41 protein-coding genes are annotated in these 56,341 nt (G+C 74.2%); 16 read left to right on the plus strand and 25 right to left on the minus strand.

The window, feature by feature from the left end; translation table 11 throughout:
* Positions 1-664: 664 nt before the first annotated feature.
* The gene (locus E1258_RS01030) at positions 665-1,210 is read right to left on the minus strand and encodes a hypothetical protein (protein ID WP_243715100.1); all 546 of its coding nucleotides are present in this window, start codon (positions 1,208-1,210) and stop codon (positions 665-667) included.
* Positions 1,211-1,292: 82 nt separating this feature from the next.
* On the opposite strand from E1258_RS01030, the gene E1258_RS01035 reads away from it, so the two are divergent.
* Entirely contained in the window at positions 1,293-1,925 is a 633-nt protein-coding gene (locus E1258_RS01035) for a hypothetical protein (RefSeq protein WP_132395930.1), read from the plus strand.
* Positions 1,926-1,987: 62 nt separating this feature from the next.
* Here the strand turns inward: E1258_RS01035 and E1258_RS01040 are convergent, their stop codons facing one another.
* Positions 1,988-3,448: an MFS transporter gene (locus E1258_RS01040; RefSeq protein ID WP_132395932.1), complete on the minus strand. Its 1,461-nt coding sequence runs from the start codon at positions 3,446-3,448 to the stop codon at positions 1,988-1,990.
* Between the two features lie 248 nt (positions 3,449-3,696).
* On the opposite strand from E1258_RS01040, the gene E1258_RS01045 reads away from it, so the two are divergent.
* The gene (locus tag E1258_RS01045) at positions 3,697-4,224 is read left to right on the plus strand and encodes a TetR/AcrR family transcriptional regulator (RefSeq protein WP_243715102.1); all 528 of its coding nucleotides are present in this window, start codon (positions 3,697-3,699) and stop codon (positions 4,222-4,224) included.
* A gap of 215 nt (positions 4,225-4,439) precedes the next feature.
* On the opposite strand, the gene E1258_RS35345 is transcribed toward E1258_RS01045, so the two are convergent.
* Positions 4,440-4,562, minus strand: a complete 123-nt coding sequence (locus tag E1258_RS35345; protein WP_256370948.1) for a hypothetical protein — start codon at positions 4,560-4,562, stop codon at positions 4,440-4,442.
* A 234-nt stretch (positions 4,563-4,796) separates the two neighbouring features.
* On the opposite strand from E1258_RS35345, the gene E1258_RS01050 reads away from it, so the two are divergent.
* From E1258_RS01050 to E1258_RS01065, 4 genes are all read left to right on the plus strand, one after another.
* Positions 4,797-6,905, plus strand: coding sequence for a cellulose binding domain-containing protein (locus E1258_RS01050; protein ID WP_132395936.1), 2,109 nt, complete (start codon positions 4,797-4,799; stop codon positions 6,903-6,905).
* A 286-nt stretch (positions 6,906-7,191) separates the two neighbouring features.
* Complete coding sequence (locus E1258_RS01055; RefSeq protein ID WP_207919357.1) at positions 7,192-8,901, plus strand: ABC transporter ATP-binding protein; 1,710 nt, start codon at positions 7,192-7,194, stop codon at positions 8,899-8,901.
* Positions 8,898-10,631 (plus strand): ABC transporter ATP-binding protein, encoded by a 1,734-nt coding sequence (locus E1258_RS01060; protein ID WP_132395940.1) that lies wholly within the window; start codon positions 8,898-8,900, stop codon positions 10,629-10,631. Before E1258_RS01055 ends, E1258_RS01060 begins: the two co-directional genes overlap by 4 nt.
* A gap of 214 nt (positions 10,632-10,845) precedes the next feature.
* The gene (locus E1258_RS01065; protein WP_132395942.1) at positions 10,846-11,811 is read left to right on the plus strand and encodes a hypothetical protein; all 966 of its coding nucleotides are present in this window, start codon (positions 10,846-10,848) and stop codon (positions 11,809-11,811) included.
* A 69-nt stretch (positions 11,812-11,880) separates the two neighbouring features.
* Here E1258_RS01065 and urtE read toward each other — a convergent pair whose 3' ends face one another.
* The 6 genes from urtE to E1258_RS01095 all read right to left on the minus strand — a co-directional run bounded on the left by urtE (position 11,881) and on the right by E1258_RS01095 (position 18,278).
* Positions 11,881-12,573 carry an urea ABC transporter ATP-binding subunit UrtE gene (gene urtE, locus E1258_RS01070; protein WP_132395944.1) on the minus strand — a complete coding sequence of 231 codons (693 nt, stop codon included), beginning with the start codon at positions 12,571-12,573 and terminating at the stop codon, positions 11,881-11,883.
* Positions 12,573-13,334 carry an urea ABC transporter ATP-binding protein UrtD gene (gene urtD / locus E1258_RS01075; RefSeq protein ID WP_132395946.1) on the minus strand — a complete coding sequence of 254 codons (762 nt, stop codon included), beginning with the start codon at positions 13,332-13,334 and terminating at the stop codon, positions 12,573-12,575. The genes urtE and urtD overlap by 1 nt, the downstream gene beginning before the upstream one ends.
* Positions 13,331-14,515: an urea ABC transporter permease subunit UrtC gene (gene urtC, locus E1258_RS01080; protein WP_132395948.1), complete on the minus strand. Its 1,185-nt coding sequence runs from the start codon at positions 14,513-14,515 to the stop codon at positions 13,331-13,333. Before urtC ends, urtD begins: the two co-directional genes overlap by 4 nt.
* A complete protein-coding gene (gene urtB / locus E1258_RS01085; RefSeq protein ID WP_132395950.1) occupies positions 14,512-15,399 on the minus strand; it encodes an urea ABC transporter permease subunit UrtB in 888 nt (295 codons plus the stop codon). Before urtB ends, urtC begins: the two co-directional genes overlap by 4 nt.
* Before the next feature lie 56 nt (positions 15,400-15,455).
* Positions 15,456-16,700 carry an urea ABC transporter substrate-binding protein gene (gene urtA / locus E1258_RS01090; RefSeq protein WP_132395952.1) on the minus strand — a complete coding sequence of 415 codons (1,245 nt, stop codon included), beginning with the start codon at positions 16,698-16,700 and terminating at the stop codon, positions 15,456-15,458.
* 441 nt (positions 16,701-17,141) lie between these two features.
* Complete coding sequence (locus E1258_RS01095; RefSeq protein WP_132395954.1) at positions 17,142-18,278, minus strand: substrate-binding domain-containing protein; 1,137 nt, start codon at positions 18,276-18,278, stop codon at positions 17,142-17,144.
* Positions 18,279-18,375: 97 nt separating this feature from the next.
* Between E1258_RS01095 and E1258_RS01100 the strand changes: the two genes are divergently transcribed.
* Positions 18,376-18,852 (plus strand): MarR family winged helix-turn-helix transcriptional regulator, encoded by a 477-nt coding sequence (locus tag E1258_RS01100; RefSeq protein ID WP_165949592.1) that lies wholly within the window; start codon positions 18,376-18,378, stop codon positions 18,850-18,852.
* 33 nt (positions 18,853-18,885) lie between these two features.
* Here E1258_RS01100 and E1258_RS01105 read toward each other — a convergent pair whose 3' ends face one another.
* The 7 genes from E1258_RS01105 to E1258_RS01135 form a co-directional block, all read right to left on the minus strand.
* Complete coding sequence (locus E1258_RS01105; protein ID WP_165949593.1) at positions 18,886-19,623, minus strand: urease accessory protein UreD; 738 nt, start codon at positions 19,621-19,623, stop codon at positions 18,886-18,888.
* Positions 19,623-20,348: an urease accessory protein UreG gene (gene ureG / locus E1258_RS01110; RefSeq protein ID WP_007071531.1), complete on the minus strand. Its 726-nt coding sequence runs from the start codon at positions 20,346-20,348 to the stop codon at positions 19,623-19,625. The genes E1258_RS01105 and ureG overlap by 1 nt, the downstream gene beginning before the upstream one ends.
* A complete protein-coding gene (locus E1258_RS01115) occupies positions 20,338-21,015 on the minus strand; it encodes an urease accessory protein UreF (protein WP_132395958.1) in 678 nt (225 codons plus the stop codon). The genes ureG and E1258_RS01115 overlap by 11 nt, the downstream gene beginning before the upstream one ends.
* Before the next feature lie 5 nt (positions 21,016-21,020).
* Positions 21,021-22,724 carry an urease subunit alpha gene (locus E1258_RS01120; protein ID WP_132395960.1) on the minus strand — a complete coding sequence of 568 codons (1,704 nt, stop codon included), beginning with the start codon at positions 22,722-22,724 and terminating at the stop codon, positions 21,021-21,023.
* Positions 22,721-23,074, minus strand: a complete 354-nt coding sequence (locus tag E1258_RS01125) for an urease subunit beta (protein WP_132395962.1) — start codon at positions 23,072-23,074, stop codon at positions 22,721-22,723. Before E1258_RS01125 ends, E1258_RS01120 begins: the two co-directional genes overlap by 4 nt.
* Complete coding sequence (locus E1258_RS01130) at positions 23,071-23,373, minus strand: urease subunit gamma (RefSeq protein ID WP_132396003.1); 303 nt, start codon at positions 23,371-23,373, stop codon at positions 23,071-23,073. Before E1258_RS01130 ends, E1258_RS01125 begins: the two co-directional genes overlap by 4 nt.
* A gap of 543 nt (positions 23,374-23,916) precedes the next feature.
* Positions 23,917-27,120: a glycoside hydrolase gene (locus E1258_RS01135; protein ID WP_132395964.1), complete on the minus strand. Its 3,204-nt coding sequence runs from the start codon at positions 27,118-27,120 to the stop codon at positions 23,917-23,919.
* A 336-nt stretch (positions 27,121-27,456) separates the two neighbouring features.
* Between E1258_RS01135 and E1258_RS01140 the strand changes: the two genes are divergently transcribed.
* Positions 27,457-28,530, plus strand: coding sequence for a LacI family DNA-binding transcriptional regulator (locus E1258_RS01140; RefSeq protein ID WP_007071536.1), 1,074 nt, complete (start codon positions 27,457-27,459; stop codon positions 28,528-28,530).
* A gap of 885 nt (positions 28,531-29,415) precedes the next feature.
* Positions 29,416-30,096: an SDR family oxidoreductase gene (locus E1258_RS01150; RefSeq protein WP_132395966.1), complete on the plus strand. Its 681-nt coding sequence runs from the start codon at positions 29,416-29,418 to the stop codon at positions 30,094-30,096.
* A 242-nt stretch (positions 30,097-30,338) separates the two neighbouring features.
* Here E1258_RS01150 and E1258_RS01155 read toward each other — a convergent pair whose 3' ends face one another.
* The 8 genes from E1258_RS01155 to E1258_RS01190 all read right to left on the minus strand — a co-directional run bounded on the left by E1258_RS01155 (position 30,339) and on the right by E1258_RS01190 (position 44,894).
* A complete protein-coding gene (locus E1258_RS01155; RefSeq protein ID WP_132395968.1) occupies positions 30,339-31,220 on the minus strand; it encodes a hypothetical protein in 882 nt (293 codons plus the stop codon).
* A 497-nt stretch (positions 31,221-31,717) separates the two neighbouring features.
* Positions 31,718-34,891: a tubulin-like doman-containing protein gene (locus tag E1258_RS01160; RefSeq protein WP_165949594.1), complete on the minus strand. Its 3,174-nt coding sequence runs from the start codon at positions 34,889-34,891 to the stop codon at positions 31,718-31,720.
* 30 nt (positions 34,892-34,921) lie between these two features.
* Positions 34,922-36,427 (minus strand): vWA domain-containing protein, encoded by a 1,506-nt coding sequence (locus tag E1258_RS01165; protein WP_132395973.1) that lies wholly within the window; start codon positions 36,425-36,427, stop codon positions 34,922-34,924.
* Between the two features lie 13 nt (positions 36,428-36,440).
* Entirely contained in the window at positions 36,441-37,805 is a 1,365-nt protein-coding gene (locus E1258_RS01170; protein ID WP_132395975.1) for a hypothetical protein, read from the minus strand.
* A 20-nt stretch (positions 37,806-37,825) separates the two neighbouring features.
* Positions 37,826-40,732, minus strand: a complete 2,907-nt coding sequence (locus tag E1258_RS01175) for a hypothetical protein (RefSeq protein WP_132395977.1) — start codon at positions 40,730-40,732, stop codon at positions 37,826-37,828.
* The gene (locus E1258_RS01180) at positions 40,729-42,735 is read right to left on the minus strand and encodes a hypothetical protein (protein ID WP_132395979.1); all 2,007 of its coding nucleotides are present in this window, start codon (positions 42,733-42,735) and stop codon (positions 40,729-40,731) included. Before E1258_RS01180 ends, E1258_RS01175 begins: the two co-directional genes overlap by 4 nt.
* A 342-nt stretch (positions 42,736-43,077) precedes the next feature.
* Positions 43,078-43,728, minus strand: coding sequence for a response regulator transcription factor (locus E1258_RS01185; RefSeq protein WP_007071547.1), 651 nt, complete (start codon positions 43,726-43,728; stop codon positions 43,078-43,080).
* Positions 43,716-44,894 (minus strand): sensor histidine kinase, encoded by a 1,179-nt coding sequence (locus E1258_RS01190; protein WP_132395981.1) that lies wholly within the window; start codon positions 44,892-44,894, stop codon positions 43,716-43,718. The genes E1258_RS01185 and E1258_RS01190 overlap by 13 nt, the downstream gene beginning before the upstream one ends.
* A gap of 330 nt (positions 44,895-45,224) precedes the next feature.
* Between E1258_RS01190 and E1258_RS01195 the strand changes: the two genes are divergently transcribed.
* The 7 genes from E1258_RS01195 to E1258_RS01225 are packed head-to-tail and all read left to right on the plus strand — an operon-like array spanning position 45,225 to position 54,646.
* A complete protein-coding gene (locus tag E1258_RS01195; RefSeq protein ID WP_132395983.1) occupies positions 45,225-47,024 on the plus strand; it encodes a hypothetical protein in 1,800 nt (599 codons plus the stop codon).
* Positions 47,021-49,531 carry a protein kinase gene (locus tag E1258_RS01200; RefSeq protein WP_132395985.1) on the plus strand — a complete coding sequence of 837 codons (2,511 nt, stop codon included), beginning with the start codon at positions 47,021-47,023 and terminating at the stop codon, positions 49,529-49,531. The genes E1258_RS01195 and E1258_RS01200 overlap by 4 nt, the downstream gene beginning before the upstream one ends.
* Positions 49,532-49,565: 34 nt before the next feature.
* Positions 49,566-50,819 (plus strand): hypothetical protein, encoded by a 1,254-nt coding sequence (locus E1258_RS01205; RefSeq protein ID WP_132395987.1) that lies wholly within the window; start codon positions 49,566-49,568, stop codon positions 50,817-50,819.
* Complete coding sequence (locus E1258_RS01210) at positions 50,816-52,666, plus strand: AAA family ATPase (RefSeq protein ID WP_132395989.1); 1,851 nt, start codon at positions 50,816-50,818, stop codon at positions 52,664-52,666. The genes E1258_RS01205 and E1258_RS01210 overlap by 4 nt, the downstream gene beginning before the upstream one ends.
* Positions 52,663-53,307, plus strand: a complete 645-nt coding sequence (locus E1258_RS01215) for a 4Fe-4S single cluster domain-containing protein (RefSeq protein WP_207919356.1) — start codon at positions 52,663-52,665, stop codon at positions 53,305-53,307. The genes E1258_RS01210 and E1258_RS01215 overlap by 4 nt, the downstream gene beginning before the upstream one ends.
* On the plus strand, positions 53,295-53,894 hold the full coding sequence (locus E1258_RS01220; protein ID WP_132395993.1) for an FHA domain-containing protein: 600 nt from the start codon (positions 53,295-53,297) through the stop codon (positions 53,892-53,894). Before E1258_RS01215 ends, E1258_RS01220 begins: the two co-directional genes overlap by 13 nt.
* The gene (locus E1258_RS01225) at positions 53,891-54,646 is read left to right on the plus strand and encodes a PP2C family serine/threonine-protein phosphatase (protein ID WP_132395995.1); all 756 of its coding nucleotides are present in this window, start codon (positions 53,891-53,893) and stop codon (positions 54,644-54,646) included. Before E1258_RS01220 ends, E1258_RS01225 begins: the two co-directional genes overlap by 4 nt.
* Here the strand turns inward: E1258_RS01225 and E1258_RS01230 are convergent.
* A partial coding sequence (locus E1258_RS01230; protein WP_132395997.1) for an NACHT domain-containing protein occupies positions 54,621-56,341 on the minus strand: 1,721 nt, incomplete at its 5' end. The two genes, E1258_RS01225 and E1258_RS01230, sit on opposite strands and share 26 nt — an antisense overlap.

The following is a 56,341-nucleotide window of genomic DNA, read 5'->3' on the forward strand; positions in this document are numbered from 1 at the left end:
GGGAACAGCCGGGCCGGGAACGTCTCCGGGCGGCGCGGCCCACGGCCCCGCCATTCCCCCGTGTACGTCAGCATCGTGGGCAGCCAACCGCCCGTCGTATCCGATTCGATCGCCGCCACATCTGCAAAGCCCAGCGAGCATCGCGGGCATTTGCCGGCGTCAGTGTAGCGAGGATCAGGACGCGATACATCCCTTAGTTCGCGACCCCAGAAACCATCGCGACGGCCATCCCGACCCACGCCGACATCGGTTCGGCGCAGGGGTCTACAAATCGACACCGGCCACCTGGTATCGCCGTCGACGGAGGACCGGACAGCACGCTCACATGCGTGGACGAGCCCTCCCGGGCACCACCGGCGACCGACGAACGCGCCCGCAGGCACGCCAGGGAGCCCGCCCGACCAGAACCACCGGCATCACACCCGTCAATGGCATCGATCGCCCCGACGATACCGGATAACCGCCCGGCGCACCGCCGGCACGGGTTCACGCTGGTGAATGTACTGGTGAATGTGTCCGCTGGCGGGCGTGGTCGGGCCAGCAGCGCTCAGCCGCCCGGTGCCGGCGGCGGCAACTGGCGGTCGTGCACCCGACCGAGCAGGGCCAGCGACGTGATCGCGCCGAGCGCTCGTCCGGGGCGGCTCCGGGCTCGTAGCGACCGTGCTCACCGGCCGGCGTCGAGTCGCTGCCGCAGGAAGTTGGACTGCGCGACGGAGCCACCCCGCACCCCCAGGCTGTCACGGGCCGCCAGGTAGAACGCGTCGCGTCCCTCGTTGGCACGGTGCAGCAGGTCGGCCAGGGACCCGGCGCCCGCGGCAGTGCCCCGGGCGAGGTTCTCGACGGCCCAGACCGCGTCCCGCCAGGTTCGGGCGGCGCGTACCGTCGCAGCATCCCCGAGCAGCAGGACGTCTTCCCAGGCCAGGGTGTGCCGCACGTCCGCATCGGCCAGTCGGGCGAGCGCGGCGTCGCGGTCGGCTCCCGCCGGGTAGGCGCCCCTCGGCCCGTCGGCGAGCGCCCGGACCGAGACCGCCTGAATCTCCTTGACCACCCGGGCGAACTCGGCGTACGCGTCGAGCCGGCGCTCGTCCCACCGCACGCCCTGGCTGCGTCTCCATCTGCCCCGATCGGCCACTGTGGTCGCCAGCACGGTGCCAAGGGTGCCGAGCAGGACGCCCAGGAGCGCGGGAAGTTGTGTAACCAGGGTATTCACGCGTACGAGGCTGCCACGCGGCGACAACCCCGACGCCGCTGCGTCCGGACGTACGCCGAGGCCGTTCTCCTATGATCCGGTCATGGCGTTGCTGCACCGGGCGGAGATCCGCCCCACGAAGCTCGAACTGCTGTCGGCCTGGCTCCCCGGCAGGCCATGGTTCCAGGGGGAGGCCGCGGCCGGCGTCGAGCGGGTCGCGGCATACCGCTTCGACGACCCGGCCGGGCAGGTGGGCATCGAGACGCTCCTGGTACGCGCTGGCGGCGGGCCCGTGCTCCAGGTGCCGCTGACCTACCGGGGCGCGCCGCTGGGCGACGCCGAGGCGTGGCTCGTCGGCACCTGCGAGCACACGGTGCTGGGCCGGCGCTGGGTGTACGACGCGTGCGGCGACCCGGTGTACGCGGCGGCCCTGGCGGGCGCGGTCCTCGCCGGCGCTGGCCAGGCGGAGGAGTACTTCGAGGTGGACGGCCACCGTGAGCACCGCCCGCCCAGCATGGTGCTCACCGTCGACGGCGCGTGGCGGGCCACCGCCCCGGGCCTCGGCGCGATCGACCGGGTCGAGGACGGCGACCCGACCCGGATCGTCACCGACGCCGTCGAGCTGGCCGTCGTCCGGCACGTCGGCACGGAACCCGGCCCGGCCGGGGCCCGGCTGAGCGGCACGTGGGACGGCCAACCCGCCCCCCTGCCGCTGGCGTCCGCCGCGCCGCGCTGACGCCGCCCCACATGACCGGTGCCAGGGGCGAGGAGAAGGTCACCGTCGGCCGGCGGCGACGGCTACACCCCGCTGGCCAGTGGCTCGTTCGTCTCGGCCGCAGGGCTCGCGTCCGCCTTCCTCGACCGGATCGCGATCGCCACGATGAGTATCCCCGCCAGCGCGAAGGCGGCACCGCCGAGGCACGCGGCGGCGACACCGTCGGCGAGGGCGACGTTTGCCTGCCGTGCCGCGTCCGCCCCGGGCACGGGGGTGGAGTTGTTGATGGCGGTGCCGAAGATGGTCACCAGCATGGCCGTGCCGACCGACCCGCCGATCATGCCGACCGCCTGCACGGCTCCCGACGCGGCGCCGGAGTCCTTTGGTGCGACGCTGGCCAGGATGGTGCCGGTCAGCGGCGGGTTCAGCAGGCCGACGCCGGCCCCGAACAGCATCATCGGGCCGAGAACGCCGCTGAGGTACGCGGTGTCGGCCGTCACCTGCGTCAGCCACGCCATGCCCAGCAGGATCAAGGTGAGGCCGATGAGCATGGTCGGCTTCGCGCCCAACCGGTTGACCAGCCAGGGCGTGATCCGGGGCGGGACGGCAAGCATGAGCAGTGCCATCGGCAGGAACGCCACACCGGCCCGGAAGGGACTCAGCCCCAGGACCCCCTGGACGTACTGGGTCAGCAGGAAGAACGACCCGAACATCGCCGCGCCGGAGCAGACGAACACCAGGAAGCCACCGCTGCGGTCACGGTCCGCGAACAGCCGCAGTCTCAGGATCGGCTGGGTGTGCGCGGCCTCGATGGCGACGAAGGCCGCCAGGAGCAGCACGCCGACCACGAAGGCGCCGATGGTGACCGGCTCGGTCCAACCCGCCTCGGCGGCGTGGACGAACCCGTAGACCAGGGCCGCGGTGCCCAGCGTCGCGGTGAACGCGCCGCCGGCGTCGAACCGTCCGCCCTGCACCCGGGTGATCGGGAGGAACTTCGGCGCCAGCAGGCAGACCACCAGGCCGAACGGCACGTTGATCAGCAGCACCCAACGCCACGAGACGGCGTCGGTGAGGAGACCGCCGAGCAGCAGGCCGCCCGCCGAACCCAGGCCGGACGCCATGACGAAGATCCCGAGGGCGCGGTTGCGCTCCTCGTCCTTCCGGAAGGTGCTGACGACGAGCGCCAGCGTGGCCGGCGCGGCCAGCGCCCCGCCGACACCCTGGGCGACGCGGGCGACCAGGAGCAGCCACGCGTTCGGGGCCAGGCCACCGAGCAGCGAGGCGATGGTGAAGAGTCCGATACCGATGATCAGCGCCCGGCGGTAGCCGAGGATGTCGCCCATTCGGCCACCCAGCAGCAGCAGGCCACCGTAGGCCAGGGTGTAGGCGTTGAGCACCCAGGACAGCCCGGTGGGGCTGAAGTTGAGTTCCTCTTGGATCTGTGGCAACGCCATGTTCATGACGGTAATGTCGATACCGATCATCAACTGAACGGCCAAGACCAATGTCAGGATCAGTCCACGGTGCCGTGCAGAGGACGGCATCGAGGCCTCTACGGCCCTCGACTGGCACGTGGAACTGGGCACAGGCTTGTTCCCTTCGGCGAGACGCCGCTCACAACAGTTGGCTGCGCACGATAGCGGACACTGATCTACCGGCTACTAACGGTAAAATACGGCGACAGGTCCCCGTTTTGCAACTGAAGGTTGAGATGCCAGCTTCGTGGCAGGACCCACCCACCGTGACGGAACGACCGACCAGGTCGGACGCGCGACGGAACTACGACCGTCTGGTGGCCGCAGCGAACCTCGTCTTCGCCGAGCACGGCACCGACGCCTCGCTCGACGAGATCGCCAAGCGGGCCGGCGTAGGCTCCGGAACGCTGTACCGACACTTCCCGACCAAGGACCGGCTGATGACAGCTGTCTTCTGGGAACGCGTGCGCGCCCTCTGCGAGCGTGGAAGCGAGTCGGCCGAGACGATGTCGCCCCTGGAGGCGCTGGTCACCTGGCTACGCCTGCTGATCGGCCTCACGATGCGGCGCGGCCTGGCCACCGCCCTGATGACCCAGGGCTCCGACCGCACCTCGGAGCTGTTCCACGCCTGCCACGAGGCGCTGAACGCCACCGCCGGGCCGCTGCTGGCCAATGCCCAGCAGGTTGGTGCCATCCGCGCCGACCTGCGGCTGGCCGACCTCATCCAGCTCTGCCACGCGATCGCCTCGGCGGTGGAACGCTCGCCCACCGCCGAGGCCGACGCCGACCGGATGCTCGACCTGCTCATCGGCGGGCTCCACGCCCACGCGGACGCCGTCAGCTGACGTCGCCGCGCCGGGCGGGCCACCCTGCCCGGCGCCGCCCTGGGGCCACACGGACGTGTCCCGGCCGCAGGCCGCGACTGGAGCCCTCAGGTCTGCGGGGGCGATGGTCCACTCTCGTGTGTGCACGCTATGCGGTACCGGACCACCAGCAATCCCCAGTAACCCTCGGCCGGCGCCGCCCGCGCCGGACGGCGACGGACCACCGGCACGCAACGTCACCACCACCGGCCGGCGAGGGCGGTTGACCCGGCCAGGGTAAGGGCCGCCGCCGCCGGGACGGGGCGAGCCGACCACGCCCGGGACGGCGTCCGGCCGGCCGGCACCACCTTGAGCTCCACCCGATCACTGTGAGATTCTTGTACGTCGATGACCGGCCGCGCGCGGGGCTGACCGTCGTCCAAGGGCAACCGGCGGCCGGGACAGCCATCCGGGGGACGGCGACGAAACAAGTGCGGCGAGCGCACCGACCAGTCCGTCCATGAGTCCCGCCCGCCGCCTCGGCGTACACCCGGTTGCTTCCCGCCGTCACCGGCCCGGGCGAGTCTCCATCGTGGTCAACGAAGGAACTCAGCATGAACCACCCGATCACATACCGGGCGCAGCGCCCAGCACCGTCGCACCCGGCACGGGCCGGCGCACGCCGCTGGGCGGCGGTCACGGCGAGCGCGTTGCTCGCCACCGCCGCGCTCTCCGCGATCAACCCCCCGGGCGTCAGCGCGGCCGTCGATCCGGTCGCCGTCGCCGTGAACGCGCGGGCGGGGCTGGCGGGGGTGCCGAACACCGCACTGGGCGTCAACCACGCCATCTGGGACACGAACCTGGGCACCAACGAGACGTCGGACCTGCTTCGCGCGGCCGGCGTCCAGATGCTGCGCTACCCCGGCGGCTCGTACGCCGACATCTACCACTGGAAGGACCACACCGCGCCCGGCGGGTACGTGGCCCCGAACACCGACTTCGACACCTTCATGGCCGGGGCGAAGCGGGCCGGCGCCCAGCCGATGATCATCGCGAACTACGGCACCGGCACCCCGGCCGAGGCCGCCGACTGGGTGCGGTACGCCAACGTCACGAAGAAGTACGGCGCGAAGTACTGGACGGTCGGCAACGAGAATTACGGCAACGGCCACTACGGCTCGGGCTGGGAGGCCGACAACCACCCGGACAAGAGCGCGACGTACTACGCGAACCTGGTCGTCGAGTACGCCGAGGCGATGAAGGCCGTCGATCCCACCATCAAGGTCGGCGCGGTGCTGACCACGCCGGGGAACTGGCCGGACGGAATCACCGCGGGCACCGACCCGGGCCCGTGGAACCAGGCGGTGCTGTCCATCGCCGGACCGAAGATCGACTTCGTCGACGTGCACTGGTACCCGGGCGGCACCGCCGCCGAGTCGCTGGAACGCATCGCCCACATCGACGAGGCGGTCTACCTGCTGCGCCAGCAGATCGCCCGGTACGCGGGGCCGAACGCCGCGCGCATCGGCATCAGCCTCACCGAGCTGAACGTCGGCACGGGCCAGAACACCCAGCCGGGCGCGCTGTTCCTCGCCGACGCGTACAGCGAGCTGCTGGAGAACGGGGTCTTCACCGTCCAGTGGTGGAACGTGCACAACGGCATCGGCACGGTCTCCGAGGTAGCCGGCCACACCGACTACGGCGACTACGGCATGCTCTCCAGCGGGACCTGCACCGCCGACGGCACGGTCTGCGAGCCGCCGCTGAACACGCCGTTCGCCCCGTACCACGCGCTGTCCATGATGAACCTGTTCGCCGGGGCCGGCGGCCAGTTCGTCCGGGCCGGCACCAGCGAGGCCCTGGTCACCGCGCACGCCGTGCGCCGGCCCAACGGCGACCTCGCGGTGCTGCTGGTGAACAAGGACCCGGACAACGCCCACCCGGTCGCCATCGACTACGCCGGGTTCGCCCCGTCGGCCGCCGCGCCGACCGTGCACACCCTCACCAACGGCGCCACCGCCGTGGCCACCAGCCAGTCCGGCAACGCGACCAGCCGCACCCTGCCGCCGTACTCGCTGACCACGCTCGTGCTGCGCCCGGCCGGGGTGGTCACCGGCGCGCCGAGCGCGCCCGCGCAGCCCACCGCCACCGACGTCACCGACCGGGGGGCGACGATCATCTGGCCCGCGCTGCCCCCCGCTGCCGGCGAGCCCCTGAAGTACGAGGTGTACCGGCAGAACGGCACGGTCAGCGAGCAGCTCGGCGAGACAACCGCCTCCTCGTTCGCGGTCGGCAACCTCGTGCCGGGCACCCGGTACACGCTCAACGTGCTGGCCCGCGACGGCGCGGGCCGGCTCTCCTGGTCCTCGCCACCGGTGACCTTCACCACCGCCGGCCCGGCGGACAGCGCGTGCGGAGTGCGCTTCCGCAGCACCAACGACTGGGGCAACGGGTACATCGGCACCGTCGACATCGTCAACAACGGGACCCACCCGATCGACGGCTGGACGCTCACCTTCACCTGGCCGACCACCTGGCAGCGGATGGACAGCGGCTGGAACGCCAACTGGACGCAGACCGGCCGGACCGTCACGGTCACCAACACCGCCGACATCGCCGGCGGCGGGGGCAGCACGAGCGCCGGCTTCGTGGGCGCGTACAGCGGCCCGAACGTCCCACCCGCCGCGTTCACTCTCAACGGCACCCCCTGCGCCGTGCTGTGACGCGGTTGTCGACCCCCCGCGTCGGGACCCTGACGGACTCCCGGCCGTCGCCGCCGGCGGAGCCTCCGGGCCCCGCCGGCGGCGGCAGCGGGCACGGCGACGAGACGCCCCTGCCCCGGCCGCCACGTCGGTGACCGGAACGACACGAAACGGGGCGGTACGCGGCGGAACCGATCGTTAGCCTGGTTCGGTGCCGCTGCGGATCCCCCATTCCGAGCCCGGTGTTCCCGACACGTCGGGGCCGCTGCGGTACGTCTGGTGGCTGATCCGCCGCCAGCCGTGGCGCGTGCTGCGCGGCAGCGTCATCGGGACGCTGTGGATGGTCGGGCTGTCAGTCCGCCCGTACCTGGTCTCCCGCGCCATCGACGACGGGCTCCGCGCGCGCGACGGGCGGGCGCTGCTGTGGTGGGTCGCCGCGATCGTGGCGGCCGGGTCTGGGCTGGCGTGGGCGGGCATCATGCGGCACCGCACGATGACGTTCGTCCGGGAGGACGCCAGCGCCCGCTCCGCGGAGGTGCTGCTGCGCCGCCTCTCCGGGCTCGGCGCGGTGCTCCCCCGCCGGCTGGCCGCCGGTGACGTCGCCACCGTCGGCGGGTACGACATCGTGCGCACCTCGCACGTGCTGACACTGAGCGGCCCCGGGGTGGGCGCCGTCATCGCGTACGGGGTCGTCGCCGTGCTGCTCTGGTCGGTGGCCCCGCCGCTCGCGGCGCTGGTGCTGCTGGGCGTGCCGGCGATCGCGGTGGCGGTCGGCCCGCTGCTGCGTCGGCTGGAGCGGGCGGAGTCGACCTACCGGCAGCAGCAGGGCGAGCTGACCACCCGGGCCGACGACATCGTCGCCGGCCTGCGGGTGCTCGCCGGGGTCGGTGGTCGCCACCTGTTCGCCCGCCGGTACGCGGCCCGCTCCCGCGCCCTGCTGGACGAGGGTTACCGGGTGGGCGCGGTGGCGAGCTGGATCGATGCGCTGACGATCGCCATGCCGGGGCTCTTCCTTGCGGCCGTGGTGTGGCTCGCCGCACGGATGGCGGCGGACGGCGAGATCACCATCGGGCAGATGGTCGCCGTGTACGGGTACACGGCGGTCCTCGTCGTGCCGGTCTGGTTCCTGCTCGAGGGCGGCTACCAGCTCATCCAGGGGCGGGTCGCGGCCCGCCGCATCGTCGGCCTGCTGCGGCTGACCCCCGACCGGGCGGGCGGGCCGGTGACCGCGACCGCGCCGAAGCACCCGGCCGAGCTGTGCGACCCGACCACCGGGCTGGTGGTACCGCCGGGCCGGCTGGTGGGCGTCGCCGCCGACGACCCGGCCGAGGCCGTCGCCCTGGCCGACCGGCTCGGGCGGTACGTCGCCAGCGACGCGACGTGGGGCGGCGTACCGCTGGCCGGGGTCGACCTCGACGAGGTGCGCGCCCGGGTCCTCGTCGCCGACCACGACGCGTACCTCTTCGCGGGCACCCTGCGGCAGATCCTGCGCGCCCGGGCGGCGGCCGGCGGGGCCGACCCGGAGGCGACCGGTGCCGCGCGTGTGGCCGGAGACGACGACGACGCGGACGTCCGGGCCGCGCTGCACGCCGCGTCCGCGCAGGACGTCGCCGACGCGCTGCCCGACGGTCTGGACACCCCGATCGGGGCCCGGGCCCGCACGCTCTCCGGCGGCCAGCGACAGCGGGTGCGCCTCGCCCGGGCCCTGCTGGCCGAGCCGGAGGTGCTGATCCTCGTCGACCCGACGTCCGCCGTGGACGCCCACACCGAGGCACGCATCGCGCGTCGCCTACGCGATGCCCGGGCCGGTCGGACCACGGTCGTGCTGGCCACGTCGCCGCTGCTGCTCGGGCACGCCGACGTCGTCGCGCATCTGAGCGCCGGCCGGATCGTCGCCACCGGCGCCCACGCCGACCTGCTCGACCGGGACCCGGGGTACCGCGCTCTGGTGTCCCGGACCGGCGGCTCCGCCGATGGAGACGACGAGAGCGTCGAGGCAGGGCGGGCACGGCGGTGACGAAGCTTCCGGTGGCGGACCGGTCCGCCGTACGCGGGGCCGCCCTCGACCTCATCGCGCGGGACCGGCGGGCCGTGGCCGTGGTGCTGGCGCTGCACGCCGCCGCCACGATCGCGGGGCTCGGCGTGCCGTGGCTGCTCGGCCGGATCGTGGACGAGGTCTCCGCCGGCGCTGGCGCCGCCGCCGTGGACCGGCTGGCGCTGGGCATCGCCGCCTGCGTGCTCGTGCAGGGCCTGCTCTCCCGGTACGCCCAGTACGCCGGGCACCGGTTCGGCGAGCGGACCGTGGCCCGGCTGCGCGAGGAGTTCGTCTCCCGGGTCCTCGCCCTGCCCGTGTCCGTGGTCGAACGCGCCGGCACCGGCGACCTGGCCACCCGCAGCTCGGTCGACGTGACGACCGTCGGCACCACCATGCGCGACGTCGTGCCGACCGTCGTCATCGCCACGACGCACCTGGTCCTGCTGTTCGCGGCGGTGTTCCTGCTGGACCCGCTGCTCGGTTTCCTCGCGCTGGCCGGGCTGCCGTCGATCTGGGCGGTGACCCGTTGGTACCTACGCCGGGCCGGGCCCGCATACCTCGCCGAGGGGGCCGCGACGGCGGAGCTGACCGAGGCGTTGACCACGACCGCAGAGGGTGCCCGCACGATCGAGGCGCTGCGTCTCGACGCCGACCGCGTCGCGTACGGCACCCGGCGGATCGCCGGGGTCTGGGCCGCCCGGCGGGCCACGCTCGCACTGCGGTCGGTGTTCTACCCCGTGGTGGAGGGCAGCTACGCGCTGCCGGTCGCCGCCGTGCTCCTCGTCGGCGGTGTCTTCCTGTCGCGCGGCATGGCAACCCTCGGCGAGGTGGTCGCCGCCGCGCTCTACCTCCAGCAGGCGATCGACCCGATGGACCGGCTGCTGCTGTGGATCGAGCAGGCGCAGCGCGGCATCGCCTCGTTCGCCCGGGTCCTCGGCGTGGGGCTGGTGCCGCCGGAGCCGCGCGGCCGGGCGGACGCGCCGCACGGGCGGCGGCTCGTGGTACGGGGCGCGCGATTCTCGTACGCCGAGGGCCACGAGGTGCTGCACGGCATCGACCTGACGGTCGAGCCCGGGCAGCGCCTCGCCGTCGTCGGCCCCTCGGGGGCCGGGAAGTCCACTCTGGCCCGGCTGCTCGCCGGGATCGACGCCCCGCAGGCCGGGGTGGTGAGCCTCGGCGGCGTCGGAGTCACCGACCTGGACCCGGCCGAGCGGCGTCGCCGGATCGCGCTGGTCACGCAGGAGCACCACGTCTTCATCGGCTCGCTGCGCGACAACCTCGCCTTCGCCGCCCCGGACGCCACCGACGAGCGGATGCGCGGCGCGCTGGCCACGGTCGGCGCCGACTGGTACGCCGACCTGCCCGACGGCCTCGACACGCAACTCGGCGACGGCGCCCGGGGCCTGGCCGCCGCCGAGGCCCAGCAGTTGGCGCTGGCCCGGCTCGTGCTGGCCGACCCGGACACGCTCATCCTCGACGAGGCGACCGCCGCGCTGGACCCGACGACCGCCCGGCGCACCGAACGGGCGCTCGCGGCGGTGCTCGCCGGCCGCACCGTCATCGCCATCGCGCACCGGCTCAACACCGCCCACGACGCCGACCGGGTGGCGGTGCTGGAGGACGGTCGGATCATCGAGATCGGCGGTCACGACGAGTTGGTCGCCGCCGGTGGCGTGTACGCGTCGCTCTGGCGCTCCTGGCACGGCTCGTGACACCGACCGGCACCGCCCCCGGTGACGGGGTGCCGGCCGTGGTGCCGACGCGCTGCGGGAGTCCGTACCGTGCCCGGACAGCGGGACCGCAGGACCGTTCGGCGGTGTACAGCCGACGAGCCGGCGACGAGCATGGCCTTTCGGGCCCGGCGGCCACGCCGGGGCGCCACCGATCACCGTCCACGAAGGAGCGCATGTGCACTTATCTCATCCAGTGAGAACGCTGAGCCGACTGCTGGTGCTCGCCCTGGGGGCCACCACGCTGGTCGCTGCGCCGGCCTCTGCGGCGCCGGCGCAGAGCTGGGGCCGCCCGCAGCTTCCGCCCGCATCCGGCTGGACGGCCGTGCCGGGTCCGGCCCAGGCCCGCTCCGGGCCGGGCGCGGTGGTGTACGGCGGCGACCTGCACCTGTTCGCCCGGGGCACCGGCGACACCGTGCGGGTCGACCGTTACACCCTCGCCACCGACACCTGGTCGGGCTGGGCCACGGTGCCCGGCACCGCCGGCGCGAAATCCGCGCCGACCGCCACCGTCTACGGCGGCGACCTGCACCTGTTCACCCAGGGCACCAGCAACACCATCCGCACCAACCGCTACTCGACGTCCACCAACACCTGGTCCGGCTGGACCACCCTGCCCGGCACCGCCGGCGCGAAATCCGCACCGACCGCCACCGTCTACGGCGGCAACCTGCACCTGTTCACCCAGGGCACCAGCAACACCATCCGCACCAACCGCTACTCGACGTCCACCAACACCTGGTCCGGCTGGACCACCCTGCCCGGCACCGCCGGCGCGAAATCCGCACCGACCGCCACCGTCTACGGCGGCAACCTGCACCTGTTCACCCAGGGCACCAGCAACACCATCCGCACCAACCGCTACTCGACGTCCACCAACACCTGGTCCGGCTGGACCACCCTGCCCGGCACCGCCGGCGCGAAATCCGCACCGACCGCCACCGTCTACGGCGGCAACCTGCACCTGTTCACCCAGGGCACCAGCAACACCATCCGCACCAACCGCTACTCGACGTCCACCGACACCTGGTCGGGTTGGGCGGCCCTGCCCGGTCCTGCCGGCGCGCGGTCGGTGCCGGCAGCGGCGGTCTACGGCGGCGAGCTGCGGCTCTTCGTCCGGGGCACGCAGCACCGAATCCACCAGGCGCTGCTCGGGCTGTAGCCCGTCGAAGCGGCGCACCGGTCCGGGGAGGACGCCGTCGGCGTCCTTTCCGGACCACCGTGCGTGGGGTCAGACGGCGAGCGCGGCGCGTACGGCGGGCTCGGCGGTGGCCCCGCCGTCGCCGGCCGAGGTGACCCGCCCGGACTCCAGCACGTAGTACCGCTGGGCCACCCGCAGCGCGAAGCCGAGGTGCTGCTCCACGAGGAGCACCTGGATCCCGGCGCGGGCGGTCAGCTCGACGACGCGGTCCTGGATCTCGGTGACCACCGAGGGCTGGATGCCCTCGGTGGGCTCGTCGAGCAGCAGCAGCTTCGGCCGGGTGATCAGCGCCCGGGCGATGGCGAGCTGCTGGCGCTGGCCGCCGGAGAGCAGCCCGGCCCGGCGGCGCAGCAGCGGGCGCAGCGCCGGGAACAGGTCGAGCGCCTCGGCGGTGGCCGCCGCGCCGTCGCGCCGGCCGTCGGCGACCAGCCGCAGGTTCTCCCCCGCCGTCAGGTGCGGGAAGCACTGCTGCCCCTGCGGCACGTACGCCATGCCCCGGGCGACCCGCTGGTGCGGGGCGAGCCGGGTGACGTCCTCCCCGGCCAGCTCGACGGTGCCGGCGCGGGGCCGCAGCAGGCCCACCGCGACCCGCAGCAGGGTGCTCTTGCCGGCCCCGTTGTGGCCCAGCACGGCGGCGACCCCGTCGGCGGGGACGGCGAGGTCCACGCCGTGCAGCACCAGGCTGCGCCCGTACCCGGCGTGCACGCCGCGCAGTGTCAACATCACGCCTCCGTGGGAGCGTCGACGGGGTGGCCGAGGTAGACCTCCTGCACCCGGGGGTCGGCCTGGACCTGGGCGACGGTGCCCTCGCTGAGCACCCGCCCGGCGTGCAGCACGGTCACGCTGCGGGCGAAGCGGCGCAGGAAGTCCATGTCGTGCTCGATGACCACGACGGTCCGGTCCCGGCTGACAGTCTCCAGCAGGGCGCCGGTGGCGTCCCGCTCGTCGTGGCTCATCCCGGCGACCGGCTCGTCGAGCAGCAGCAGCCGGGCGTCGGAGACCAGCAACATGCCGATCTCCAGCCACTGCTTCTGCCCGTGGGCGAGGGTGCCGGCGAGGTGGTCGGCCCGGTCGGCGAGGCCGATGGTGTCCAGGGCGGCGACGACCTCGTCGGGCATCCGTCGCCGACGGCGGGCCAGCGTCCACCAGCTGCGCCCGGCCCCGGCTGCGATGTCGAGATTCTGCGCGACGGTCAGTTCCTCGAACACGGCGGCGGTCTGGAAGGTGCGGCCCACGCCGAGCCGGGCGATGCGGTGCACGTCCCGGCCGAGCAGTTCCCGGTCGCCGAAGCGGACCGAGCCGGTGGCCCGGACCAGCCCGGTGACGGCGTCGACGAGGGTGGTCTTGCCGGCGCCGTTGGGCCCGATGAGGAACCGCAGGTCGCCGGCGGGCACGTCGAGGTCGACGCCGTCGACGGCGGTGAAACCGTCGAAGCTGACCCGCAGGTCCCGCACGCGCAGGCCGTCGCTCTGTCCGCCGGTCATGCCGCCGGCACCTCCGTCCGGGTCCGGCCCCGCCCGGCGGGCAGGACCCGCCGCCACCGCGGCGGCTGGTCGGGCTCCGCGCGCCGGTTGCGGGCCAACGCCCACAGCGACGCCAGGCCGCCGGGGAGGAAGGCGACGACCAGCACGAACAGCAGCCCCTGTAGGTACGTCCAGGTGCCCGGGAACCGCTCGGACAGCGCGGTACGGGCCCAGGCGACCGCGACCGCGCCGAGCACCGGCCCGAGCAGGGTGGCCCGGCCGCCGACGGCCACGCCGATGACGAACTCGATGGACGGCACGATGCCGATCAGGGCGGGCGAGATGATGCCCACGGCCGGCACGAACAGCGCACCGGCCATCCCGGCCATCCCGGCGGCCACCACGTACGCGACGACCTTGACGGTGGCCGGGTCGTACCCGAGGAACCGGACCCGCTCCTCGCCGTCGCGGACGGCCACCAGCAGCTCGCCGTAGCGGCTGCGGATGAGCTGGCGGGCCCCCGCGAGCAGCGCCAGCAGGGCGGCGGCGATCAGGAAGTAGACGGTGCGCTGGTTGACCGGGTCGTCCAGGTCGTAGCCGAAGAAGCCCTGGATGTCGGTCAGGCCGTTGGTGCCGCCGGTGGTGCCCTGCTGGCCGACCAGCAGGATCACCATCGCGGCGGCCAGGGCCTGGCTGAGGATGGCGAAGTAGGCGCCCCGGACGCGGCGGCGGAAGACCAGCGAGCCGAGCCCGAAGGCGACGGCCATGGGCAGCAGCACTGTGGCGGGCAGTGCGAACCAGGGGCTGGCGAAGGGCCGCCACCACCACGGCAGCTCGTCGAGCTGCCCGTACAGCTGCATGAAGTCGGGCAGCGCGCCGGGGCCCGCGTCGGCGAGCTTGAGGTGCATGGCCATCGCGTAGCCGCCGAGGCCGAAGAAGACGCCCTGGCCGAGGGTGAGCATCCCGCCGCGTCCCCAGGCGATGCCGATGCCGACGGCGACCATCGCCACGCAGAGGTACTTGGCCAGCAGCGCCAGCCGGAAGTCCGACAGCACCAGCGGGGCCGCGCCGAACAGCAGCGCCGCGCCGGCCGCGAAGCCGAGCGCCGTGCGGGCCCGCCCGCCGGTGCGGCGGCGCGCGGGCGGCTGCGGCGGGGCGGCGGGCTCGTCGGTGGCATTGGTCGTGCCGGTCACGGTGGTCATGCCAGACTCCTGGTACGCAAAGTGAACAGGCCCTGTGGCCGCCACTGGAGGAACGCGACGATCGCCACGAAGACGATCACCTTGGCGACGCTGAGGGTGGTGAGGTACTCACCGGTGGCCTGGAGCACGCCGAGGGCGAAGGCGACGATCACGCTGCCCTTGAGCTGGCCGATCCCGCCGACCACGACCACCAGGAAGGCGTCGATGATGAGGTTGGTGCCCATCGTCGGGCCGATCGGCCCGAGCAGGGTCAGCGCGACCCCGGCGACGCCGGCCAGCCCGGAGCCGACGAAGAACGTGGTCCGGTCGACCCGGGCGGTGGCGATGCCGGAGACGGCGGCGAGGTCGCGGTTCTGCACCACGGCGCGGATGCGGCGGCCCAGCGGGGTGAGCCGCAGCGCGAGGGTCAGCGCCACCACGGCCGCCACGGCGAGGCCGAGGATGAACAGCCGGTTGTTGGCCACGGTGATCCCGCCGGGAAGCGACACGTTGCCGGTGAGCAGCGCGGGCGCGCGGGTCTGCACGTTGGGGCTGCCGAAGACGTCCCGGGCCGCCTGCTGGAGCATCAGCGACACGCCCCAGGTGACGAGCAGGGTGTCCAGGGGCCGGGCGTAGAGGCGGCGGATGAGCAGCACCTCCAGCAGCACCCCGAGCGTGCCGGCCACCGCGAAGGCGACGGGCAGGGCGACCAGCAGCGACCAGCCGGCCGAGGTGATCGTCTGCTGGAGCACGTAGGTGGTGTAGGCGCCGGCCATGATGAACTCGCCGTGGGCCATGTTGATGACGTTCATCTGGCCGAAGGTCAGCGCGAGCCCGAGCGCGACGAGCAGCAGGACCGCGCCGATGCTGACGCCGGTGAAGAGCTGTCCGAAGAGGACTGTCACGGTAGCTCCGAAGAGGGTGGGGCCCGGGCGGCGGCGGGGCCGCCCGGGCCGGTTGGTCAGCTCAGGCCGGTCGCCCAGGGGTAGCTCTTGAGGTACGGGTCCGGCTTGATCGGCTGGCCGGAGTTCCACACCTCGGTGATCAGCCCGTCCGCGCCGACCTTTCCGATCCGGGCGGTCTTGGCGATGTGCTGGGTCGGGCCGTCCACGGTGACCAGGCCCTCGGGGGCCTCGTAGGTGATGCCGTCGGCGGCGGCACGGACCTTCTCCACCTCGAAGGAGCCGGCCTTGGTGACCATCGCCCTCCACAGGTACACGGCGACGTACGCGGCCTCCATCGGGTCGCTGGTGGGCTTGTCCGCGCCGTACTTCGCCTTGTACGCGGCGACGAACTTCGCGTTCACCCCGCCGGGGGTGGTCTGGTAGTAGTTCCAGGCCGTGAGCTGGTCCTTGAGGTACTGGGTGCCGATGCCCTTGACCTCCTCCTCGGCGATCGACACGGACACCACGGGCATGCTGGCGGCGTTGAGCCCGGCGGAGGTGTACTCCTTGAAGAACGCCACGTTGCTGTCGCCGTTGAGCGTGTTGAACACCGCGTCGGCCTTCGCCGACTTCACCTTGTTGACGATGGTGCCGAACTCGGTGGAGCCGAGCGGGGCGTAGTCCTCGCCCAGGACGGTCATCCCGTTGGCCTTCGCGTACGCCTTGATGATTTTGTTGGCCGTCCGGGGGAAGACGTAGTCGCTGCCCACGAGGTAGACCGACTTCTTGCCCTGCGCCTTGAGATAGTCCAGGCCGGGAACGATCTGCTGGTTGGTCGTCGCGCCGGTGTAGAAGATGTACGGCGACTGTTCCAGGCCCTCGTACTGAACCGGGTAGAACAGCAGCGCCTTGTTCTTCTCGAACACCGGCTTGACGGCCTTGCGGCTGGCGGAGGTCCAGCAGCCGAAGACGGCGGCGACGCGGTCCTCGGAGATGAGCTTCTCGGCCTTCTCGGCGAAGGTCGGCCAGTCCGAGGCGCCGTCCTCGCCGACCGGCACGATCTTCTTGCCGAGGACACCTCCGGCCGCGTTGATCTCCTCCACGGCCAGCATGATCGAGTCGCGGACGGTGACCTCGCTGATGGCCATCGTGCCGGAGAGCGAGTTGAGCAGGCCAACCTTGACGGTGTCGCCCGAGACGTCGGCGCTGACGCCCGTGCCGGACGTGTTGTCGGAGGTCTTGCTGCCGCACGCGGCCAGCGCGGACGCGGCGATGAGGGCCATGGCGCCGGCCAGGATACGGCGGCCCCGAAACAGTGACATGCAATCTCCCCTGCGGTATGCGTGGAGCGACGACCACCGGCCCTTCCGGGCCGGGCTGCATTGCCATTGGTGATTGGTTGAGCGGTGCGGTCACAGGTGTCACATCGGGCGGGAGGGCCAGCCGGCGGGTGGGACGCCGGCCGATCATCCGCATGGACTTCGGCAGGGCAAAGCCTCAACTCAATTCATTGCATCCACGTTTCCCGGCCTTTAATTGCCTGTTTCCCGAACGGCCTGGACGGCCCAGGTCAGCGGGGGCCGAACACGAAAAGCCGCCGCCATTTCCGGAGCGTTCACGAAAATGACGGCGGCTTACACCGAGAATACGACAGAACGGTCGCCTGCGCGCCGGGACGCCATTTCGGCGAGACGTTCGGCGGGCCAGTTACTTCCTGCGTGAAGGAATTTTAGCGGGGCCCCCCGGCCGGCTGTCAAGCGCGCCTACAGCTCGGCCAGCACCGCGAAGTCGAGCCCGTCGGCCTCGGCCAGGTAGATCCGCTGGCGCACGTGCCGACGCCGCAACCGCAGCTCGCCCCGCGGCCCCTGGTACGACACCGCGTCGGCGGCGGCCCCGATCGCCCGCACGTCCAGGGTCCGGGCCCGCGCGATAAGCGCCGCCAGCAGCATCACACCCTCGTAGCAGGACTCACCCAGGCTGCCCAGCGGCGGCGCCTCCACGCCGAACCGGCGGGCGTACGCGCCGTGGAAGTCGAGGTTCTCCCGGGTGACCAGGCCGGCGAAAAACCCGGCCGTGCTGTACAGCCGGCGGGTCGCGCCCGCACCGCTGGCCAGCAGCATGTTCTCGTCCATCAGGGTGCTCAGCCGCAGGCAGCGCTGGTCCAGGCCGCTGCGGGCGAACGCCCGGTTGAACCGGACCGCGTCCGCGCCGACCAGCAGCATCAGCACCCCGTCGGCCTCGGACTGCTCGACGGCACGCAGGACGGGACCGAAGTCGTGGGCGTCCAGCGGCAGGAACCACTGCCCGCACACCCGCGCCCCGCTGCGCAGCGCGTACCGCTGGGCGGCGCGGGCCGTGCGGCGAGGCCACACGTAGTCGTTGCCCACCACGTACCAGCGGCGCACGCCCTGCTCGCGGGCCAACAGCCGCATTGCCGGCCAGAGCTGCGCGTCGGGCGTCTCGCTGGTCAGGAAAACCCCCTCGGTGCGCTCGCCGCCCTCGTAGAGCGCCGTGTAGACGTACGGCACCCGGTGGGCGACGCGCGGCGCCACCGCCTGCCGCACCGAGGAGATGTGCCAGCCGGTGACCCCCTGCACCGCGCCGGTCGACACCAGCGCCTCCACCTCGGCGGCCACCTCGACCGGGTGGGTGCCGCCGTCGACAGGCACCAGCCGCAGCTCGCGGCCGAGCACCCCGCCGTCGCGGTTGATCTCCTCCACCGCCAGCTGGGCGCAGAGCTCACAGGTCGGGCCGAACATCCCGGCGGGCCCCCGCATGGGGTAGACCAGCGCGACGCTGACCACCGACTGGTCCACGGTGAGCCAGGGCGCGGGGACGTCGAGCGTCTGCCCCGGCTGGGGATGCGGCGCACCAGCCGGACGCCCTGCCGGCACGGACATGACGACATGATTGCCGCCGGCCGGTGCCCACACCAGACCCGGTCACGATGCGGGACCTTTTCGGTACGATGGCAGCCCCACCGAACGGGGGAGGGTCATGTCCGAGGCGCCCGCGACGCCCGTCGACCTGCTGCGTGCGCTGACCCGTGCCGAGCGGCTGCTCGCGCGGCGCGTCGGCGCGCTCCTGGCCACCGAGGGCCTCTCCGTGGAGGCGTGGCGGGTGCTGTGCCTGCTCGCCGACGGGCAGGGGCACCCGATGAGCGAGGTCGCCACCGAGGAGTCCCTGCCGCCGGGGACACTGACCAAGCTGATCGACCAGCTCGTCGACCAGAACCTGGTCTACCGGCGGATCGACCCGCAGGACCGGCGGCGCATCCGCGCGTACCTGACCGCCCGGGGCCGGCGCGAACAGGAACGCCTCGACGCCCTCGTCCGGACGGACCTGGGCGTCCTCACCACCGACGACGACGCGGCCCTGGCCGGGGCGCTGTCCGCGCTGGTCGACCGGCTGGGCTCCGGCCGCCGCCCGGTCGGCGCGGCGGCCGGGGCCCGCGTCCGCGTCGCGGCCCGCTGACGCCCGCAGGCAGCGCGGCACCCCGCGACCCGCTCAGGCCGGTGTGAGCCGTTCCCGCAGGGTGTGCGCGGCGGCGGCAGTGGCGGTGATCAGCGTCGCCGGGCCGCCGGCCAGCGGCAGCCAGGCCACCGACCCCCCGTCGTCGCCGGTCACCGGCCGCGCCCCGGGCCTGGCCGGACCGTCCGGCTCCACCAGCAGCAGCGACCCGGTCGCCGGGGCGCCGCCGAGCACGGCGGACCCCGCCCAGCCGGGCGCGGACGGGCCGACCGCCATCGACTGGCGCAGCAGCGGCCGGCCGGCGTGGTCGACCGAGGTCCGCACGACGGCGTCGCCCGGCGACTCGCCGTACCGGCCGCAGATCAGCTCGTCCCGCCAGGTCAGCCGGGCCCCTGCGGCCAGCTCGACCCGCGACTCGGCGACGTGGTCGCAGCCGGCCGCCGCGACGAGCTGCTCCGGTACCCAGTGCAGCGTGGCCCCGGCGTGCACCACGGCGTGCACCCGCATCCGCGACACCGCGGCGGGCCGGCCCGGCAGCGCCACCGAGGCGGCGACACTGCCCACGCGCAACGCCGCGCCGGGGCCCACCTCCACCTCCAGCAGCAGGTCGTCGCCGCCGAGCGGCCCGGCCGCGCCACCCACGACGTACACCGTGGCGACACCGCCCTCGGCGGTGGTCGATCGCAGCAGCAACGGCGACTCGCCGCGCAGCTCCGCGACGCGGGTCCCGCCGCGACCGTCGGCCCGTGCCACCACCCGGGCCCGCGCGCGCATCAGCCGACGGCCACGGCGGACCGGTGGTGGGCCAGTTCGTGCCGGATCCACCCGGCCACCCGCGTCGCCTCCGGGTCGCCGACGATGGACAGGAAGACCGTCGGCAGGTCACCCCGGCGGGCCCGGGCGTCGCGGTCCATCACGTCGAGGTCCGCGCCGACCATCGGCGCCAGGTCGGTCTTGTTGATCACCAGGAGGTCGGCGGCGGTGACCCCGGGCCCGCCCTTGCGCGGCACCTTGTCGCCGCCGGCCACGTCGACCACGAAGATCTGCCGGTCGACCAGGCCCCGGCTGAACGTGGCGGTCAGGTTGTCCCCGCCGCTCTCCACGAGCACCAGGTCCAGCGGACCGACCGCCTCGACCAGCTCGTCGATCGCGTCGAGGTTCGCCCCGATGTCGTCGCGGATCGCCGTGTGCGGGCAGCAGCCCGTCTCCACCGCCCGGATCCGGGTCGGGTCGAGCACCCCGGCCCGGCGCAGGAAGTCCGCGTCCTCGGTGGTGTAGATGTCGTTGGTGACGACGCCGAGCCGCAGCTCGGTGGCGAAGGCCCGGCACAGCGCGGCGACCAGGGCGGTCTTGCCCGAGCCGACCGGCCCGCCGATGCCGACGCGCAGTGGCCGGGCGACCGGCGGCAGCGGAGCGTGCGGGTCGACCCCCGGCTCCGGATGGGTGTGGGGGACGTCCTCGTCGTGCGACGAGGTCACGGGAATGGATTCAGGACGCAAAGAGACGCACCTCCCAGGTGGTGTGGACTTCGGCATGGATGTCGCTGAGGGGAGCCGAGGCGGCCGGCAGCCACTGCGGCGGCGCCTCGGCGGCGGCCACCGCCCGCGCCGCAGTGGCGTCGACGTCGGCCGTCAGGGCGGCGAGCAGCCCGTGCACCCGGTACGGGTCGAGGCCGAGCAGCCGCACCGCCGCGCTGGCCGGGCCGGTCACCGACCCGTACGCGGCGGCGGTGGCCAGCTCGGCCGGGTCGAGGCCGGCGGCCGATCCGACCAGCCCGAGCACCAGCGGCTGGTGGGGCCCGGTCGGGTCGGCCGGCAGGGCGGCGAACGGCCCGCCCGGCCACAGCGCCCGCCCGGCGCGCAGCAGGGCCCGGCCCTGCCGGCGGGAGACCGCACGCAGCGCCGGGGCGGCCGTCCGGGCGTCCAGCTCGGCGTCGAGCCGGGCCAGCGCGGTGCGGGCGTCCCCGTCCACCGCCGCCCGGTGCGCCGCCACCGCGAACGCGGCCCCGACCAGCCCGCCGGTGGCCAGCCGGCCGACCAGGAAGCCGCGCAGCGAGGCCAGGTCGGTGACCAGCCCGGCGGCGACGGCGGCCTCCAGCCCACCGGAGTGGGCGTGCGCGCCCGCCGGGAACCGCCCGTCGGCGAGCAGGAGCAGCATGCTCGTCATCGACGTCAGAACAGGTGGTAGCGCTGGGCCATGGGCAGCTCCGGCACCGGGTCCGGCTCGACCACCACGCCGTCGATGCGCACGGTGAAGGTGTCCGGGTCGACCTCGATGCGCGGCATGGCCCCGTTCTCGGGCAGGTCGGCCTTGCCCCGCGACCGCACGTCGGCCACGGGCACCAGCGGCCGGCGCACGTCGAGGCGGAGCCCCGCCTCCAGCGCCGCCGGGGCCACGAACGCGACGCTGGTCGCCGCCGGCACGACGCCGTACGCGCCGAACATCGGCCGGGGCAGCACCGGCTGCGGCGTCGGGATCGAGGCGTTGGCGTCACCCATCTGCGCGTACGCGATCATGCCGCCCTTGAGCACCAGGTGCGGGCGTACGCCGAAGAAGGCCGGGTCCCACAGCACCAGGTCGGCGAGCTTGCCCGGCTCCACCGACCCCACCTCGCGCTCCAGCCCGTTGGCCATCGCCGCGCAGATGGTGTACTTGGCGACGTAGCGGCGGGCCCGGTGGTTGTCGGCGCGCCCGTCGCCGGGCAGCGCACCCACCCGCCGCTTCATCACGTGGGCGCTCTGCCAGGTCCGGGTGATCACCTCGCCGATGCGCCCCATCGCCTGCGCGTCCGAGCCGATGATGGAGATCGCGCCGAGGTCGTGCAGCAGGTCCTCGGCGGCCATCGTCGACGGGCGGATGCGGCTCTCGGCGAACGCGAGGTCCTCCGGCACCGACGGGTTGAGGTGATGACAGACCATCAGCATGTCGAGGTGCTCGGCGAGGGTGTTGCGCGTGTACGGGCGGGTCGGGTTCGTCGACGACGGCAGCACGTTCGGCTCGCTGGCGACGGTGATGATGTCCGGCGCGTGGCCGCCACCCGCCCCCTCCGTGTGGTACGAGTGGATCGCCCGGCCGGCGATCGCGCGCAGCGTGTCGGCGACGAACCCGGCCTCGTTGAGGGTGTCGGTGTGGATCGACACCTGCACGCCGGAGGCGTCGGCCACCCGCAGGCAGGCGTCGATGGCCGCCGGAGTGGTCCCCCAGTCCTCGTGCAGCTTGAAGCCGCCCGCGCCAGCGCGTAGCTGCTCCCACAGCGCCTCGCCGGAGACGGTGTTGCCCTTGCCGAGCAGCAGCACGTTGACCGGGAACGCGTCCAGCGCCTCGTGCATCCGGGCCAGGTGCCAGGCGTTCGGGGTGACCGTGGTGGCGCGGGTGCCCTCGGCCGGGCCGGTGCCCCCGCCGACTATGGTGGTGATCCCGCTGGTCAGCGCCTCCTGCACGAGCTGGGGGCAGATGAGGTGCACGTGCGTGTCCACGGCCCCGGCGGTGAGGATGCGCCCGTTGCCGGCGATCACCTCGGTCGCCGGGCCGATCACCAGGTCCGGGTGCACGCCCGGCATCGTGTCCGGGTTGCCGGCCCGGCCGAGCGCGACGATCCGGCCGTCGCGCAGCCCGACGTCGGCCTTGACCACGCCCCAGTGGTCCAGCACCACCGCGCCGGTGATCACCGTGTCGAGCGCGCCCTCGGCGCGGGTGGCCCGGGACTGGCCCATCGACTCCCGGATCACCTTGCCGCCGCCGAAGACCACCTCGTCGCCGCCGGCGCAGTGGTCGACCTCCACCTCGATCAGCAGGTCGGTGTCGGCGAGCCGGATCCGGTCGCCCGTGGTGGGCCCGTACAGGTCGAGGTAGCGCCGGCGGTCCAGCTCGCTCACCGGTCCGACCCCCCGTCCGGCGCTCCGGCGACGACCTGGGTTGCATCCAGCGGGCCGGCGACCTCGCCGCGCAGGCCGGCGACGATCCGGGCCCCGCCCAGCGGCACCAGCTCCACCCGGCGGCTGACGCCGGGTTCGAACCGCACGGACGTCCCGGCGGGCACGGCGAGCCGCTGACCGTACGCGGCGTCCCGGTCGAAGCGCAGGCCGGGGTTGGTTTCGGCGAAATGGTAGTGCGAGCCGACCTGGATCGGCCGGTCGGCGGTGTTGACCACGAGCAGGGTGGTCACCGGCAGGCCGGCGTTGATCTCGACCGGGCCGTCGCCGGGCAGGACCTCCCCGGGGATCACGGGATCGGGTGGTGCACCGTCACCAACTTGGTGCCGTCCGGGAACGTCGCCTCCACCTGCACCTCCTTCAGCATCTCGGGGATCCCGTCGAGCACGTCGTCGCGACCGAGCACGCCGCGACCGGCCGACATCAGGTCCACAACCGACCGACCGTCGCGCGCGCCCTCCAGCAGGAAGGCGGTGATCAGGGCGACGGCTTCGGGATAGTTCAGGCGCAGGCCGCGTTCGCGGCGGCGGCGGGCGACGTCCGCCGCGACGTGCACGAGCAGGCGATCCTGCTCGTGGGGGCTGAGGAACACGGAAACCTCCGGCGGTCCGGCGTGCACCTCCCGCAGCCACGGCACGCGTCGACGGGCACCGGACGAAGGGGGTCACACGTGACCGCTGCCGGCCGCCGGCGGGTCGCCCCGGGGCCCCCACCGGCCCCGGCCCGATCCTACGGCCGCGCAGCGGTGTGGGGGGCTGGGAACGGACCGCACCGCCAACCGCTGACCAGACCGTAGAGGATCGCCGGCACGGTGGCAACGGCCCTGCGATGCGGCGCGGGTCACCGGCGGCCCGGACCAGGCACGTCGGCGGCAGGGCGAGAGTCAGCGCGGGCCCGGGTGCGCGAACACCCGAGCTTCGGCCGGAAGGCGTTCGTCGGGCGGCTGCGCCGCAGCGGCCGGCGGTGCGCATCCTCGACACCCAGCCGGGCCGGCTGTTCGACCAGAGGTACGGCCCGGCCGGCGAGGGGCGGACGATCCTGCGCCTGGTGCCGGAGGCGGGGGACGGACGCCTGCCCGTCCCCCGCTCCCCGCCGGCACCTGGCGGCCCGCTCGTCGCCCGCCGCCGGCCGGCGGTCAGCGCCGAATGTGCACGGTGTAGGTGCGCGAGCGCGAGCCGTCCTCGCTGGTCACCGACACGGTCGCCGTCCGGTTGCCGGCCCTCGGCTGGCGCACCACGACGGTGGCGTACGGGTCGGTGGCCACGGCGGTGACGCACGGCAGCTTGCCGCGCCGGGCCACGGTGTACGACAGCTTCTCCGGGTCGAAGCCGGCCAGCGCCACCCCGTCGAGCGCGATGCCGGCGGCGGACGCGTCCGACGACGTCCCGGGCGCGGCGGCGAAGACCTCGATCTCGCTGACCGTCATGTGCCGGTTCGGGTGCGCCGCGAGCACCACCCGGACCGCGTCCGTCGCGGCGGGCACCGCCACGTCGACGGAGGGTGCGCTCACCGTGCCGGCCGGGACGCTCACCGGTCCTCCGGCGTCGACCCAACCGCCCTGCGGGTCGCGGACCTGCACCCGCAGACTCTCGGCGTAGCTGTCCGAGCCGTCTCGGTAGAAGTGGGTGACGACCCGGGTGAGCGTCCGGCGCTCCGGCAGGGTGACGGTGAGCGTGTCGGAGGCGTTCTTCGTCCCCGACCTCCAGTTCGACCAGGCCTTGTCCGTCAGGACGCCGTTGGCCAGGCCCTCCGGCGAGTAGCCGGGTTCGGTGAAGGTGGCCGCGACGTCGGCCGGGGTCGTCCGCTCCTCGACCGGCTGGGTCACCTGGACCCGCACGCTCGCCGCGAGGGTACGTCCATCCCCGGCGTCGGCCTGCCCGGCGAGGGTGACGACGCCGGGCGAGTCGAACGCGCCGGCCGGCGGCGGCTGCCAGAGCACCGGACGCTGCACCGTCGCGCCCCGCCGGGCCACCGCGGTGACCGTGGCCGGCAGCTTCGGCTCGCCGCCGGCGGCGGCCTTCGCCCGGGTGGGCTTGGTCGACACGAGGGTGTCGACCACGACCGTCGCCCGGGTGGAGTGGGTACGGCCGAGGGCGTCGGTGGCCCGCCCGGTGACCCGCACCGTGCCCGGCCGCTTCCAGGCCGACGCGGCGGGCATCCGCCAGGTGACCGGCAGTGTCCCCCGGGCGCCGTCGCGGTGGATCGGCACGACGGTGTCCGGCAGCGCCGGGGCGGTGCCCGGGACGGTGAACGCCTCGGTGGGCTCGATGCCGAGGACCGTCTCGTCGACGACCTGCCAGCGCTGGTTGGTCCCCGAGTTGGCCAGCCACGTGGTGACCGCCGCGCCGTCTGCGGTGGCCTGGCCGCCGACCTCCAGCAGCCGCCGGGAGTCGACGTTGACCAGGGTGTACGTGCCGTCGCCGGTGGTGGACAGAATCCACTGTGCCGGCGGGGCGGGCGCGGCCACGGCGGGGACGAGGGTGACGGCCTGGTCGACGACGGCGAGCTGGCGGGTGCCGTCGGCGGTGGTGACGGCGTACCGGGCCCGGTTGCCGTTGCCCCCGGCGAGCCGGGTGAAGCGCCACAGTTGGGCGGCGCTGGCCACGTCGGTCGTGCGGATCACCGCGCCGGAGCTGGTGCCACCGGCCGGGGTGAGGGACCGACCGCTCTGCACGCCCTTGAGCCGGTAGACGTGGCCGTCGCGCACGAGCGCCGCGTCCCGGGCGACCCCGGAGACGCCGGTGACGAGGAACGTCGTCACCGACTGGGCGGGCACCTCCAGCCGGGCGGTGCGACCACGCACGGCGACCGGGGCACCGCGCCGCAGCGCCCCGTCCGCGCTGGTGACGACCGGGGTCACGGACGCGTTCGCGGCCACCGAGCCGAACGCCGACAGGTCGAGCTGCACGGTACGGGCGGTGGTGCCGTCGTTGACGTGCACGACCGTGGCCCGCCTGCCAACGGAGACGGCGGCGACGCTGGAGGTGTCGTCTACGGCGACGAGCCGGTCGCCGGGGCGGATGTGGTGGGTGAAGTTGCGTACCGTGTCGAACTTGGTGTTCGTGTAGATCGGGCAGGTCTGCAGGGTGTCGGCGGCCGTGCAGTCGAACGGAAGCTGGATGCTGCCCCAGTTGGAGCCCTGAGGGAACTCGCCGCCCGGCTTCATGTTGTCGTAGTCCTCGACCGGCTGCCAGAACAGCCACGCAGACGGTTCCAGCTCGCGCAGGTCGTCGACCATGTGCCGGGCCATCCCGAGGCCGGGGGCCATGCTGGTGAGGCTGTGCCCGTTGCCCCAGGAGCCCTCGACCTCGCTCATCCACAACGGCTTGTCCTCGCCCTTGGCGATGTCCCGGGCGGTGGTGCGCTGGCCCGTGCCGTAGGTGTGCACGTTGAGCTGGGCGACGAGGTCGCGTACGTCGTCGGGGTAGGCGTTCCAGTTCGTGGCGAACATGCCGGGGTTGGTCTCGTCCATGGCGGACACGACGGTGTCGCTGCCGGCGGCACGCAGCTCGGCCGCGAGCGCCCGGATCACCTGTTGTTGCAGGGCCGGGCCGGCGTGCGCGCCCTCCTGCCGGCCGCCCACCGGGTTGCCGTCGGCGCCCAGCCGGGTCCCCCAGTAGGTGGTGTTCGGCTCGTTGAGCGGGTCGATCGTGTCGACGGTGATGCCGTGTGCGTCCTCCATGTGCTGGGTGACCCGGACCAGGTACGTGGCGAAGTCGTCGACGCGGTCGGCGCGGATCTGGTCGGCGCTGGAGTCGAGGCCGCCCGAGACGTACCCGCTGACGGTCTGGAACCAGGGCGGCGAGTTGCTGAAGGTTTCCCAGCGGGTGACGTCGCCCTTGATCTGGTCGACCCACCAGCGCTGGGTCCGGTCGGCGTCCCAGTTCCAGTGCGCCGGGTTCTCCGGGTCCCACCAGTCGGTGTCGGCGCGGGTGGTGCCCTCGGGCGCCCGCCACCAGCCCTGCACCGCCCCGCCGGGGCGCAGGTAGGCGGGGACGTCGGGGGCGTTGCCGCCGCCGATGTTGTAGCGGGCGATGTTCAGGTTGAGTCCCTGCTCGCCGAAGACCAGGTCGGCCAGCCGCTGCCGGATCTCCTCCGGGTAGCCGCCGGTGGCGTTGGCGAACCAGACCAGGCTGGTGCCCCATCCCTCGAACGTCTGCCCCTGATAGGACGGATCGGGGCGGACGGTGACCACCGGCGATGCGGCCCCGGCGGCTACGGCGGCCCCGGGCACGGGCGCGGCGGCGGGCGCGGCGGCGGGCGCGGCGGCAACGCCGAGGGCGACGACGGCCGCTGTGATCGCGGCGGCCACCCCCCGGCGGGACGGGTGTCTGCTCATGTGGACGGTCTCCTCCGACAGGCGGTGGTGAGGCGGTGGTGAGGCGGTGGTGAGGCGGTGGTGAGGCGGTGGCGGTGAGGCGGTGGCGGTGCTGGCTGCCGGGGGCCGGGGCGCGCCGGCTGGGCGGTGCGCGGCGAGCCCCGCACCGGGGCCTGCCGGCGAAAGGTCGTACACCTCGATGTTTACGTAAACATCGAGTGCTGCGATGCTGCCAGTCGGCCGGTAACCCGTCAAGCATGGTCGGCATACTGGGCTGCGCCGCGCGAACACGGCGGCGGAGATGGATCGGGCCGGGAAGCACTGACCGCCGGCCGGGGGCGAGAGGAGCCAGGCGGAATGAGTCCGTCCGGGCCCGACGGGGCCGCGCAGGAGCCGCCCGGCGCCGGCCGTCCCCGCCCCGGCCGGCGGCGGGGCGTCTCGATGGCCGACGTGGCACGGCTGGCCGGCGTGTCCTCGCAGACCGTCTCCCGCGTCTCGACCGGCCACCCCGGCGTCGTCGGCACCACCCGCGAACAGGTCCTCGCCGCGATGCGGCAGCTCGGCTACCGCCCCAACAGCGCCGCCCGCGCGCTCAAGTACGGCGAGTTCCGCACCATCGGCGTCATCCTGTTCACCCTGTCGAGCACCGGCAACAGCCGCACCCTGGAGGCGATCGCCACCCACGCCGCCGACGCCGGCTACGTGATCACACTCATCCCCGTCGGGGCCCCCACCCAGGACCGCCTGCTCGGGGCCTTCACCCGGCTCGGCGAACTCGCCGTCGACGCGGTCATCGTCATCATGGAGGTGCACCTGCTCGACGCGGCGACCGTCGCCGTCCCGCCGGGGGTGCATGTCGTCGTGGTCGACTCCGATGCGGGCGACCGCTACCGCGTCGTCGACACCGACCAGGCCGACGGTGCCCGGCAGGCCGTGCACCACCTGCTCGATCTGGGCCACCGCACGGTGTGGCACGTGGCAGGGCCACGGGAGTCGTACGCCGCCGAACGGCGCGCGCTGGCCTGGCGTTCGACGCTGGAGGAGCACGGCCGCCCGGTGCCGCCGGTGCGGCACGGGGACTGGTCGGCCGAGTCCGGTTACCGTGCCGGCCTCGAACTGGCCGACGAGGCGGACTGCACGGCGGTCTTCGTCGCCAACGACCAGATGGCCCTCGGGGTGCTGCGCGCGCTGCACGGCTCCGGCCGGGTCGTGCCCCGCGACGTCAGCGTCGTGGGCTTCGACGACATCGCCGAGGCGGGGGCGTTCATCCCACCGCTGACCACCGTCCACCAGGACTTCGCGGCGGTCGGCCGCCGCTGCGTCGAGGCGGTGCTGCGCCAGGTGCGCACCGGAACCCCGGAGACCGGCACCACCCTGGTCTCCACCCGCCTGGTCGTACGCGAGAGCACCGCGCCACCTCCGGGCGGCTGAGCGGGCGACCCACCCGCCAGCCCGGTCCCGGCCCGGCCGGCGCCGTCCACCGCGCCGCCGGGTGCACCACCCTCAGCGGCCTCCCCGGCGGCCACAGGCCGCTGGCCGATTGTCCTTCTACAAGGACTGGATCTTCTCCTCGCCTGCTGGGACATCCACCGCGGCTACCAGGAGTTTGCTCCCCCGACATCGACCACCGGGCTCTGTGGGCATCCTATCGCCAGCCTCCCCGGAACTGACCTAGTCAGACAAGAGCCTCGTCTCGCCGCCAATCGCGTGTCGAGAGGCATCGACCCCCGGCCCCACGGAGGAGGCCTACTCAAGGTTCGGAAAGTAGCGCCCGTGGGCATGATGGTGGTCGCACGCCGGGTCCAGGCGTCTGTGGATGAGGTGCGTTACGAGTTCGGGTTCGAGGGCAGGCTCGACCGGGTGTGACGATCGACCCACGAAAACTGGAGGCGCGCGTCGAGGAGGCGACTTCAACTCTGCTGCCAGCGCCATCACCGCGAAGATTGTCAACGCGTGGCGCTCCGCTGGCGCCTTACCGGAGCGAATGATGTTCGCCAGCTGACTTAGGTGCGCTGGCGGGGCAGGCGGCCTTTGCGCGGAGGCGCCGAAACCCTCGCCGGACGCGGGCGGGTGACAGACGCTGAGTGGTGCCGGTTTCTCCCATGGGTAGCGCAGGTTCGACGGGTTGCGTCCACGGGAGTGGTGTACGACTTGCCCGTGATGGGCGCATCGTGTAATCAAGAGACGGTTACCAGCGAACCCGCCCTTCCCCCAGCCGGCCACAGGGGCGTTGGCACCGTGCTTCGACGGCCACGACGAGATCGGCACCGGGGCGGGCGCTGCGGTCCTCCCTTCTTTCTGCAAGAATCACGGGTCATGCGCGCCGTGATCGTGGGCAACAGCGACGGCATCGGGCTGGCGCTGACCCGCCGGCTCCTTGCCGACGGGTGGACGGTGACCGGGCTGTCACGCAGCCCCGCCCCGGTCGGCTCGCATCACGTCGTGGACGTGACCTCTCCAGAGTTTTCCACGGTGCTCGCCGAGGTCGGTGAGGTCGACCTGTGCGTCTACGCAGCCGGCGTCGGTGAGTCGCTCGGTGAGAACCTGGCCGGCCAGACCCGGGCGCTGGAGGTGAACCTGCTCGGTGCGGCCCGCACGTTCGAGGCGGTAGTGCCGCGAATGCTCGCCGCCGGCCGCGGCCACCTGATCGGCCTGTCCAGCCTCGCCGACACGATGATCTCGGCGCAGGCGCCCGGCTATGCGGCCTCCAAGGCAGGCCTGACCTCGTACTTGCTCGGCCTGGACGCCGCCCTGCGACCCCGCGGCGTGCCGGCCACCGCAGTACGGTTCGGCTTCGTCGACACCAAGATGGCCAAGTCCCCGGTCACGCCGTTCAAGATCTCCACAGACCGGGCCGCCGACGTGCTCATCCGATGCATCCGCACCCGACCGGCGATCGTGTCCTACCCCCGCCGGATGGCCGCGGTGACTGGCACACTCGGCCCACTGCTGCGCACCGCCGCCCGACTTCGCCGGTCAAGGTCTGACGCTCCGTGAAGGAGCACGGCTGATCCACGAACCGTCGGCGGCATGACACGACGTGTTGGGCATTCGCGAATCCTGGGCGGCGGCCCGGATGCAGTCCAGATCATCCTCGCGCCACCGACGGAGACGAACGACCCCGTCAGTGAGATCAGCGGCAGGGTAGCCAAACACCACCGGACCACACCGGGGCCGGCACCCGCCAAGGGAGCGGGGAGGGACGGCGCTGCGTCCCTCCCCGCTTCGTCCGAACCGCCTCAGGACAGGAACTTGTCCAGGGCCGCCTCGATCGTGCCGCTGTCCGGCGAGGCGTACGACCTCATGGTGAGTTTGTTGTACGAGATGAAGCTCGGGCACCGGTTCGCCGGGGCGTTGACGGTGCCGCCGTCGCCGATCTTCTCCCCGGTCTTCGCCGCGTAGAAGGTCATCGCGTAGCGCGACGAGATGTAGGAGATGCTGACCCGCTTGCCGGAGTTGTCCTTGTAGTCGCACTTCTTGGGGGTGCCTTCGCTGCCCTCGTTGACCTTCAGGCAGGCGACCACCGACACCGACTCGAAGTCGGCCGACTTCGCGTAGTACGGCTTCTCCGAGCTGACCGACTTCGTCGACCAGAACGTCGGCCGCTCGATGGAGTTCGCGAAGGTGTACGCCTTGGCGCCGGACGGGCCGCTGTAGGCCGCCGCGTTCAGGATCGGGCTGCCGTCGCAGACGGAGGACAGGTCACTGGAGTAGCGCGCGGTCACCGCGTCGTTGCTGCCCGGCTGCTCCTCGGACTCGGACGGCTCGGGGGCGGCAGAGTTGTCCGTACCGGGCTGGGGGTTGCCGTTGCTCGGACTCACGGACGCCGGTCCGGACACCTTCGGGGTGGGGTCGTCATCGTTGCCGACGAGGGCGAGCCCGATGCCGGCGCCACAGATCGCGAGGACGACGACCACGGCCCCGGCCGCCAGCCCGATGATCAGGCCCCGGTTCGACTTCCGCGGCGGCGGAACGGGAGCGGCGAACTGCGGGGGTGGCCCCGGCTGGCCGTACCCGGGCTGGCCGTACGCGGGATACCCGGCGGGCTGAGCCGGCGGACCGCCCCACGGGGTGACGTTCGGATCCGGCTGCCCTCCGTACGGAGGGTGATTGTTGCTCATATGTTGCCCTTACCACTGTCGACGGGTGCCCAGGCACTGGATCATCGATCAGGGTAGTGAGCGGCACAAACCGGGAAGGCTGGCGAGGAACGACGACCAGCCTCGGCCAAACACGCCACGTGACGAGGAACTACTTTCCGTTCAACAACTGATCGAGCCGCACCGGGGGACCGCATGGTCCCGGCGACGGGACGCGGGCTGCGGGGAAGGGAAATCCGCCAAGGGCGATCATCGCGTACGAACGGCGAGCCACGCCCGACCGAATCTGTGACCAAGCTCACCTACCCGGTGCCGGACGGCGAGGGGGTCGTGGTCATCCCTACGCCACCCGCGACGTCGCTGTTGTTCCCAAGGACGGCGGTGATCGGCCCGCCGGCGGACCGCGTCACGCCTTCCCCGGTTGCCCCACGCCGGCCTCCTCCAGCGGAAGGAGGTCCGGTGGGGTGCTCGCCGCACTCGGTACGACGACCACCCCACCGGAGGGTTGGGCCCGGCCCTCAGGACCGGCGGTCGATCGCGACGTGGGCCGCGACGGTGAGCAGGTGCCACAACTCCGGTTCGATCCGGTGCGCCGACGGCAGGGCGTAGAAGCGGCGGGTGCCGTACTCCCAGTCCATGTCGCGGCGGGCCTCGTCGGCGGCGGCCAGGACGGCGTCCCGGCGGATCTCGGCCAGGCGCGTGGAGAGCGCCACCAGGTCACGCAGGATCAGGCCGAGCCTCGCCTCGTCGCCGATCTCCTGGTGCGGCCGGCCACGTTGCGACCGGGTGGTCCAGCCGAGGACGTGGTCGCCGCCATCCGGGGCGAGGATCGGCGACAGCCGCTCGTTCGCCAGCGCCACGGCCGCGGCCTGGAGCAGGTCGGCGTCGCGGCACAGCGGCAGCAGGTCCCCACCGAGCCGGCCCAGCGACCGGGCCAGGACGCCGTCGCCGACCAGTTTCTCCGAGTACGCCTCCAGCACTGCCGCGTTCTTCTCCTCGGCGATCACGTGCGGCGACGGCGGGCTGGCCCGCTGCTCCTCGTAGGACCTGCGCAGGTCGGTGAAGCCGTCGAAGGCCGCAAGCCGCAGCGAGTGCCGCGAGGCGAACAGCACGATCTTGTCGGTGACCGGCCGCTCCCCGGCCTCGTTGGAGGGGACGATGTCGTTCAGGTCGACCCGCTGCTTGCCGAGGAACGCCCACAGCTCGCGGCTCAGCGCCGCGCCCGGCGCGCCGGACGACGGGAGCGCCGCGAAGGCGTACACCTGCTGCTGCGGCTCGCCGTCGTCGTCCTGCGCCAGGTTGACCAGCCGGCGGTGCTCCTCGTCATCGTAGTTGACCAGCCAGTCGCTGCCGTCGAGCAGTTCCCGGCCCAGCTCGTCGGCCGGCACCCGGGACCGCTCCAGCAGTTCGAACACCGACAGTTGGCGCAGCGGCGCGATCAGCGGGCGGGCCCGGTCTCGCAGCGCCCGCACCACCGTCTCCGCCGGGCCGGCGGACGCCGACTGGCCGGACGCCGACTGGCCGGACGCCGACTGGCCGGACGCCGACTGGCCGGACGCCGACTGGCCGGACGCCGACTGGCCGGAGGCTGACGCCAGGACCAGCGTCGACGCGCCATTGGCGAGAGACACCCGCCAGGCCAGCGCCGAGCCGACGTCGGACAACCGGGGCCGTTGGCCGTCACCGTCGGCGGCCCCGACCGACCGGTCGTACAGCCAGTCCTCGGTGCGGTGGTCGTCGACGGCGGGCACCACGCGACGCAGCGGAAAGCGCTCGGCCTGCCGCCGCTCGTTGCGGACGTCCTCCATGGCCAGGCGCACGACGCGCGTCGCGTCGTCCACCGCGTCCCGCCAGCCCTGCGCCTCCTTGCGGACGACCGCGACCGTCTGCGTCATCCGCTCCAGCATCAGCAGCGTCCGTAGCTGGCAGTCCTGCTGGTAGTGGGCGGTCAGCAGAGACTGTTCGGCCGCCAGGTAGGCGAGCTGGTGCCGGCCACGGAACATGCCCCGGTCCTCGCGGACCCGCCCCTCCGCCTGGTCCCGGGCGGCCTTGGCGATCCCGGGATCCGCGCGGGGGGCCTGCTCGACCCGGCTGCGGAACAGGTCGAGCCGCTGCTGCACCCGGTCCAGGAAGGCCAGGCCGCCGCGCGGGCCGCCGTCGCGCCGGGACATGATCCGGGCCACCGCGCCGCGCAGGGCGATTCCCCACTGGCGGTCGGTCTCCCGGGCATGGTGGTCGGCCACCGGGTGCCACTGCTGCTGCGTCTTGAGGGTCAGCGGCACGTTCTGCCCGCCCCAGAACACCCGCAGCGTCTCCTGGGTGGCGTCGACGACGACCTGCCCCTGGTGGTCGGTGCGCATCGGCCGGATGTCCTCGAAGGGCAGGCGCAGGTTGGGCAGGTCCGGCAGGCGGGGGCCACCGCCGGGCGCGGTCAGCCAGGTCGACGACGGCGCCAGCAGGCCCTCCCGCGCCGGGTCGCTGTCCAGTTCCTGCAACACCGGCGGCGGCTGGGCTCCCTCGGCGTCGCGCACGTCGGTGGCGCCGGAGAGGAACTGGTCCACCTCCGGGCCCAGGTCTGCGGCGGCGGTGGGCAGCGCGGCCAGCACGTCGGCCGCGGCCCGGTCGACCAGGCCGCGGATCACCGGCTCCCAGGCGTACTCGACCAGGTAGACGCCGAACGTGGAGTAGATGTCCGTCGACCCGCGCGTGTACTTCTTGGCGTTGACCCGGTAGCTGCTGAACGCGGGACCCACCGTCGGCAGCAGGTGCGCGTAGACGGCATCGGCCACCGCGACCGGGCAGACCGACTCCGCGTCGTACGCCGGCAGGTGCCGGCCCGACGAGCGCGACCGCCGGCCGTCGATGAAGTACGTGTACTGCGCCGGTGCCGCGGTCATCTCGTGCCGGTTGCGCGCCGACCAGCGGAACTCGGCCGGGTGCCTGCGGTCGGTGTTCATCAGGCGGTCCAGCTCGCGCAGCAGCGCGTACCCGTTCGCCTCGCTGCGGGTGCGCTGCGGCCCCTCCAGCCGACGCCGGAACGCGCCGGAGAGCACGCAGAACAGCGTCACGGTGAACCCGCCGCCGTGCTCCTGCCGCAGCTTCTGCAGGCACGCGAGAACGTCGAGCAGGATGCCGGCGCCGGTGCCGCCCGCCGTCGAACTGACCACGTAGATGTTCGGCATGCTGTCCGCGTCGACGAGGGTGAGCTGGTCCAGCGCGTCTTCCAGCCGCTTCGTCACCGGTGTCGGGCCCAGCACGTCGGAGAAGAACGCCAGCCGACCGAACGAGCGGATCTGCCCGGCGCCCTCCACCAGGAACGACAGGGCCTCGTCGTCGCGGATCTCCCGGGCGTCCTCCGGGCCGAACCACGGCACGACGGTGGGATAGAACTCCTGCGCGACGTCCCGCCCCTGCCGGACCTTGTCGATCATCGAACGGACCGAGCCGTCCAGGTACAGGTCCTCGGTGTCGACGTCGAGGCTCACGCCGTCCACCTGGGGGCGCGTGCGACGGTCCACGTCGAGGGCGCGCAGCAGGACCGGCCAGTCGTAGGGGCGTCCCGCCGTCCGCTCCGGCGCGCCGGGGTCGCGTCGCAGATCCTGCCAACGCTGCTCGGTCGCGAGCCGGTGCTTCAGGTGGGCGGCGGCGATGCTTCCGGTGCCGCCGAGCCCGATAACCAGTGCTGGGAGCACGGTAACCTCCATGTCCGCCGTGGGGCTGTGTCAGGGTTGATAGGTGAAGGTCGTGCCGTCCGCCGCCGACACCGGCTGCCGGGGCCGGCACACCACATGGTGGCGGCGGCCCGCGCGGCGGTAGTCGATGTGCAGCACCAGCTCGCTGCCGCTGCCCACGGTCCGGGGTCGCCGGACGGCCCGGACCGTGCCCGTGCCCTGCGTTCCGCCTCGGCCGTGGGCTGCGGGGAAGCGCACCTTCCGCCCGCTGAGCCGCTGCCGGTACGGGGCGGCCGTCCCCGGCTCGGCCACCAGCAGGTGCCCGCCGATCGGCTTCCAGCGCCGCCGGCGAAGCGTCACCGCCAGCGCGGCCAGCGCACCCAGCGCGAGCACCGCCGTGACCACCAGCCGGACCGGAATCCCGCTCGCCGTCCTCGCCCCCTGCGCCTGCCCGGCCACCTGCTGCGGGACGAAGTCCAGGCCCAGGTCACGGTCGATCACGTCCCGCCACGGCGAATCCACCGTGCCCACCACCCTCACCTGGCCGGTGGTGGTCCGTTCGCCGCCGATCCAGGTGCCGGACAGCGCCTGAGGCCGGAGCCGGATCGTGACCTGCTGCTCGGGCGCGGCCGGGTCGAGCGTGACCTGTGCCGGGGCGACCGTCCCCGTGACGGGCAGACCGTCCACCTCGACGGCCAGGTCACGGACGGTCAGCGGGACCCGGGTGGTGGTGCTGCGGACCCGGGCCACCAGATCGACGGGCTCGTCCCGGACGACGACCGGCGACGGCTCCAGGGCGATCGTCGCGGTGAGCCGGTCCCTTGAGACGTACGCCGCCGCCTTCTCCACCGCGATACGGTCCCCCACCCGGCCGAGGTAGTCGCCCACCTGCTCCGGGGGCAGGTCCATCAGCACCGTGTCGTCGAAGACCTCGTCCAGCAGGCGCACGTCGGTGCGCCCGGTCAGCGGAACGCCGAGGGCGCGTACCGAACGGCGCTGCTCCACCGCCCGGGCCCGCTTGCGCAGGTCGGCGAAGGCGTCGCCGCCCGGGTACGCGTACCTCGACCCCGGCGGCGGGTCGTGGACGCCGTCGGTGAGCATGATGACCGTCGCCGGATCGGTCGCGTCGGGCTGCTCCACGATCTGCAACGCGGCCCCAATCGCCGCGCCGATGTCGGTGGCCCGGCCCTCGGCGCGGCCCGGCAGCCGGCCCAAGACGGCGGCGCCGTTCGCGCCGATGTCGCCGCTGAAGACGGGATCGGGGCGCTCGGCGAAGGCGATCAGGTGCAGCCGGTCCACCGGGGCCAGGCCGCCGAGCAGCGGACGCAGGGCCGCCCGGGCAGCGGCGTACAGGTCCCGCCGGCCGTCCTGCATGGAGGCGGAAACGTCGATCAGCACGACGTAGTCGGCGGGCAGGGTGTCCACGCGCAGGCCACGCAGGACCTCCGGCAGCGCGGCCTGATCGGCGGCCGACCCCGCGCGGGCGGGCGCGCCCACGGCGGTGAGCAGCACCAGCAGGCAGACCGCGAGCACGGACCAAACGGCACGTCTCGTCATGGGGCTCCTCCTTCTAGTGCGTGGCGCCGTACACGACCCGGCCGGGCTTGTCGCCGATGTCGGGGCCGCGCAGATGGGGCCGCAGGCAGTCGAGGACCATCCCGTCCTGCTCCGGCTGGCTGGTGAGGCGGACGTCGTCTCGGCCCTCGGTCAGCCCGTTCTTCTTCGCCTCGGCGTACCGGCCGGCGATCTCGGTGATCACCACGCGCGGGGCGTGCTCGGCGCCCACGTCCCGCACGAACCGGACGGTCTCGTCGCGCAGCCGGTGCCACCAGCTGTCCGGCGCGACGAGCGGGTGGTGCACGACGAGCCGCAGCGCCTCGGCGAGCTGGGCGGCACGCAGGACGCACCCCTCCCTTTCCCGCCAGGCGACGGCCCGGCCGAACTTCGCCAGCCGCTCGGCGAGCAGATCGGCGTAGCCGACGTTCTCGTGCGGGTCCCGCAACGGGGTGAGCTGCCAGGTCCGGGCGCTGTGGGCGGACTCGTCGGCCTGGGCCAGCCAGCTCATCTGGTGCGCGAGCCCGACCACGAGGTCGTAGCCCGGCTCGTTGCCGTTCAGGGTCACGGCGACGCCGTCAGGCTTCGGTGCCCGCGGGTCGGCGAGGACGCCGGGATACCGCCCGCACGCTGGCACGAGGATCCGGCCGGGCACCGTGGCCGGCGCGGGGACCCGCTGCCAGGAGTCGGCCGGCTCCAACCAGTGCGGCGGGGCGACGGCCCGCATCCGGGCCGCCCAGAACGCCTCCAGTGCCGGGGGCAGCCGCAGCAGGTGCAGGTGGAACGCCCGCCACCGGTCGACGAGTTCGGTGCCCGAGTGGCCGGGCCGGCCGCCGGTCCAGCGGCGCACCTCCGCCGCGTCGGCGAATTCCACGAAGACCTGCTCGATGGCCCGTCGTACCTGTTCGCCGGTCTCCCTGATCTCCGGGGCGACGGGCCGGGACTCCGGCACGAGCCAGGCGTCCGCGTCCGGCCGCGGCGGCTCGACCGTCCGGTCCGCAGCCGGCGGCGGGACGGCGTTCGCCTCGTCGTCGCCGGGCGTGACGTCCGCCCGGCCGGCGACCGCCTCGACGGCCTCGACGGTGCCGCCGGCCAGCATCGGGCCGGCATGCTCCGCCGCTCCGGTCGGGGACGGTCGACGGTCCAGGCGGGACATCATCCGGCGGTACAGTTCGGCGATCCGCTGCCACATCTCGTCCTCCTCGCCGGGAACGCCGCCCCGGCACCGGTCCAGCGCGGCCGTCAGGAGCCCCTCCTGCATGACCCCACCGAGCCTTGTCACGTGCTCCCGGAACACCTCGGCGTAGCGCCCGTCGGCACGGAGCACGGCGGCGAGCAGCTCCTCGAAGGGCACGTCGGTGTAGTCGGTTCCGCTGTCCATCAGTGGGTCTCGTCCGTCCATCAGTGGGTCCCGTCGAACGGGTTGTCGTGGTCGTCGGCGTCCACCTGGGGCACGCCGAGCCGCACCCGGAACACCACGCCGGGCCGGGTCTCCAGGTCGAGCGGGTCGCCCGTAATCCACCAGGGCGGATCGCCGGCGTGCACCCGGACGACGCCGGCGGCGTCCAGGCTCACCCGGTGCGGCGCCCGCGTCCCGGGCACCGCAGACAGCGTCCCGACGAGGTGCTCCCGGCCGTCGTCGGCGCGGTACAGCAGGCCCCAGCGTCCGTCGTCACCGGCGGGCGGCAGCGCGACGGTGCCGAGCACGCCGGCGCGGGCCTCGCCGTGTTCGTCCACGAACGTCTCGTGGGAGGCCGGGGCCGCGCCAGCGGCGCGCAGCGCGGGCCGGGGCGTCTCCCGCGCGCCGGCGACGTAGAACCGGTCAGCCAGTGCCGTGGCGTCGGCGACGTCACCCAGCAGCTCCGCGGGCAGGCGCGGGGCCGGTTCCGCACGATCGATCCGCAGGTACGGCCGCTCCCCCCGCCACAGCAGCAGGTCGAGGTTTCCGGCGGCGTCGACCTCGATGCCGGCCCGGATCTCGCGCGGCCAGAGCCGCCGGTCGAGCCGCCGGGTCGCGCCCGACTCCGCGAGCCGGGAGTCCAGCTCGCTCCAGCGGAAGACACCCCACGGCACGGGCTGCCCGCCGTCGACCTCCCGCCGGATGATGCACCGGTCGCCGAGCTGGCCGATCGTGGTGAAAGCGCGCAGGCTGCCGTCGGCCTGTTCGCGCAGCGGGGTCCCGGCCGGCAGGAGCACTCGGCCCTGGTCGGCGCGGCCCTGCATGCTCAACGCGCAGGGCAGCGCCAGCAGCACGTTGTCGACCTCGACGGCGACCTCCGTGGCACCCTGGCGCAGCAGGTCCTCGTCGGCGACCGCGGCGCCCAGGGACCCCAGCGACGCCGCCCAGGCCGCGCCCATCGAGGCCGCGTTCTTCGCGTACGTCCGCTCCACCACCACCCGTACCGGCGGCTCGCCGCGCCGGTTGCCCGCCGCCAGTTCCCGGCCGACGACGTCGGCGGCGAGGCCGAGCTGGCTCGCCTTGCCGGTGAGGATGACCCGGTCGAGCCGGTCGCCGCTGTCCAGCCGGGCGCGGGCGAGGCCGGCGGCGAGCCTGCTGACCTCCATGAGCATCGGCTCGGTCACCTCGACGAAGTGCTCGTAGGACAGGGCGAGCGGCCCGCCGCCGATGCCGGGCGGCAGCTTCGCCGGGACGCCGCCGACCCGGCTGACGATGTCCTGCACCACGTCCGCGGGCAGCCGGAACGGGCGGCCCGGCGCGACGTCGATCTTCGCGCGCTCGGCGAGGTCCCAGAGGTCGCCGAAGGTCCTCTCCCGGTCCTGGGGGCTGCCGGCGATGCCGACGGTCCGAGTGCCGAGCACCCGTTCCACGTTGTCCCGGAACCGCCGGCCGGCGGGACCTTCGGGGACGGCGGTGTCCCTGCGCAGGGCGCTGAGCGCCTGGCGGACGAGCCGGCCCGGCACGTACCGGCCGTCCTCGCAGCAGGACGCGTCGAGGCCGGCGGTGATGAGGCGCTGCCAATCCCGCCACGTCTCGTCCTCGCCGAGTTCGTCGGTGCCGGTGTGCCCGATGGTGAGCAGGTGGTCGGCGATGATCGCCTTGAGCAGGTGAAAGACCTGCAGGGTGAGGAAGTCCCCGCCGCGCCGGGCCCGGCCGCTGGTGCCACGCAGTTGGGGCTGCAGCCGGTAGTAACGGCCAGTGGTGCCGGGTGCAGCCCCCGGCAGCTCCGGTGTCTCGTCGCGCAGGTGGATGGTGACGAGCGCGATGTCCGTGGTGCCGCCGCCGATGTCGACGACGAGGCAGTTCTCGATCCAGTGCCGCTGCCGGCCGGGAGCCGGGCGGAAACGGGCCCGCAGCGCCTCGATGCCGATGGCGTAGTTGGCGCCGAGGTCGCGCATCAGGAAGAAGAGCGCGGCAGAGATCGCCTCGTCGTAGCGCAGGTCGGCCTCGCCTACGCCGAGCACGTCGGTGAGCACCCGCGCCAGGCGTTGCCGGGCCGACGGCGGGGCCATGGTCGGGTAGGTGACCACCACCTGGTCGACATGGCCACTCTCCAGCCGGTCCGGGTGGGCCCGGGTGAACTCGTCGGTGCGGTCGAGCAGGAAGCCGAAGGCTCCGCCGAGCAGCGCCTCCAGGTCGACCGTGCGGTGGTCGTCGCGCAGTTCGACGCGGAAGCCCGGCTCGTCCAGGTGGTGCTTGAGGCCCCGCACGGAGGCCAGTGGCGTGCCGTCGCCCAGCGGCGGGCCGAGACGGACGCGAAGATCCGGGTCGACTGCGGTGACGTCGAGGCGGCTCGGGACCTCCTCCGCCTCGATCGCGCTGTCCAGCCGCACCGGGAACAGGGAGTGGTGCTCCAGGGCCGGGGTCGCGAACGCGGTGTCGTAGCAGCAGTGCAGGCGGCCGGCGAGCCAGGCCGAGAGGGGCGCGGCGCCGCCGGGCTGGGCCAGGTCGAGCGCCAGCAGCACCCGGTGCAGGAGGCCGCCCCCGGCGGCCTCGTCGCCCTCGACGGCCTCGACGAGACCGTCGACGTCGGTGCCGGCCAGGTCGCTGGCGATCCGGTCGCGCAGGGCGGACCACTCGGCGCGGTAGGACTCGGCGCGCGGCGTGGCGAGCTCGTCGTCGGCGGGCTCGGCGCGGAGCAGCGCCACGGTCTCCCGGCACAGGACGGCCCGCTGATCGGCCGGCATCGGCAACTGCGGCGGCGGCCGGTACGGGTCGTAGAGGGTGACCGTGGAGTTGGTGGTGCCGAAGTCGACGGCGGCCAGCCCGCCGTGCCGGTCGGGAAAGCGGCGGATGGTCGGCCGGATCCGCCGTCCGGCGCCGGGCGGGTGGAGGTCCTCGGTGCTCATCTGCCCTCCTCGTCGGTGCGGGGCCACTGGTCGTCCTCGTCGAGCAGGTCCTCCATCCGCCGGGCGACGACCTGCGGGGGATCCGGCTCGGCGGCGGGATCGGTGCCGGCCAGCGCCCGGATCTCCGCGTCCGTGCGGGGCAGGGCGGCGCGCAGCTCCCGCAGCGCGTGACGGATGCCATCGACCCGGCGTGCCTGTTCCACGGCGAGGCCCTCGACGACCAACCGGCGGACGGCCTCGACCAGCTCCCGGCGCAGCCGCATGACGGTCACCTGGTGCCGGCCGTGCCCCTGCGGGTCGTGCCACGGCAGGAGCCGGTCCGGGGCGAGGGGGAACGCCTGCCGCGCGGCGTCGGCGTCGACGGCCGGCGCGCCGTCGGCCGGGCCGGTCGTGGGCAGCCAGTCGAGCTGCACGGCGCGCCGGAGCGTGGCCAGCACAGCGTCGGAGCCCTCCCGGACCAGCCGCTCGCGCACCGGTTCGACGCCGTCGAGCAGCTCGGCCTTGAGCGAACCGAGCCGCGCGGAGCGGCGTAGGCGCCAGGCGGCGACCGTCGCGTCGACGACCTCACCGATCACCGACGGCAACTCGCGGAGGGTGGCGCGGAACCTCGCCTCGAACTCGTCGGGGCGCACGGGCGGTTGCTCCCGTTCGAACCCGTCGCCGGGCTGCACCAGCTCGTCGGTGACCGCCGCGAACAGAATCGCCCACTGTGGCCAGGAGTGGACCCGGGCCACCACCCGCTGGGTCACCGCGTCCTGCGGGGTCATCCCTGCGGCCAACCGGGCGTCGGGGCCGGCGACACCGCGTCCCACGTCGTCGATCAGCGCGGTCAGCTCTGCGCCGATGCGGCCCACCAGGTCGCGCAGCCGCTCCTCGGCGGGCGGGGGCGGCGGCGGGGCGGCCGGGGACGCCTCGTCGAGCGCCGCGACGGTCTCGCGCAGCACCCGGCGCAGGTCCAGGTGGGCCGCGTGGGCCCGGGCGGCGCGCGCCGCGCGGCCAGCGTCGCGGCCCGCGCCGAGGACGGCGTCGAGCAGGTCGTCGGCGCGGGCGGGGGCGAGCGGACCATCGCGCAGCGCCGCGCTGTCCGGCCCGGCCAGGACGGTCGTGTGGGGGTACGCCTGCACGACCCGCTCGGCGTCGTGCCGCGGGCCGGGTAGCAGCACGGCCGCGCTGGCGGCGCGCAGTTCCCGCTCGATCAGCCGGTCGGCGCGGCCGGTGCGCAGGCGGGGGGACAGCACCGGCAGGTCGACCAGTTCGAGGGGCTCGTCGCCCAGCGGCCACCGGGACCGGGGCACGTCCACCTCGACGGTGACCCGGCGCACGGCGGGGAAGATCCGGTGCAGGACGTTCTGGGCGAGCTCTGTGCCGGGCGCGTACGGTCCGGACGCGGTGGTGTCGGGAAACGGCGAAACGCCGCCGGCGGCCCCGCCGACGCGGAACGGCATCGTCGCCTGGTGCACCGCGTCGAGGCGGGCCGGGACCGCCTCGACGCCGAGCAGGTGCTCGGCGAAGACCTCGGCCCGGTGCAGCGCGACGAGTTCGGTCAGGGCGGCCCGGCACTCCGCGTCGGCGCCGGGCCAGAGCCGCCGGGCGCACGCCAGCGCCTGCGCCCAGTCGGCGGCCGGCGCGAGCCCGTCGTCGAGCAGGTGGAGGATGCCGGCCCGACAGCCCGCGATCTCCGCGCGGTCCAGGAAGGACACCGAGACGGCGCGGACGGCCGCCCGCTCCCCGGCGACGGCGCGCAGGCGCGCCACCGTGACGTACCCGAGGGTGGATCGCTGCGGGGTGAGGGCAGGCGCGTCCCCGCCGAGCAGCGGCTGCCACAGGTGGTGGCTGACGACGTGGTCACCGGTGCCCTCGGCCAGCAGGGCCACGGAGATCGGCGCCTCGGCGGCCCGCACGACCAACGCCGCGGCCGACCGGGCGGAGTCGGCGTGCGGGCCGCCCGGCAACGCCTCGGTGACCGCGGCGAGCAGGCGCTCGGCGCGTTCGCGGCTCCGCACCGCGGGATCTGTGCGCTGTGTCGGCACGGTTGTCCTCCGGTCAGGGGTACGGCCGGCCGGGCCGTCGTTTGGCCAATGTCGGGCCACCGACGATCAGCAGACGAGGAGGGGACCAATCAGGAGGTGATGCGGGAATTGCCGCGCCCTCGGCGTCGGCGTGGACCGACTGTAGTCGGGTGGCGGGAATTGTCGGTGTCGGCCTTCGGACACTTTTTCGGCGCCATTCAGGAAAAGCCACACGGCCCGGATCAGCCGTCCGAATGGCTGAGCGCAATCGTCGGACGGCGTCCGGGGGGTGAACGACGGAGGCCATTCGAACGAGTCACCATCGGCGCTCGTCTCCTACTTCGGCGGCAACCGGCCACGTCCGAATCCGTCCTCGCGTGCGCGGTCGAGAAACTGCACCCGGTGCTCGATCGGCCGGCCGGCGCGCGCGTATTTCTCCTTGATCCGATCGAGGTACGTCCGTACCGTGCCGGGCGCTATCCCCAGCACCCGGCCGACCGCCTCGACGGTGCACCCACTGCCGTAGGAGACCAGCACCTCCCGTTCCCGGGCGGACAGGTGGGGGCGTTCCGGTCGGGCGTCGCGGCCGAGCCAGAACGCGTGCTCGGTGGTCATCGGCGTCTCGCCGGCGGCGACCTGCCGGATCACGTCGGCGAGGACGCCGAGGTTGTTGGCCTTCAGCACGTACGCCGAGGCACCGGCCTCGGTGGTCGCCGCGATGTAGACCGGATCCGGGATCACCGACACCACGACGACCGTGTGCCCGACGGCCACCAGCCGGCGGACGTTGTCGGCGGGATCGGTGAAGTTCTCCAGGTTCAGGTCGAGGATCACGATCCTCGGCCGTCGCGTCGCCGCCAGGAACTCGTCCACCGAGACGGCGAGCGCCGTGAGCGTGATGTCCGGCAGGCGGCTCATCCAGGCGGACATGCCCTCCAGCAGCATCTGGTCGTTGTCGATCGCGCCGATCTCGATCATCGCCGCCATGAGACCTCCACCATCGTTCCCTGATCCGGCGCGGAGTCGATCGCGACCCGGCCGCCCACCTCCACGACGCAGTGCCGCAGCTCGCGCAGGAGCCCCCGGCCGGGGTTGACCGCCTCCGGCCGGAAGCCCCGGCCCCGGTCGACGACCTTGAGCGTGACCCCGCCGTCGCCGCCGACGGCGGTCAGCCAGGCCTCGTCGGTGCCGGCGTGCTTGGTGACGTTGGTCAGCGCCTCGCTGACCGCGTTGGTCAGGGCCTGCTCGACGTCCTCGGGCAGGCGGTCGGACAGGTCGTGGAACTGCGAGTGCACCTGCAGGCCCAGCGCCTGCTTGTCCCGGACCACCCCGGCCAGCGCGCTGGCCAGGTTCGCCATCGGGCCGCCGCTGCCGGCGGTGACCAGCCCGCGCAGGTAGTCGGCGTCGCGCTGGGCGAGCGCGCGCACCTCCGCCTGGCGGTGGTCCAGCCGGCCCCGGGCGATCATGCTGAGCGTGGTCAGCACGGTGCGGTGCAGCGCGTCGTACTGGCGGGTCCGCTCGTCGAAGCGGGCCTGCGCGGCGGCCTCCCGCGCCCCGGCGGCCAGCGCGGCGTCGGTGGCGGCGTCCAGTTGCTCGGCGCTGCCGCGCAGGTAGCCGGCGACCACGGCGGCCAGCACCGCGAAGCCCAGCAGCGACACCGCGTTGACGGTGATCGCGCCGAACCCGTCCGGGCTGCCCACCAGTTCGCGGAGGGACCCGGCCAGGTACCCGGCCACGAGCAGGGCGACGGCCGCCGTCGCCGGCCAGCGGGGCGCGAACGCCGCGGCCACGATCGCCGCGCCCATCGCCGGCGGCAGGACCCAGTGCTGCCAGCCCGTGCCGCACGAGGCGACGCAGGCGGCCGGGACCAGCAACAGCCCGAGCAGCGCCACCAGCACGTCGGCGTACACCCAGCCGTGGCCCATCCGGCCGGCGCGGCCCGCCCGGACGAACAGCAGCACCGTCCAGGCGACCGTCAGCAGGTAGCCGGCCAGGACCAGGGCCGGCAGCCGGTACATCCGCAGGCCACCGATGAGCGGCACCGGTATCCAGACCGCGAGTTGCACGACCCGCAGGCAACCGGCCGCCCAGATCAGCAGCGCGTTCACCCGCACCGCGGCCTTCCCCCGGTTCAGCACCCCTGTTTGCGCCACGTTCCGACGATGGCACGTCGCGCTTGCGCGGGACAGTCGGCATATCGGCGGACACGCGCGCCCGGCCGCGACACCCGATGCGGATTTCCTGCGATTGGTCGCCGGACGGGCATTGACGAATCGAATAGCGGACTGCCACGCTGGCACGGCCGAAGTGGCGTACGCCTCTCACCATGCCAACCGTTCGGATGATTCATGCTGCAACAGATGGGGCACATTCCCTGCCATCGGGTCGACGCCGCAGTGCGCGCCGCCGAAGATCAACTTTCGGCTTCCGGAAGTCGCTCCGCGGCAGAACGCCTCGTGTTGCTGTGGAGGCTTTGCGACGCATTGGAGAGCCGATTCCTCTGCACCAATTCCGCCGCCGACCTGAATAGCGCGATCGACGCCGCGCGCACCGCGCGGGAGCTGGTGCCCCGGGCCCGGCCCGAGGCGCGGGTGGCCGCGGTCCGACTCGCGTCCCTGCTCGCCGTACGGCGCCGGCCCGACGACGAGGAGGAGGCGTTCGCGGCGCTCACCGCCGCCCAACGGCCCCTGCGCCCGGGCGGCGGCGAGCACGCGGCGCTCGACCTCATGATCGCCGCCATGCTGCTGCCCCGGCACCTGCGACACCGGCGCGAGGAGGACCTGACAGCGGCGGTCGAGCGGCTGGAGCGGGCCCTGCCCGTCCTCGACCGGGAGGCCGCCCGGGACCGGCCGAACCCGCAGCACATCGCGATGATGGCCGCCGCCGCCGGACTCGTGCGCCTCCAGTTGGCGGCCGCCCACGCCGGCCTGCTGAGCAGCGGGCCCACCGACGAGGCCGGCGAACAGCGCGTCGTCGCCCTGCTCGCCGAGGCGGAGCGGCTCTCCCCCCAGATGTCGTCGGTGACGGGCATGCTGCATCAGGTCCGCGAGTTGCAGCGGGGCCTGGTGCAGGGAGAGACGGCGGACCCGCTGGCCATGGCCGAGCAGCTCACGATCGGCGACGACGGTCCCTTCCCCGGCACGGCCGAGTTGCTGAGCACCACGACCGGAGCGATCCGGGCCAGCGGCCGGCTGGGTTCCTCCGGTGACCTGCAGGGTTTCGACGCGCTGATCGCCAAGCTGGAGGCCGAGCTCGCCGACCCCGACCGATACGAACCCGACCCGGCGAGCCGGCTCGTCACGCTGGCGGCAAGCTACCACGAACGGGCCAAGGCGAAGGGCCTCTCCGACGACCCGTCGGCGGGCGCCGACCGGCTGCGGGCGCAGGAGCTAGCGACCGAGGCGCTCGCCGTGGGCGGTGGCAGCCAGGACCAGGCCCGGCTCGTGCTGGGCACCTGCAAGCTGGACGCCTACCGCCCCGACCGGCCCGACCCGCAGGCGCTCGACGAGGCGGTCCGGCTGCTGCGGCGGGGCGCGAGCGGCACCAGCCTGAGCCCGGCGATGCGCAACGCCGCCCGCATCCCGCTGGCGGACGCGCTGCTCATGCGAGGTTGGTTCGCCGGCAGCCTGGACGACGTCGAGGAGGCGCTGACCCTGCTCACCACATTCCGCGACCGGCTGCCGCCGACGTCGCTGCAACACGCGGTGGCCCGTTCCCGGGTCGCCGCCGCGCTGCACGTGCGCGCCGAGGCGACCGGGTCCACGGAGGACCTGCTGCACGCCGCGGCCGAGTCCCGCCGGGCGACGGCGGCGATCGGGGAGCTGAGCCTGGTGTGGGCGTACGACACCGCGCTTCAGTGGGCCGAGTGGTCCTGGCGGCACGGGCGCGTCGCCGACGCCGCCGAGGCGTACCTGCTCACGCTGCGCATGCTCAACCAGATGGCCCGGGCCCAGCTCAGCCGGGCGTACGGCGAACTGGTCCTGCGCCGGCGCACGCGCGGCCTGGTCGGCCGGGCCTCGCACGCGCTGGTTCGCCGCCGGCGGTTGCCGGAGGCCGCCGTGGCCCTGGAGTCGGGCCGGGCCGTGCTGCTCTCGGCCGCGCTGGAGCGCGACCTCGTCGGCCTCACCGGCGCGGAGCACGCCCCGGTACGCGAGCGCTACCGCCGGGCGGTGGACCGGCTGACCGAGCTGGAGGACCGGGCGCTGCGCGAGGCGTCGACGCAGGAGGAAAACCTGTTCGACGAGGTGTCGCGGGAGGAACGGACGCGGGAGGGCCAGTCATGAGCGACGCACCGACCCGGCGGGAGGGCCCCGGCCGGCAGGCCCCGCCCACCACCGCCGACCCGGCGCTGGGCACCGCGCCGGCCACCACCCGGGAGACGCCGCCGCCGACCCCGGCCGCCCCGGCGGCCGGCGGCGACGACAGCGGCCTGCCGCAGGGCGTGTCGGCGCGGTTCGCCCCCGTCCGGCACCTGGCCACCGGCGGCGAGGCGCACCTGGTGATGCTGGTCGAGGAGCGGGCCACCGGCCTGACCCGGGTGGCGAAGGTCTACCCCACCTCCGTGCGGCCGGACCCGCGCCTGCTCGACGCGCTGCGCACCGCCGACGAGCGCCACGTGGTCCGGATGCTCGACTACGGCACCGAGGTCAACCGGTACGGCACCCCCACCAGCTGGGAGGTGCTGGAGTACCTGCCGCGCGGCTCGCTCGCCGCGCTGGCCCGGGAACACGGCGGCCCGCTCCCGCCGGAGCAGGTGCGCCGGGTCGTGGCGGAGGTCACCGCCGCCCTGGCCTACCTGCACGGGGAACTGCGCCACGGCGAAGCGACCGGCATCGCGCACCGCGACATCAAGCCGGAGAACGTGCTGGTCCGCTCGCTGGACCCGCTGGAGCTGGTGCTCTGCGACTTCGGCCTGGTCGCCGAGCTGCGGGCCACCCGGCGCAGCACCGGCCGGGCGGGCACCCCCGCCTACCAGGCGCCGGAGACGTGGTGGCAGAAGAGCCAGGAGCCCGCGCAGGACTGGTGGTCGCTCGGGGTCCTCGTCGTCGAGCTGCTCACCGGCCGCAACCCCAACAGCGGCGTGGGCGGCGACACCGCCAACGAGCGGACCATCTTCGAACACATCGCCAAGTACGGCGTCGATCTCAGCGGTGTCACCGACCCGGGCTGGCTGCTGTTGTGCCGGGGCCTGCTGACCCGGGCGCCCGAGCTGCGCTGGGGCGCGGAGCAGGTGCGGGCCTGGCTGGTTGGCGAGGCACCCGCCGTCGACGATCCCGACCCCGAGCCGGAGTCGGCGCAGCGGCCGGTGCCCCCGTTCGAGCTGGCCGGGCGGCTCTGCCGCACACCGGAGGAGGTGGGCGCGGCGATGTCCGAGAACTGGCGGGCCGCCGTGGACCTCTTCCGCCGCCGGGACAGCCAGCTCGACCTCGACGACTGGCTGCGCGACAACTTCCCCCGGCTCAACCTGCCGGTCAACCTGATGAAGTCGAAGGCCGCCGGGCAGGCCGACGCCGCCGCCCGGGTCGTCCGCTTCGTCTCCCACGTCGCGCCCGAGATGCCGCCCGTCTTCGAAGACGAACGCGCCGACGGGCCGGGGCTGGCCGGCCTGGCCGCGCACGCCGCCGCCGGGGAACCGGCCGCCGCCGCGCTCGTCGCCCGGCTCGATACCCAGCTGCTGCGGGCCCTGGCCCGACACCGCTGCCGGGCGCACCCCGGCTGCGCGGACGGCCCCTGCGCGGTCCTCGCCGACGCCGCCGAGCGGCTGGCCCGGGTCACCTCGGTCGTCGAGGCCCGCGCCGAGCAGGTCGGCGGCGAGCTGACCGCCGGGGCAACGGGCGGCCCGCCGCGCGGTGCCCGCCCGGAGCTGGAACAGGCGCTGCCGGTCGCCCGGGCCGTCGCGCTGGGGCTGCTCGTCGACCCCGGCCACGGCGGCCGGCTGCGCTCGACGCTCGGCAGGCAGAAGGCCGCGCGCCGCTGCGGCTGGTGGGACCGGCTGCGCGAGGAGGCCGGCCCCGGCGGCGACGACCGGCAGGTGGCCGCCGCCGCGCTCGCCGCCGCCCTGATCCCGCTGGCGACCGCGCACATGGCCGAGGAGAAGGCCCGCGCCGCCGAGGCCAGACAACGCGAACGCAACGCCGGCGCGGCCCGCACCGGCTGGGTGCCCCCGGCCCGGGCCGCCGCACTGCGCAACGCCTGGCGGGACGCGGTGAACTACCTGCTCGCGGTCGCCATCGGCTATCTCACCACGTTCGCCGCCGCCGCGTTCTGGGCCCTCGGCACGTTCCCCGACGCGTGGGCGCGGCCGGCGGTGATGCTCACCCGCGTCGCCGCCGTGCAGACCGTGATCGCGCTGCCCCTGCTGGTGCTGCTCGCCTGCCTGGTGATCTGCCCCGCCGACCCGCAGGCCGGGCTGCGTCGGGCCCGCCGGCTCTGCTGGGCCGCCGGGGCGGCGGTCTGGGTGCTGCTCACCGCCGACAACGGCACGTATGCGATGTTCCTCCGGTTCCCGGTGGTGCTCGACACCGGCGTACGGGAGTGGCTGATCGACCTGGACACCAGCTACGACGAGGCCTATCCGTACGTGGCCGGCGGCGGCCTGCTGCTGGCGCTGTGGCTCGGCCGGCGGCTGGCCGCCCGCGCCTACGCCACGGAGGGCGGGCGACTGTCCGGCTGGGTCCCCCGGCTCGTGCGCGGCACGGTGATCGCCCTGGTGGCCGCGCTGTACCTGATGCAACCGGTCTACGTGTGGCGGGGATGGACGATGCCACTGCTGCCTTGGTGGTTCCTGTGATGGTCAGTGAGGTCGCGATGCTGAGGAGGCCGCGATGAGCGGAATCACCGGTGCCCGGTACGTCGTGGAGACGGCAGCCGAGCGCCTCGCCCGTGAGCAACGGGCCCAGTGGCAGCAGTTCGTGCAGGTCCGCGGCGAGCTGGAGGCGCTGCGCGCGGAGGCCGAGGCGTACCGGTCGGTCTACGGCAGCCGGATCAGCCGGGTCGCCGCCGGTGCCCGGGCCCGACCCAACCACTCCCCGCACCGGATCGCCGCCGCGACCGCCGACGTCGCCCTGCTGGTCGGCCGCGAGCGGGAACGGCTGCGCACCGAGGTGCTCGCCGCCTCCCGGCAGGACGTGAGCGGCCTGCTCGACGTTCCGGCGACCAAGGCGGCGGACGCGACGAGAACCCGCCGGCAGTGGGACGACAGCACGGTCACCGAGCCGGCCCGGCCGGCCAGCCGGCAACGGGACGACTCGGCCGCGCAGGCTGCCCGGGCGCGCGACGACGCGGCGGCGCAGGAGCGCCACCGGGCCCGCGCCACCCGGGCCGCCGAGCTGCTCTCCCGTCTGCCCGCCGCGACGCCCGACGAGGTCCGCGCGCCCTGCGCGGCGGCGGTCGCGGAGATCGCCGCGGGAGCCCCGGCCGGCCGCGCCCACCTGCTGCTGCGGGACCTGGAGGAGCGGGTGGGCGCCCAGCAGCGGGCCGAGGAACGCGTCGCGCTCACCCGCCGCGACCTGCTCACGATCGCCGCCCCGCTGGAGACGGTGCCCGGCGAGGCGGCGGCCCGGCTGCGCAAGCGGGTCGCCCGGCTCGTCGCGGAACGCGCCGACCGGGTCCCCGACGGGCTGCGGGCCGAGGCCGACGAAATCGTCGCGCAGGCCGACCGGGCCCGCCGGCGCAAGGCCGTGGCCGACGCGATCCGGGTCGGCCTGACCGACCTCGGCTACCGCGTCGGCGAGGGCTTCGACACGGCGCTGGCCGGCACCGGGGTGGCGTACGCGGCGATGGACGGCGACGCCGGCTACGGCGTGAAGGTGCTGCTCGACCGGGACGACCCGGTGATCCGTACCCAGGTGGTCCGCGCCGGTAGCACGCGGGCCGGCCGCTTTGACGACGTCGCCGCGGAACGGAAGTTCTGCGACGACTACGAGGTGATCAAGCGGCGGGTGCGCCGCAACGGCATCCCGATCGACCAGTTCGGACAGATCGACCCGGGCCGGCAGGCGGTGCAGGTGGTCGCCGACGAAATGATCCCGGCCCAGACCCACGGGGCCGCCGGGCAACAGAGGAAGCAGGGGCTATGACCACACCGCCGATCGACGACCCGGCGCAGCAGCCGGCGTGGCTGCGCGAGGTGAGCCTCGCGCTCTGCGCGCACCCGCAGGTCCTGCTCACGGGCAACGTCAGGGACCTCTACCGGCTGCCCGACCCGGAGCGCGAGGGCAGCGTCCGGTTCATGGGCCTGGTCGACGCGCTGTGGAGCGTCGCCCGGGCCCGGGGCTACGGCGCGCTGCTGACCTACTCCAGCGGCGTCGGCGTGGAGATCGCCGCGCAGCTACCCGACGGCGGCGCGGCGGCGGCCCAGGCCGTCCTACGCGACGCCGACGTCGAACCGAACCGCCCGCTGCACCTGGCCCAGGTGCGCGACCTGATCGGCGCGGTGGTGGACGTGCCCCGGCGGCGCGCGGCCGGCCCGCCGGTGGCGCTGGCCCTGGTCGACGCGGCCCGGCTGTTCACCGGCGAGTTGCTCTCCCCGGAGGAACGCCTCTTCCTGGCCACGGCCGACCGGTTGGCCTACCGCGCCACGCCGGTGGGCAGCGGCTACAACACCGTCTTCTGGGTGCTCGACCGCGAACACGACCTGCCGTCGTGGTTCGCCACCGGCAACCACACGCTGCGGATCACCGCGATCCCGGAGCCGGACCTGGCGGCCCGCCTACAGACGGCCAACGACCTGGTCGCGACGCTGCCCGGGATGCCGCAGGACACCGACGAGCGGTGGGCGATCGCCCGCCGGTTCGCCGAGGCCAGCCACGGGATGCGGCTGCGCAGCATGCGCGACGTGGTACGCCTCGCCACCGCCGCCGGCATCCCCGGCCCCCGCGTCGACGACGCGGTCCGGGCGTTCCGGGTGGGCGTGCCGGACAACCCGTGGCAGAGCGCCGGGCTGCGGGAACGACTCAAGAGCGCCCAGGAGGAGCTGAGCCACCGGGTGCTGGGGCAGCCCGACGCCGTCCGCCGGGTGCTGGACATCCTGGCCCGTTCGGCGACCGGCCTGGCCGGCGCGCACACCGGCGGGCGCAGCAAGCCCCGGGGGGTCCTCTTCTTCGCCGGACCCACCGGCGTGGGCAAGACGGAACTGGCCAAGGCGCTGGCCGCGCTGCTGTTCGGCGACGAGAACGCGTACCTGCGTTTCGACATGAGCGAGTTCGCCGCCGAACACACCGAGGCCCGGCTGATCGGCGCGCCACCGGGATTCATCGGCCACGACGCGGGTGGCGAGCTGACCAACGGCATCCGGCAGCAGCCGTTCCGGGTAGTGCTGTTCGACGAGATCGAGAAGGCGCACCCGCGCCTGCTCGACAAGTTCCTCCAGATCCTCGACGACGGGCGGCTCACCGACGGCCGGGGCGGCACCGTCTACTTCACCGAGGCGCTCATCGTCTTCACCACCAACCTGGGCATCGTCATCCAGGACGAGGACGGCAAGCCGAAGGAGAACGTCACCCCCGCCCAGGAGCTGCCGGACATCGAGCAGGGCGTGCGGCGCTACATCGAGGTGTTCTTCCGCCACCTGCTGCGCCGACCCGAGCTGTTCAACCGGGTGCAGCAGAGCATCGTGGTCTTCGACTTCCTCCGGCCCGAGGTGGCGGTGGAGATCGCCGACCGGGCGATCGGCCGGGTCGGCGAGGCCGTGCACCGCGCGTACGGGGCGACGCTGGAGTTCAGCGACGAGGCTCGCGACGAGCTGCGCAAGGAGGCCACGTTCGACCTGTCCAACGGCGGCCGGGGCATCGTGTCGGCCATCGAGAGCATCCTGGTCAACCCGCTCGCCCGGGAGGTGTTCGCCAACCCGCCCGAGCCCGGGCAGACGCTGTGCGTCGGCGCGATCGCGCAGGACGGCCAGAACCGCGAGCTGGTGATGGAGTGAGGCTGCGACTGTCCCGGCTGCACCACCCGGTCACCACGCTCGGGCCGGGCCGCCGCGTCGGCGTCTGGTTGCAGGGCTGCGCCATCGGCTGCCCCGGCTGCGTCTCCCAGGACACCTGGTTCGCCGAGCCCCGGCACGACATTGAGGTCGACGACGTGCTCGACCGGGTCGCCGGCCTCGACCCGGCCGGGATCACCGGCGTCACCGTCACCGGCGGTGAGCCGTCGGAGCAGCCCGAGGCGCTGGCCGCGCTGGTGACCGGGCTCGCCGGGCTCGGCGCCGGGCACGACTGGGACGTGCTGTGCTACACCGGCGTCGAACTCGACGAGTTCCGCGGGCGCTGCCCCGGGGCGTACCCGTCGATCGACGCGCTGATTACCGGCCCCTACCGGGCCGGGGAACCGACGGACCTCGTCTGGCGTGGCTCGGCCAACCAGCGGCTGGTGCCGTGCTCGCCGCTCGGCCGGCACCGCTACGCGCCGTGGGTCGACGCCCGGCGCGACCGGCCGGAGCTGCAACTACAGGTCGACGACGACCGGGTCTGGCTCGTCGGCATTCCCGGCCGCGGCGACCTCGCCCGGATCCAGCGCGCCCTGGACGCCCAGGGCATCCGGCTGGAAGGAGTGTCATGGCGGCCCTGATCTGCCCGAACCACGGACCGCAGCCGGCCGGCGGCACGTTCTGCCCGATCTGTATGGAGTTCCTCGTCCCCGAGTCCACGACACCGGCCGCCGGGCGGGTGTGCCCGCTCCCCGGCTGCGGCAACCTGCTCGACGCCGACGGCCGGTGCCCGCTGCACGACCTCGGCGGGATGGCCACCGAGGCCGGCACCTGGGCCGGGGAACCCCCGCAGCGACCCGCCGGAGCGGGCCCGTCGGCCGCGCCGGCCACCACCCGCGACGCCTCACCGGACGTCGCGGCCTTCCGGCTGGACTTCCCGTTCGGGCCGGTCTCGGTCGGCCGCGCCGAGGTCCGCATCGGCCGCGCCGACGACCTCGGCGAGATCGCCCTGCGGCTGGGCGCGCACGGCAACGTGTCCCGGCAGCACGCGCTGGTCTGGGTCGAGCACGACGAGCTGTACGTGCAGGACCTCAGCTCCACCAACGGCACCTACGTCAACGACCGCCGCCTGGACCCGCACACCCGCCAGCGCCTCTTCGACGGCGACGAGCTGCGCCTGGCCAGCGACGTACGGGCCCGGGTGCGTCGCACCGGAGGCACCTCGTGACCGCGTCCACGCGGCAAGCGCAGACCTTCGCGACGGTACGGGTCTGTGCCGTGACCGCCCGAGGCGCCGTCCGGGCCGGCAACGAGGACGCCGTCCTCGCCCTCGACTGGATCAGCCAGTCCCCGCGCGCCCGCGTCAGCGACCTCACCACCGCCTGGACCCCGCCCCTGGCCTGCGCCGTCGCCGACGGCCTCGGCGGGCACAGCGCCGGCGAGCTGGCCAGCCGGCTCGCCGTCGCCGACCTCGCCAACCGCTACATCGCCTGGGACGGGTTCCGCGCCGTGCACGACGGTGTCGTCGCCATCGGCCACGCCCTGCACGACACGGCCGCCCGTCAGCCCGGCACCGTCGGCATGCGCACCACCATCGCGGGCGTCCTGCTCACCGGCGACGGCGCGTACGTGTTCAACGTCGGCGACAGCCGCGTCTACCGGATCACCGACGGCTACCTGGAGCAGCTCAGCGTCGACGACGCCGGCCCGGGCGGGGCCACGGTCACCCAGTGCCTCGGCGACCCGCCGGACGCCCCCCTCGCGCCGCACGTCGCCCACGCCCCGCTGGACCCGGCCGGCGCCCGCTTCCTGCTGTGCACCGACGGCGTCCACGGCCAGCTCGACGAGCGACGCCTGCGCGCGATCTGCCGCGCCCCCGACGCCCGCGCGCTGGTCGAGAACCTGCGCGACGAGGTCTACGCCGCCGGCGCCGCCGACAACCTCACCGCCGTCGTCATCGATGTCCTACCCCGTGGGTGAGCAGGCGTTCCCGCAGGCGGGCGTGGCGGAACTGATAGACGCCGCCGATCTGGCGCAGGACGCCGCGCCGGTGGGCGTCGTCCAGGAACGCCAGCAGCCGCCACGGCAGTTCGCCCCGCAGCGCGAACCAAGTCCGGGCGACGGTGAAGCGGCCCCACGCGGTGAACAGGACGCTCGCGCCGGCGGTCGCGGCGGCGATCGCGAGGCCAGTGCCCGGGTCGATCAGAGCGGCCATGGTGAGGCCGAGGATGCCGCCTCGCACGGCCGCCCTGGCCACGGCGGTGCGGCGGTCGGCGCTCAGCACCGCCAGCGGGCCGGCGGCGGCCGTCACGTCGGTCGGCACGTCCAGCCAGGCGTCCAGGAACAGCGCCAGCAGGAGCGCGCCGGCCGCCGCGACGGCCGCCGTGCCCCCGGCGGTCAGCCACCCGACGGCGACGGTCGCCGCCCCGCCGGTCACCCAGCCGACCAGGCCGGGCGTGACACCGCCGGTCAGCCGGCCGGCCAGGCCAGACGCGCCGCCGCCACCGAAACCGGGCAGGCCGGCGACCGGGCCGGGACCGCCGGGGGCCGCGCCGGTGCGCAGCCCGGTGGGGACCAGTGGCTGGCGAACCATCACGAATCCACTGACGGCCGCCCCGGCGACCGCGCCGACGCCGCCCGCGACGCCACCGCCGGCCAGCCCGGCCACCGCGCCCAGGGCCACCGCGCCGAACACGCCACCGACCCCGGCCGGCACCGCCCGCGGCGCGACGGCGGAGAGTCGCCACCAGGCGATGTCCGGCCCGGCGTGCGCGGCGAGCCAGGCCAGCCAGGGCATGACCCGGGCCGCCGTCCGGGCCGCCGCACCGCCCGCGTGCTCGGTGTAGGCGACCGGAACGGCCCGGTCGAGCAGGTGCCCGGCGAGGTCGTCGGCGGTGGCGAAGCGGTCCCGGTCCAGCAGCGCCGCCGGATCGGACCCGGTGTCGCTGTAGGCAGCGCGGGCCAGCGACGTCATCAGCGGCGTGGCGAGCACTTGGCAGACGAGCCGGGCCGGGCCGTCGGCGGGCGCGGCGTCGAGCCGGGCCAGCACCGGGTCCCACGCGGTCACCGCGGCGGCACCGGCGGGGCGGGCGGTGCGCGGCAGGTACGCCGCCAGGTCACTCACCCGCAGCGGCAACAGCCGCACCACGGCCGCGCCGGTGAGCACGTCGCCGCCGCGCACCGCGTCCAGGTACTGCGCGGTCCGACTCGCCACGACGAGGCCCGCCAGCCGGGGCGAGGCGGAGTTGAGGGCGAGCAGGGCCGCCCCGCGCGCCGCCGTTGGCAACTCGTCGAGCCCGTCCAGCACCGGCAGGACCCGCTCCTCGGCGAGCAGGGCCGCCGCCACCGTGCCGAAGTCCGGGTGCGGCGCGGCCAACGCCGGATAGTCGGCGGCCAGCCGGGCCACCAGCCAGTCGGCGTAGCCGGCGCGGCCGGGATCCCAGGACGTCAGCGACAGCAGCACCGGCACCGGCTCACCCGGCTGGCCGCCGGAGATCAGGTCCAGCACCAGCCGGATCAGCAGCACCGACTTGCCGCCGCCGGCCGGCCCCAGCACCACGAGCCGCCGCGACGGTATCCGGCGGAACACGGTGGCGACCTCGGCGAGCCGGCCGGCGACCGCCCCCGCCCCCGCCCCCGCGTCGGCGTCGGCGTCGGCGTCGGCCAGCCCAACGT

Source organism: Micromonospora sp. KC207 (assembly GCF_004348615.1).
GTDB lineage: Bacteria > Actinomycetota > Actinomycetes > Mycobacteriales > Micromonosporaceae > Micromonospora.

Coding starts and splice junctions, on each gene's coding strand:
- E1258_RS01035 (WP_132395930.1), top strand. CDS start 1,293: ATGGCGTTGCTGCACCGGGCGGAGATCCGCCCCACGAAGCTCGAACTG.
- E1258_RS01040 (WP_132395932.1), bottom strand. CDS start 3,448: ATGCCGTCCTCTGCACGGCACCGTGGACTGATCCTGACATTGGTCTTG.
- E1258_RS01050 (WP_132395936.1), top strand. CDS start 4,797: ATGAACCACCCGATCACATACCGGGCGCAGCGCCCAGCACCGTCGCAC.
- urtE (WP_132395944.1), bottom strand. CDS start 12,573: ATGTTGACACTGCGCGGCGTGCACGCCGGGTACGGGCGCAGCCTGGTG.
- urtD (WP_132395946.1), bottom strand. CDS start 13,334: ATGACCGGCGGACAGAGCGACGGCCTGCGCGTGCGGGACCTGCGGGTC.
- urtC (WP_132395948.1), bottom strand. CDS start 14,515: ATGACCACCGTGACCGGCACGACCAATGCCACCGACGAGCCCGCCGCC.
- urtA (WP_132395952.1), bottom strand. CDS start 16,700: ATGTCACTGTTTCGGGGCCGCCGTATCCTGGCCGGCGCCATGGCCCTC.
- E1258_RS01095 (WP_132395954.1), bottom strand. CDS start 18,278: ATGTCCGTGCCGGCAGGGCGTCCGGCTGGTGCGCCGCATCCCCAGCCG.
- E1258_RS01100 (WP_165949592.1), top strand. CDS start 18,376: ATGTCCGAGGCGCCCGCGACGCCCGTCGACCTGCTGCGTGCGCTGACC.
- E1258_RS01105 (WP_165949593.1), bottom strand. CDS start 19,623: ATGCGCGCGCGGGCCCGGGTGGTGGCACGGGCCGACGGTCGCGGCGGG.
- E1258_RS01115 (WP_132395958.1), bottom strand. CDS start 21,015: ATGACGAGCATGCTGCTCCTGCTCGCCGACGGGCGGTTCCCGGCGGGC.
- E1258_RS01135 (WP_132395964.1), bottom strand. CDS start 27,120: ATGAGCAGACACCCGTCCCGCCGGGGGGTGGCCGCCGCGATCACAGCG.
- E1258_RS01140 (WP_007071536.1), top strand. CDS start 27,457: ATGAGTCCGTCCGGGCCCGACGGGGCCGCGCAGGAGCCGCCCGGCGCC.
- E1258_RS01150 (WP_132395966.1), top strand. CDS start 29,416: ATGCGCGCCGTGATCGTGGGCAACAGCGACGGCATCGGGCTGGCGCTG.
- E1258_RS01155 (WP_132395968.1), bottom strand. CDS start 31,220: ATGAGCAACAATCACCCTCCGTACGGAGGGCAGCCGGATCCGAACGTC.
- E1258_RS01165 (WP_132395973.1), bottom strand. CDS start 36,427: ATGACGAGACGTGCCGTTTGGTCCGTGCTCGCGGTCTGCCTGCTGGTG.
- E1258_RS01170 (WP_132395975.1), bottom strand. CDS start 37,805: ATGGACAGCGGAACCGACTACACCGACGTGCCCTTCGAGGAGCTGCTC.
- E1258_RS01175 (WP_132395977.1), bottom strand. CDS start 40,732: ATGAGCACCGAGGACCTCCACCCGCCCGGCGCCGGACGGCGGATCCGG.
- E1258_RS01185 (WP_007071547.1), bottom strand. CDS start 43,728: ATGGCGGCGATGATCGAGATCGGCGCGATCGACAACGACCAGATGCTG.
- E1258_RS01200 (WP_132395985.1), top strand. CDS start 47,021: ATGAGCGACGCACCGACCCGGCGGGAGGGCCCCGGCCGGCAGGCCCCG.
- E1258_RS01205 (WP_132395987.1), top strand. CDS start 49,566: ATGAGCGGAATCACCGGTGCCCGGTACGTCGTGGAGACGGCAGCCGAG.
- E1258_RS01210 (WP_132395989.1), top strand. CDS start 50,816: ATGACCACACCGCCGATCGACGACCCGGCGCAGCAGCCGGCGTGGCTG.
- E1258_RS01220 (WP_132395993.1), top strand. CDS start 53,295: ATGGCGGCCCTGATCTGCCCGAACCACGGACCGCAGCCGGCCGGCGGC.